General features: G+C 63.1%; 51 protein-coding genes and 2 pseudogenes (2 of these 53 running past the window's edge). 30 read left to right on the forward strand and 23 right to left on the reverse strand.

The window, feature by feature from the left end; genetic code table 11:
* The 3 genes in view from EJ077_RS12195 to EJ077_RS12205 are tightly spaced (each overlapping or abutting the next) and all read left to right on the forward strand, a layout consistent with a single transcriptional unit that may run on beyond the window.
* A protein-coding gene (locus EJ077_RS12195) for an FAD-binding oxidoreductase (RefSeq protein ID WP_208702978.1) crosses the window boundary here: on the forward strand, positions 1 to 431 show its 3' end. It extends 973 nt beyond the left edge of the window; 431 of the gene's 1,404 nt are visible here — the last part of the coding sequence; its start codon lies beyond the left edge, outside the window; its stop codon occupies positions 429 to 431.
* Positions 431 to 1,012: an NAD(P)H-dependent oxidoreductase gene (locus EJ077_RS12200; protein WP_208702242.1), complete on the forward strand. Its 582-nt coding sequence runs from the start codon at positions 431 to 433 to the stop codon at positions 1,010 to 1,012. Before EJ077_RS12195 ends, EJ077_RS12200 begins: the two co-directional genes overlap by 1 nt.
* Entirely contained in the window at positions 1,012 to 1,599 is a 588-nt protein-coding gene (locus EJ077_RS12205) for an NAD(P)H-dependent oxidoreductase (RefSeq protein WP_208702244.1), read from the forward strand. Before EJ077_RS12200 ends, EJ077_RS12205 begins: the two co-directional genes overlap by 1 nt.
* Before the next feature lie 147 nt (positions 1,600 to 1,746).
* Here EJ077_RS12205 and EJ077_RS12210 read toward each other — a convergent pair whose 3' ends face one another.
* From EJ077_RS12210 to EJ077_RS12230, 5 genes are all read right to left on the reverse strand, one after another.
* Positions 1,747 to 4,197, reverse strand: coding sequence for a GcvT family protein (locus EJ077_RS12210; RefSeq protein WP_208702246.1), 2,451 nt, complete (start codon positions 4,195 to 4,197; stop codon positions 1,747 to 1,749).
* Complete coding sequence (locus EJ077_RS12215; RefSeq protein WP_208702248.1) at positions 4,194 to 5,375, reverse strand: pyridoxal phosphate-dependent aminotransferase; 1,182 nt, start codon at positions 5,373 to 5,375, stop codon at positions 4,194 to 4,196. Before EJ077_RS12215 ends, EJ077_RS12210 begins: the two co-directional genes overlap by 4 nt.
* A complete protein-coding gene (locus tag EJ077_RS12220; RefSeq protein WP_208702250.1) occupies positions 5,368 to 6,273 on the reverse strand; it encodes a homocysteine S-methyltransferase family protein in 906 nt (301 codons plus the stop codon). Before EJ077_RS12220 ends, EJ077_RS12215 begins: the two co-directional genes overlap by 8 nt.
* Positions 6,270 to 8,723, reverse strand: coding sequence for a GcvT family protein (locus tag EJ077_RS12225; protein WP_208702252.1), 2,454 nt, complete (start codon positions 8,721 to 8,723; stop codon positions 6,270 to 6,272). The genes EJ077_RS12220 and EJ077_RS12225 overlap by 4 nt, the downstream gene beginning before the upstream one ends.
* Positions 8,724 to 8,826: 103 nt before the next feature.
* The gene (locus EJ077_RS12230) at positions 8,827 to 9,423 is read right to left on the reverse strand and encodes a helix-turn-helix domain-containing protein (RefSeq protein WP_189343740.1); all 597 of its coding nucleotides are present in this window, start codon (positions 9,421 to 9,423) and stop codon (positions 8,827 to 8,829) included.
* A 171-nt stretch (positions 9,424 to 9,594) separates the two neighbouring features.
* Between EJ077_RS12230 and EJ077_RS12235 the strand changes: the two genes are divergently transcribed.
* A complete protein-coding gene (locus EJ077_RS12235) occupies positions 9,595 to 10,299 on the forward strand; it encodes a nitroreductase (RefSeq protein WP_208702255.1) in 705 nt (234 codons plus the stop codon).
* Positions 10,300 to 10,327: 28 nt separating this feature from the next.
* Here EJ077_RS12235 and EJ077_RS12240 read toward each other — a convergent pair whose 3' ends face one another.
* The 5 genes and pseudogenes from EJ077_RS12240 to EJ077_RS12260 form a co-directional block, all read right to left on the reverse strand.
* On the reverse strand, positions 10,328 to 11,770 hold the full coding sequence (locus EJ077_RS12240) for an MFS transporter (protein WP_208702257.1): 1,443 nt from the start codon (positions 11,768 to 11,770) through the stop codon (positions 10,328 to 10,330).
* 171 nt (positions 11,771 to 11,941) lie between these two features.
* On the reverse strand, positions 11,942 to 12,529 hold the full coding sequence (soxG, locus tag EJ077_RS12245; RefSeq protein WP_208702258.1) for a sarcosine oxidase subunit gamma family protein: 588 nt from the start codon (positions 12,527 to 12,529) through the stop codon (positions 11,942 to 11,944).
* On the reverse strand, positions 12,522 to 15,515 hold the full coding sequence (locus EJ077_RS12250; RefSeq protein WP_208702260.1) for a sarcosine oxidase subunit alpha: 2,994 nt from the start codon (positions 15,513 to 15,515) through the stop codon (positions 12,522 to 12,524). The genes soxG and EJ077_RS12250 overlap by 8 nt, the downstream gene beginning before the upstream one ends.
* On the reverse strand, positions 15,512 to 15,808 hold the full coding sequence (locus tag EJ077_RS12255) for a sarcosine oxidase subunit delta (protein WP_208702262.1): 297 nt from the start codon (positions 15,806 to 15,808) through the stop codon (positions 15,512 to 15,514). Before EJ077_RS12255 ends, EJ077_RS12250 begins: the two co-directional genes overlap by 4 nt.
* Positions 15,809 to 15,817: 9 nt before the next feature.
* Positions 15,818 to 17,076 (reverse strand): annotated as a pseudogene (locus tag EJ077_RS12260) (sarcosine oxidase subunit beta).
* A gap of 187 nt (positions 17,077 to 17,263) precedes the next feature.
* On the opposite strand from EJ077_RS12260, the gene EJ077_RS12265 reads away from it, so the two are divergent.
* The 14 genes from EJ077_RS12265 (at position 17,264) to EJ077_RS12330 (ending at position 34,679) form a co-directional block, all read left to right on the forward strand.
* Positions 17,264 to 19,750, forward strand: a complete 2,487-nt coding sequence (locus tag EJ077_RS12265) for a mechanosensitive ion channel family protein (protein WP_208702265.1) — start codon at positions 17,264 to 17,266, stop codon at positions 19,748 to 19,750.
* Between the two features lie 206 nt (positions 19,751 to 19,956).
* Complete coding sequence (locus EJ077_RS12270; protein ID WP_208702267.1) at positions 19,957 to 20,220, forward strand: hypothetical protein; 264 nt, start codon at positions 19,957 to 19,959, stop codon at positions 20,218 to 20,220.
* 225 nt (positions 20,221 to 20,445) lie between these two features.
* Positions 20,446 to 21,948 carry a UbiA family prenyltransferase gene (locus EJ077_RS12275; RefSeq protein ID WP_245458722.1) on the forward strand — a complete coding sequence of 501 codons (1,503 nt, stop codon included), beginning with the start codon at positions 20,446 to 20,448 and terminating at the stop codon, positions 21,946 to 21,948.
* Complete coding sequence (locus EJ077_RS12280; RefSeq protein WP_208702269.1) at positions 21,881 to 23,230, forward strand: FAD-binding oxidoreductase; 1,350 nt, start codon at positions 21,881 to 21,883, stop codon at positions 23,228 to 23,230. The genes EJ077_RS12275 and EJ077_RS12280 overlap by 68 nt, the downstream gene beginning before the upstream one ends.
* 125 nt (positions 23,231 to 23,355) lie before the next feature.
* Positions 23,356 to 23,790: an EamA family transporter gene (locus tag EJ077_RS12285; RefSeq protein WP_208702270.1), complete on the forward strand. Its 435-nt coding sequence runs from the start codon at positions 23,356 to 23,358 to the stop codon at positions 23,788 to 23,790.
* Positions 23,787 to 24,794 carry an NAD-dependent epimerase/dehydratase family protein gene (locus EJ077_RS12290; RefSeq protein WP_208702272.1) on the forward strand — a complete coding sequence of 336 codons (1,008 nt, stop codon included), beginning with the start codon at positions 23,787 to 23,789 and terminating at the stop codon, positions 24,792 to 24,794. The genes EJ077_RS12285 and EJ077_RS12290 overlap by 4 nt, the downstream gene beginning before the upstream one ends.
* 69 nt (positions 24,795 to 24,863) lie before the next feature.
* Positions 24,864 to 26,327 (forward strand): aspartate aminotransferase family protein, encoded by a 1,464-nt coding sequence (locus EJ077_RS12295; RefSeq protein WP_208702979.1) that lies wholly within the window; start codon positions 24,864 to 24,866, stop codon positions 26,325 to 26,327.
* Between the two features lie 21 nt (positions 26,328 to 26,348).
* On the forward strand, positions 26,349 to 27,581 hold the full coding sequence (locus EJ077_RS12300) for a hypothetical protein (RefSeq protein WP_208702274.1): 1,233 nt from the start codon (positions 26,349 to 26,351) through the stop codon (positions 27,579 to 27,581).
* Positions 27,578 to 28,336, forward strand: coding sequence for an FkbM family methyltransferase (locus EJ077_RS12305; protein WP_208702276.1), 759 nt, complete (start codon positions 27,578 to 27,580; stop codon positions 28,334 to 28,336). The genes EJ077_RS12300 and EJ077_RS12305 overlap by 4 nt, the downstream gene beginning before the upstream one ends.
* Before the next feature lie 150 nt (positions 28,337 to 28,486).
* Positions 28,487 to 31,048, forward strand: a complete 2,562-nt coding sequence (locus EJ077_RS12310; RefSeq protein ID WP_208702278.1) for a GcvT family protein — start codon at positions 28,487 to 28,489, stop codon at positions 31,046 to 31,048.
* Positions 31,049 to 31,142: 94 nt separating this feature from the next.
* Positions 31,143 to 31,991 (forward strand): DUF1194 domain-containing protein, encoded by an 849-nt coding sequence (locus EJ077_RS12315; RefSeq protein ID WP_208702280.1) that lies wholly within the window; start codon positions 31,143 to 31,145, stop codon positions 31,989 to 31,991.
* A 113-nt stretch (positions 31,992 to 32,104) separates the two neighbouring features.
* Positions 32,105 to 33,055 (forward strand): ABC transporter substrate-binding protein, encoded by a 951-nt coding sequence (locus EJ077_RS12320; RefSeq protein ID WP_208702282.1) that lies wholly within the window; start codon positions 32,105 to 32,107, stop codon positions 33,053 to 33,055.
* A gap of 68 nt (positions 33,056 to 33,123) precedes the next feature.
* Positions 33,124 to 33,897: an ABC transporter permease gene (locus EJ077_RS12325; protein WP_208702284.1), complete on the forward strand. Its 774-nt coding sequence runs from the start codon at positions 33,124 to 33,126 to the stop codon at positions 33,895 to 33,897.
* Positions 33,894 to 34,679 (forward strand): ABC transporter ATP-binding protein, encoded by a 786-nt coding sequence (locus tag EJ077_RS12330; protein WP_208702286.1) that lies wholly within the window; start codon positions 33,894 to 33,896, stop codon positions 34,677 to 34,679. The genes EJ077_RS12325 and EJ077_RS12330 overlap by 4 nt, the downstream gene beginning before the upstream one ends.
* A 37-nt stretch (positions 34,680 to 34,716) precedes the next feature.
* Here the strand turns inward: EJ077_RS12330 and EJ077_RS12335 are convergent, their stop codons facing one another.
* On the reverse strand, positions 34,717 to 35,655 hold the full coding sequence (locus EJ077_RS12335) for a GlxA family transcriptional regulator (protein WP_348630721.1): 939 nt from the start codon (positions 35,653 to 35,655) through the stop codon (positions 34,717 to 34,719).
* 351 nt (positions 35,656 to 36,006) lie between these two features.
* Here EJ077_RS12335 and EJ077_RS12340 point away from each other — a divergent pair, with 351 nt between their 5' ends.
* A complete protein-coding gene (locus EJ077_RS12340; protein WP_208702288.1) occupies positions 36,007 to 36,462 on the forward strand; it encodes a hypothetical protein in 456 nt (151 codons plus the stop codon).
* Positions 36,463 to 36,542: 80 nt separating this feature from the next.
* Here EJ077_RS12340 and EJ077_RS12345 read toward each other — a convergent pair whose 3' ends face one another.
* Complete coding sequence (locus EJ077_RS12345) at positions 36,543 to 36,728, reverse strand: hypothetical protein (protein WP_208702290.1); 186 nt, start codon at positions 36,726 to 36,728, stop codon at positions 36,543 to 36,545.
* A gap of 219 nt (positions 36,729 to 36,947) precedes the next feature.
* Here EJ077_RS12345 and EJ077_RS12350 point away from each other — a divergent pair, with 219 nt between their 5' ends.
* Together EJ077_RS12350 and EJ077_RS12355 are read left to right on the forward strand one after the other, a co-directional pair.
* Positions 36,948 to 37,847 (forward strand): LysR substrate-binding domain-containing protein, encoded by a 900-nt coding sequence (locus EJ077_RS12350; RefSeq protein ID WP_015317416.1) that lies wholly within the window; start codon positions 36,948 to 36,950, stop codon positions 37,845 to 37,847.
* Positions 37,848 to 37,858: 11 nt separating this feature from the next.
* Positions 37,859 to 38,197, forward strand: a complete 339-nt coding sequence (locus EJ077_RS12355; RefSeq protein ID WP_208702292.1) for a hypothetical protein — start codon at positions 37,859 to 37,861, stop codon at positions 38,195 to 38,197.
* Here the strand turns inward: EJ077_RS12355 and EJ077_RS12360 are convergent.
* From EJ077_RS12360 to EJ077_RS12400, 9 genes are all read right to left on the reverse strand, one after another.
* Positions 38,116 to 39,096 carry an alpha/beta hydrolase gene (locus EJ077_RS12360; RefSeq protein ID WP_208702294.1) on the reverse strand — a complete coding sequence of 327 codons (981 nt, stop codon included), beginning with the start codon at positions 39,094 to 39,096 and terminating at the stop codon, positions 38,116 to 38,118. The genes EJ077_RS12355 and EJ077_RS12360 overlap by 82 nt on opposite strands.
* A gap of 230 nt (positions 39,097 to 39,326) precedes the next feature.
* Entirely contained in the window at positions 39,327 to 39,512 is a 186-nt protein-coding gene (locus EJ077_RS12365) for a hypothetical protein (protein ID WP_167531375.1), read from the reverse strand.
* Positions 39,513 to 39,690: 178 nt separating this feature from the next.
* Positions 39,691 to 41,820, reverse strand: a complete 2,130-nt coding sequence (locus EJ077_RS12370) for an ASKHA domain-containing protein (RefSeq protein WP_208702296.1) — start codon at positions 41,818 to 41,820, stop codon at positions 39,691 to 39,693.
* Positions 41,771 to 42,745 carry a methyltetrahydrofolate cobalamin methyltransferase gene (locus EJ077_RS12375; RefSeq protein ID WP_135866672.1) on the reverse strand — a complete coding sequence of 325 codons (975 nt, stop codon included), beginning with the start codon at positions 42,743 to 42,745 and terminating at the stop codon, positions 41,771 to 41,773. The genes EJ077_RS12370 and EJ077_RS12375 overlap by 50 nt, the downstream gene beginning before the upstream one ends.
* Positions 42,746 to 42,826: 81 nt before the next feature.
* Positions 42,827 to 43,918: a methylenetetrahydrofolate reductase gene (locus EJ077_RS12380; protein ID WP_208702298.1), complete on the reverse strand. Its 1,092-nt coding sequence runs from the start codon at positions 43,916 to 43,918 to the stop codon at positions 42,827 to 42,829.
* Positions 43,915 to 44,511 (reverse strand): methylenetetrahydrofolate reductase C-terminal domain-containing protein, encoded by a 597-nt coding sequence (locus EJ077_RS12385; RefSeq protein ID WP_127871528.1) that lies wholly within the window; start codon positions 44,509 to 44,511, stop codon positions 43,915 to 43,917. Before EJ077_RS12385 ends, EJ077_RS12380 begins: the two co-directional genes overlap by 4 nt.
* Entirely contained in the window at positions 44,504 to 44,806 is a 303-nt protein-coding gene (locus EJ077_RS12390; protein WP_208702300.1) for a virulence factor, read from the reverse strand. Before EJ077_RS12390 ends, EJ077_RS12385 begins: the two co-directional genes overlap by 8 nt.
* A gap of 202 nt (positions 44,807 to 45,008) precedes the next feature.
* On the reverse strand, positions 45,009 to 45,791 hold the full coding sequence (locus EJ077_RS12395; RefSeq protein WP_208702302.1) for a formyl transferase: 783 nt from the start codon (positions 45,789 to 45,791) through the stop codon (positions 45,009 to 45,011).
* Positions 45,792 to 45,892: 101 nt separating this feature from the next.
* Positions 45,893 to 46,468, reverse strand: a complete 576-nt coding sequence (locus EJ077_RS12400; protein WP_135922124.1) for a DUF4893 domain-containing protein — start codon at positions 46,466 to 46,468, stop codon at positions 45,893 to 45,895.
* 120 nt (positions 46,469 to 46,588) lie between these two features.
* On the opposite strand from EJ077_RS12400, the pseudogene EJ077_RS12405 reads away from it, so the two are divergent.
* Positions 46,589 to 47,508 (forward strand): annotated as a pseudogene (locus EJ077_RS12405) (NAD-dependent epimerase/dehydratase family protein).
* Between the two features lie 5 nt (positions 47,509 to 47,513).
* Here EJ077_RS12405 and EJ077_RS12410 read toward each other — a convergent pair.
* Positions 47,514 to 48,143 carry a DUF1638 domain-containing protein gene (locus EJ077_RS12410; RefSeq protein ID WP_208702304.1) on the reverse strand — a complete coding sequence of 210 codons (630 nt, stop codon included), beginning with the start codon at positions 48,141 to 48,143 and terminating at the stop codon, positions 47,514 to 47,516.
* A 54-nt stretch (positions 48,144 to 48,197) separates the two neighbouring features.
* Here EJ077_RS12410 and EJ077_RS12415 point away from each other — a divergent pair, with 54 nt between their 5' ends.
* Positions 48,198 to 48,335, forward strand: a complete 138-nt coding sequence (locus EJ077_RS12415) for an EncA/B family entericidin (RefSeq protein WP_208702306.1) — start codon at positions 48,198 to 48,200, stop codon at positions 48,333 to 48,335.
* Positions 48,336 to 48,419: 84 nt separating this feature from the next.
* Here the strand turns inward: EJ077_RS12415 and EJ077_RS12420 are convergent, their stop codons facing one another.
* Positions 48,420 to 49,118, reverse strand: coding sequence for a corrinoid protein (locus EJ077_RS12420; RefSeq protein WP_032930649.1), 699 nt, complete (start codon positions 49,116 to 49,118; stop codon positions 48,420 to 48,422).
* A 288-nt stretch (positions 49,119 to 49,406) separates the two neighbouring features.
* Between EJ077_RS12420 and EJ077_RS12425 the strand changes: the two genes are divergently transcribed.
* From EJ077_RS12425 to EJ077_RS12455, 7 genes are all read left to right on the forward strand, one after another.
* Positions 49,407 to 50,981, forward strand: coding sequence for a trimethylamine methyltransferase family protein (locus EJ077_RS12425; protein ID WP_127278059.1), 1,575 nt, complete (start codon positions 49,407 to 49,409; stop codon positions 50,979 to 50,981).
* A 97-nt stretch (positions 50,982 to 51,078) separates the two neighbouring features.
* Positions 51,079 to 51,759, forward strand: coding sequence for a hypothetical protein (locus EJ077_RS12430; protein WP_208702308.1), 681 nt, complete (start codon positions 51,079 to 51,081; stop codon positions 51,757 to 51,759).
* A 104-nt stretch (positions 51,760 to 51,863) separates the two neighbouring features.
* On the forward strand, positions 51,864 to 52,595 hold the full coding sequence (locus EJ077_RS12435; protein ID WP_208702310.1) for a dienelactone hydrolase family protein: 732 nt from the start codon (positions 51,864 to 51,866) through the stop codon (positions 52,593 to 52,595).
* A 102-nt stretch (positions 52,596 to 52,697) separates the two neighbouring features.
* Positions 52,698 to 53,876 (forward strand): NAD(P)/FAD-dependent oxidoreductase, encoded by a 1,179-nt coding sequence (locus EJ077_RS12440; protein WP_208702312.1) that lies wholly within the window; start codon positions 52,698 to 52,700, stop codon positions 53,874 to 53,876.
* Between the two features lie 115 nt (positions 53,877 to 53,991).
* Positions 53,992 to 54,552 (forward strand): RNA polymerase sigma factor, encoded by a 561-nt coding sequence (locus EJ077_RS12445; protein ID WP_208702314.1) that lies wholly within the window; start codon positions 53,992 to 53,994, stop codon positions 54,550 to 54,552.
* Positions 54,553 to 54,554: 2 nt separating this feature from the next.
* Positions 54,555 to 56,681, forward strand: a complete 2,127-nt coding sequence (locus EJ077_RS12450; RefSeq protein WP_208702316.1) for a vWA domain-containing protein — start codon at positions 54,555 to 54,557, stop codon at positions 56,679 to 56,681.
* Between the two features lie 210 nt (positions 56,682 to 56,891).
* Positions 56,892 to 57,070: the 5' portion of a hypothetical protein gene (locus EJ077_RS12455; protein WP_208702318.1), read on the forward strand. Its footprint extends 91 nt past the window's final position; only the first 179 of its 270 coding nucleotides appear in the window; the start codon lies at positions 56,892 to 56,894; the stop codon falls past the right edge of the window.

Consider the following 57,070-nt stretch of genomic DNA (forward strand, 5'->3'; position numbering starts at 1 on the left):
TCAGGGCGCTGCGGGTCGATCCGTCGATTACCTATCTGCAATCGCTCTATCCCTTTCCCAACCAGCTGCCGCTGGTCGCAAAGATGGATGCGATGTTCCCCGGCGAGGTGTTTTCGCATCTCGAATTCGTGCGGCTGGACGGCAACATCACCTGCTTCGGCCTGCCGCTGGTCAAGTTCACCAACGAGACGAGGCTCGACGAAATCATCCGCCTGCATGAGGACAATGGCTGCCCGATCTTCAACCCGCACCGCTACACGCTGGAAGAGGGTGGTATGAAGCAGACCGACGCCGTGCAACTCGCCTTCAAGCGCGAGACCGATCCGCAAGGCCTGCTCAACCCCGGCAAGATGATCGCCTGGGAAAACCCGGACTACGACTACCGTTCGGGCCGGACTTTTCTGTTCAAGGGGCTGCAAAAGGCGGGTTGATGAACATCCTCGTGCTCTACGCCCATCCGGTCGAGACCAGCTTCAATGCCGGCCTGCACCGGATGATCGTCGAGCGGCTGACGGCGGCGGGTCATCTAGTCGACAACTGCGACCTCTACGCAGAGAATTTCGACCCGCGCCTGACGCGGGCGGAACGGCTCGGCTATCACGACCCGCGTGGACCAGGCGATGCGGTTGCCAGCTACATTCAGAGGCTGCAGGCGGCCGAGGCCCTGGTGCTGTCGTTTCCGGTCTGGAACTACGGCTATCCGGCGATCCTGAAAGGGTTTTTCGACCGCGTCTTCCTGCCGGGCGTGTCGTTCAAGCTGGTCGATGGCAAAGTGCAGCCGACGCTGCACAACATCCGCAAGCTGGCGGCTGTCACCACCTATGGCGGCAGCCGGTTCCGCGCCATGGTGATGGGCGATCCGCCGCGCAAGGTCGTGAAGCGAATGCTGCGCGCCACGATCAAGCCCGGCGCTCCCGTCTCCTATCTCGCCCATTATGCGATGAACCTGTCGACCGACGAAACGCGCAAGTCTTTCATGACGAAGGTCGCGGCCAGCATGGATGCCTTCTGATGCGTGCGCTCGTCGTCTATTGCCATCCGGTGCCGGAGAGCTTCTGCGCCGCGATCCGCGACACCGCCGTGGATGTGCTGACGCGACGAGGCTGGGACGTGCGGCTGCTCGATCTCTATGCGGAAAAGTTCGATCCGGTGATGAGCTGCGAGGAGCGGCGCAGCTACAATCATCAGGCACCGCGGGATCCGGCGCTGAAACCGCATTTCGAGTTGCTCAACTGGGCCGAGGCGATCCTGTTCGTCTATCCGACCTGGTGGTATGGGCTGCCGGCGATGCTGAAAGGCTGGCTCGACCGGGTGTGGGCGACCGACATCGCCTTCAAGCTGCCGGCGGGCAAGGGCGGGATCAAGTCGCTGATGATGCATGTCACCAAGGTCGGCGTCATCACCACCTGCGGCGCGCCGACCTGGTGGAGCGTCGTCGTCGGCCAGCCCGGACGCAAGACCTTGCTGCGCGGCATGCGGGCGCTGTGCGCCAGACGCTGCAAGACGTTTTTCCTGGCGCATTATTTGATGGACGCCTCGACGCCGGCAACGAGGGCGGCGTTTCTGGCGAAGGTGCAGGCGAAGCTGGAGCGGTTTTGAGCGATTAGCGCCCTTCTCCCCGTTCTGCGGGGAGAAGATGCCGGCAGGCAGATGAGGGGCAGCGCCAGCCTTGCCGACCTTGGCGCCGCCCCTCATCCGGCCCTTCGGGCCACCTTCTCCCCGTAAACGGGGCGAAGGAAGAGAGCACTACATCCTCACCCGTTCCGACCTCGGATCATACATCGGCTTCAGTGATGCTTCGGCGCCAAACCGTTCGCCGGCGATCTCGATTTCATAAGTCGAACCCAGCACATCCGCCTCGCTTTCGCCCCGGCATGGCACATAGCCAAGCCCGATGGCGCCGCCGAGATGATGGCCGTAATTGCCCGAGGTGACCGGACCGACGATCTTGCCGTCGCGCAGGATCGCTTCGTTATGGAAGAGCAGCGGCTGCGGGTCCTTCAGCCGGAACTGGACCAGGCGGCGGGTCAGTCCGGCTTCCTTCTTCTTCAGCACGGCGTCGCGGCCGATGAAATCGCCCTTGGCTGTCTTCACTGCGAAGCCGAGGCCTGCTTCCAGCACATTGTCCTCATCGGTGATGTCATGGCCGAAATGGCGGAAAGCCTTTTCGATGCGGCAGGAATCCAGCGTGTGCAGGCCGCAGAGTTTCAGGCCGACATCCGCACCGGCTTCGTCGATCGCCTCGAAGACATGGGCAGCCTGTTCGGTCGAGACATAAAGTTCCCAGCCGAGTTCGCCGACATAGGTGACGCGGTGGGCACGGGCGAGCGCCATGCCGATTTCGATCTCCTGGAAGGTGCCGAACGGATTGTTCTCGTTGGAGAAGTCGTTGGGGCTGACCTTCTGGATCAGTTTTCGCGCATCCGGACCCATCAGGCAGAGCACGCTTTCGGCCGCGGTCACATCGGTGACGACGACGAATGCCTCGCCGACATGGCGGCGCAACCAGGCGAGGTCGCGTTGCAGCGTGGCCCCTGGCACGACGAGGAAATAGGCCGTATCCGAAAGCCGCGACACGGTGAGGTCGCTCTCGATGCCGCCGCGCTGGTTGAGCATTTGCGTGTAGACGATCTTGCCCGGCGCCACATCCATGTCGTTGGCGCAGAGCCTTTGGAGGAAAGGCTGAGCGTCGCGGCCCTCGACACGGATCTTGCCGAACGAGGTCATGTCGAACAGGCCGACCTTGTTGCGGACCGCCAGATGTTCCTCGCGCTGGTTGTCGAACCAGTTCTGCCGCTTCCAGGAATAGCGATACTCGCGCTCCTGGCCTTCGCGCGCGAACCAGTTGGCGCGCTCCCAGCCGGCGACCTCGCCGAACACGGCGCCACGCGCCTTCAGATGTTCATGCAAGGGCGAGCGGCGCACGCCACGCGACGTCGCCATCTGCCGGTAGGGAAAGTGGTCGGCATAGAGAAGGCCGAGCGTTTCGGAGACGCGCTCCTTGAGATAACGGCGGTTCTTCTGGAACGGCTGGGTGCGGCGGATGTCGACTTCCCACAGGTCGAACGGCGCTTCGCCATCGTTGATCCACTGCGCCAGCGCCATGCCGGCGCCGCCGGACGAGACGATGCCGATCGAGTTGTAGCCGGTCGCCATCCAGTAGCCGCGCAGCTCCGGCGCCTCGCCGAGATAGTAGCGGTCGTCAGGGGTGAAACTTTCGGGGCCGTTGAAGAAGGTGTGGATGCCGGCGGTGGCCAGGATCGGCATGCGGTTGACGCCCATTTCGAGGATCGGCTCGAAATGGTCCATGTCCTCGGGCAACTGGTCGAAGCAGAAGTCTTCGCGGATGCCGTCCATGCCCCACGGCTTGGCCACCGGCTCGAAGGCGCCGAGCATCATCTTGCCGGCGTCTTCCTTGTAGTAGGCGCACTCGTCCGGCACGCGCAGCACCGGCAGGCGGCCGAGGCCTGAGATGGGCTCGGTGACGAGGTAAAAATGCTCGCAGGCATGCAGCGGGATGGTGACGCCGTTCCGGGCACCGAGTTCGCGCGCCCACATGCCGGCGCAGTTGACGACGATGTCGGCCTCGATGGTGCCTTGCTCTTCGCCCTGCGCCCAGGACACGCCGGTGACGCGACCGTCCCTGGTGTGGACCTTCGTCACCTTCACATTCTCGGCGATGGTGGCGCCGCGCTGGCGCGCGCCCTTGGCCAATGCCATGGCGATGTTGGCTGGGTCGCACTGGCCGTCGAGCGGCAGGTGCACGGCGCCGACGACGTCGGAGACGTTGAGATGCGGATACATCTCCTTGACTTCATTGGGAGAAATCTCGCGCACATCGACATCGAAGGCGCGGGCGAGCGATGCCTGCCGGTAGATTTCGTGCTTGCGCTCCTCGGTCAGCGCGACGGTGATCGAGCCGACCTGACGCATGCCGGTGCCGACCTCGGTCTCGGCTTCCAGCTTGACGTAGAGATCGGCCGAATATTTCGCCAGCCGGGTCATGTTCTGCGAACCGCGCAACTGGCCGATGAGGCCTGCGGCATGCCATGTCGTGCCGCAGGTCAGCTGCTTGCGCTCCAGAAGCACGATGTCGGTCCAGCCGAGCTTGGCCAGGTGGTAGGCGACCGAGCAGCCGGAGACGCCGCCGCCGATGATGACGGCCCGCGCCTTGGTGGGAATGATTTTGGCGGTCATGCGGCCTCACGACGGTAGCTGGAAACAAAACGGCGCAGCCGAGAGGCTGCTTCCCGCAGTACCGGTTCGGGCTGGCAGAGGCTTATTCTGATATGGCCGGCCGCGGCTTCGCCGAAGCTGGAGCCGGGCATGACGCCGACCTTCTCCTTGTCGAGGAAGGCGAAGGCGAATTTCTCGTCGTCGGGTTCGACATCGGATATGTCGAGCATGACATACATGCCGCCTTCCGAACCGCGCACGGTGACATCATTCATGCCGCGCACCGCATCGAGCAGGACGGTGCGGCGTGCGGCGTAGCGTTCGGCGATGTCCTTGACGCCATAGTGCTGCTCCAGCGCCTCGGCGCAAGCGATCGAGATGAAGGCCGGCAGACCGTAGGTTGTCACCAGATTGAGGTTGATCAGCAGCGTGATCATCTCCTCCGGACCCGTCAGCCAGCCCATGCGCCAGCCGGTCATGCCGTGGCTCTTGGACATCGAATTGATGACCAGCGTGCGCTCGGCCATGCCGGGCAGAGAGCGCGGCGAGACATGCTCGCCGCCGCCAAGCGTCCAGTAAACCTCGTCGGAAAGCAGCCAGAGGTCGTGCTCGCGGCAGAGCTCTGCCAGTTGTTCCAATCGCTCGCGCGAGTAGACCGCACCGGTCGGATTGTTCGGCGTGTTGATCAGGATGGCGCGCGTGTTGGGCTTGAGTGCCGCACGGATCATGTCCGTGCGGGGTTGGAAGCCATCCTCGGCCGGCGTCTCGACCACGGTGAAACTGGCGCCGGCGGCACTGAACGTGTTGGGGTAGGTGGCATAGTAGGGCGCCACCACGATGGCGTGGTCGCCCTGATCGAGCACGGCTTGCACGGCAGCGTAAAGTGCCGCCTGGCCGCCCGGCGTGGCGATGACCTCTTCCGGCATCGTCTCGACGCCGGTGCAGGCGCTGGAGGCCGCCGCCATGGCCTTGCGCAGGCGCGGCAGGCCGGGAAGCGGCGTGTAGTGATGGTTGCTGCCTCGGACCGCTGCCACGCAAGCTTCGATCGTCTGCGACGGCGTGTCGAAATCATGGTCGCCTACCGACAGCATGATGATGTCCTCGCCGGCCTCCTTGCGGTTCCAGGCGGCGAAATGAACCTCCCAGCCATCCTTGCCCGATGGCACGATGCCGGTGATGCGCGACGATGGTTTAGGCATGTAGGGCTCCCGTGATCGCGTAACCGTTCTGTTGCAGCCGATCGCGCAAGGCGGCGATGTGGGCAGGACCGACCTCGCAGCAACCGCCGACTATGTCCGCCCCTGCCTCCACCCAGCCGACAGCCTGGTCGGCGTAAGCATCCGGACCGAGATCGTGGCGGGCATGCAGCACATCCACGGTGCCGCCATGCTTGAGCGCTTCGGTGGAGGTGAAGCCATTGGCATAGGCGCCGACCGGGCCGCCGAGATCGATCAGTTCCGGCAATGCCGCCGCGATGGCTTCCGGGCGACAGCAGTTGAGCAGCCGGGCGGCCACCGGCAGATTTCCGAGCGCGTCCGCTGCCGACGCAATCGTCTCGCCGCTGCGCAAGCGTGGCGTGCCGTGATCGGCCAGCGTCCATGACACCCAGACGGGCTTGCCGCTTTCCGACGCGGCGGTGACCGCCGCGCGCGCCTCTTCGGCAGAGGCCATGGTCTCGCACAGGAAGAGGTCGACGCCATCAGCCTGCTCGGCGACGATGCGGCGGTAGATGTCGAGCGTATCCTGATAGGAGATCGTCAGCGCCGGTGCGTAGCTGCCGAAAAGCGGTGACAGGCAGCCGGCGATCGCAGCCTCCCCGGCCTCGTCGCGGGCTTGCCTGGCGAGGTCGATGCCACGCTTCTGCAACGGCTTGAACAGGTCTTCCGCACCCTCGCGCGCCAGGCGTTCGGGCGTCGCCGAATAGGTGTTGATGGTGATGACGCGGGCGCCGGCACGAATGAATTCGGCATGCAGGCCGCGCACGAGGTCCGGTTCGTCGATCAGCACCCTGGCCGACCACAGCGGCGTCGGCTCGGACTTGCTGCGCCGCACCAGTTCCTGGCCCATGCCGCCATCGGTGAGGATAACCGGCTTCATGCGCGCAGCCTTTCGTTCTTCGGATCCCACAACGGCTCGTCCGGCTGCACGACCGCCCTGAAACGGTCGCCGAAGATCTCGACCTCGACAGAGGTGCCGGGTTCGCTCAGGTCGGCGCGTAGCATGCCGAGCGCGATCGACTTGTCGATGCGATGGCCCCAGCCGCCCGATGTCGTCTCGCCGACGATCTGGCCGTCATACCAGAGCGTCGACATGTAGGGCGCGTCACAATCGCCGGGGTTTTCGACCACCAGCGTGACGAAGCGCTTCTTCACGCCTTGCTGTTTCTCGTTCTGGAGGGCAGCCTTGCCACGGAAGTCGGGCTTTTCCCATTTGACGAAGCGCTCGAGCCCGCCCTGCAGGATCGAGTAGTCGGTCGACAGGTCGCCCTTCCAGGTGCGGTAGCCCTTTTCCAGACGCAGCGAATCCAGCGCGTACATGCCGAACGGCTTCAGCCCGTGGTGCTGCCCGGCGGCACAGATCGCATCGAAGATGGCGGCGGTGTCGTCGACCCTGGTGTGGATTTCCCAGCCGAGCTCGCCGGCGAAGGAGACGCGAACCAGCTTGGCCCAGCGGCCGGCAATCCTGGTCTCCTGATGCGTCAGCCATGGCAAGGTCAGGTCGGCCTCACAGACATCGGCAAGGATTTTTCGCGAATTGGGGCCGGCCAGGATCTGCGTGGAGAATTCCTCTGTCCGGTCGATCAGCTTGAACGCGGCATCCCCGGGCATGTGCGACTTCAGCCATTCGAAGTCGTGCCACTGGGCTACCGCCGCGGTGATCAGCGTCATGGACTCCTCGCCATGGCGTACCACCGACATTTCGGTGACGATGCGGCCCTTGTCGTCAGAGAAATAGACGAGGCCGATGCGCCCGGGCTTCGGCACCAGGCCGGTTACCTGCCGGCTCAGCCATTCGGCGGCACCAGGGCCTTCGAGATTGAAGCGCGAGAAGCCGGGCAGATCGAGGATGCCGGCGGCGTCGCGAACAGCCAGGCACTCTTCGCGGACACGCTGCTGCCAGGGCCCGTCGCGGCGGAAGGTCAGCGTGGCTTCCTCGGAGACGTCGTCGCCGTCCTGCGCGTACCAGGTCGCGCGCTCCCAGCCATTATAGGCATCGAAGCGGGCGCCCAGCGCCTTGATGCGATCGTGGATCGGCGACAGTTTCCTGTCGCGGCCTTCCGGCCAGGCGTGACGCGGGAACTGGATGGCGTATTCGTTGCCGTAGATTTCCATGCCCTTGGCCACGCAATAGTCCGGGGCGGAAGCAAAGGACGTGAAGCGGCGTGGATCGCACGACCACATGTCCCATTCGGTCTGGCCTTGCGTCACCCATTCGGCCAACACCTTGCCCGCGCCGCCGCCCTGAGCGATGCCGAAGGTAAAGACGCAAGCCTCGAAGGCGTTGGGAACGCCGGGCATCGGCCCGATCAGCGGATTGCCGTCGGGCGCGTAGGGGATCGGTCCGTTGATGACCTTGGACAGGCCGGCGGTGCCCAGGATCGGGACGCGGGCGACCGCGTCGGCCAGATAATGCTCCAGCCGGTCGAGATCGTCCGGGAAGAGCTGGAACGAAAAGTCGTCCGGCATCGGATCGTTGTGGGTGGCCCAATGCGCGCGGCAATTGCGCTCATAGGGGCCGAGATTCATGCCGGCCTTTTCCTGGCGCAAGTAATATGAAGTGTCGACGTCGCGCAGCAGCGGCAGCTTCTTGCCCTGTTCCTTCGACCAGGCGGCGAGTTCGGGGATTTCCTCGAATAGAATGTACTGGTGGCTCATCACCATCATCGGCACTTCGCGGCCGAACATCCTGCCGACTTCGGCGGCACGGTAGCCGGCAGCATTGACGACGATCTCGCAGCGGATCTCGCCTTGCGCCGTTACAACCACCCACTCGTCCTTCTCACGGCGCACGCCTGTGACGGGGCAGAAGCGGATGATTTTCGCGCCCATGTCGCGTGCGCCCTTGGCCAGCGCCTGCGTCAACTGCGCCGGGTCGATGTCGCCGTCGCTCGGATCGTAGAGCGCGCCCTTCAATTCATGGGTTTCGAGGAAGGGGTAGCGGCGCTTGATCTCGTCGAGACCGACCACGTCGATGTCCATGCCCTGATAGCGGCCCATGCCCTTGGCGCGCTGGAACTCCTGCATGCGCTCTTTCGAGTGGGCGAGCCTGAGCGAACCGGTGACATGGTAGTTCATGGGATAGTCGACCGCGTCGGCGAGGCCACGATAGAGTTCGGTCGAATAGCGCTGCATGTTCATCAGCGACCACGAGGAGGAGAAGGTCGGCACATTGCCGGCGGCATGCCAGGTCGAGCCGGAGGTCAGCTCGTTCTTTTCCAGGAGCACGCAGTCGGTCCAGCCGGCCTTGGCCAGATGATAGAGCGAGGAGGTGCCGACCACGCCACCTCCGATAATCACCACGCGCGCCGTGCTCGGCAAACCCGCCATGTTCTTCTCCCAATCTTCAAGCGCGCCGCGCTTTTCTTTTTGTTTTTATGCGTGTCGCTGTCGCAAAACCGCTGCACGGTTCCGAATGACATGCATTCATCAATCAATAGACCGGCGGCGAAACCACCCAGATGACTACAGCCGGCTCGCTACCCGGATTGCGCCAGCGGTAAGGCTTGCCTTCGAAGCGGAAGGAATCGCCTTCGCCAAGCCGGTGCCAGACCCCGGCTATTTCGATGTCGAATTGCCCGGACGCGATGTATCCGGCCTCCTCGGTCGGCCGGCGGGCCTCGTTCTTCAACTCCGCTCCCGGCGCGAAGACCGACCGCACCATCTCGAAGCTACCACCGAGGTCCGGTGACAGAAGCTCCTCCACCAGACCGGATTCGCTGGTGCCAAGCGCGCGGCGCTTGCCGGCGCGCACCACCACGCCGCGCTCGCTCTCCACGGGCACGTCATGGCTGAAGAACAGGCTGATCGGCACGCCGAACAACTCCGCAAAGGCCCGGAGATCACTGAGCGATGGCGTTGACAGGCCGCGCTCGACCTGGCTGACCCAGCCGACCGAACGGCCGAGCTTCAGCGCGATCTCGGCCAGCGTCAGTCCGCGCACCCGGCGCAAGGCCCTGATATCGCCTGCCAGGACTCGCTCGTCAGGTCCCTGTAATGTGCGTGGGGTAGGGGAGACCAAATCGCTCACTTCATGAAAATTTTCAGCCGAATTTCATGAGAAATCAAGCTCATGAAAAAATCAAGTAGATTTTCACCAATGCTCAAGATTTGCTTGCAGGATTTTGACAGTTCATGCAAAGGCTCCGCCGCGAGCGGCGAGTGGGGACGTCCGATCGACACAACGGCTAAGGGACGGCCCATGCTGGAAAAGAAGGCTCGAATCACGGTTGATGCCGAGATCGTCGACGACGCGATCATGTCGCGCCGTTCGGTGCGTGCATTTCTGCCCGACATGATCGATGACGAGACGATCCGTGACATACTGACTGTTGCGGCGCGCGCTCCCTCCGGCACCAATATGCAGCCGTGGCGGGTCTACGTTACCAAGGGCGGGACCAAGCAGCGGATCACGGATGCCATCATAAATTCGGGCATCCGCGCGGAGAAAGCCGACTGGGACGAATATCGCTATTATCCGACCCAGTTCTTCGAGCCATATCTCACCCGCCGCCGTGCCAACGGGTTCGGCCTCTACGGCGCGCTCGGCATAGGCCGCCGGGAGGTCGACAAGATGCGGGCCCAGCACGACCGCAACTTCGTCTTCTTCGACGCGCCGGTCGGCATGATCTTCACCATCGACCGCCGGCTCAACCAGGGTTCGTGGATCGACTACGGCATGTTCCTGCAAAACATCATGGTTGCGGCGCGGGGCAGGGGTCTGCATACCTGTCCGCAAGCGGCCTTCGCGCCCTATCACCGGCAGATTAGGCCGGTGCTCGGCATTCCCGACGAGGAGATCGTCGTCTGCGGCATGGCGCTCGGCTATGAAGACACTTCCAAGCCCGAGAACGCCTTCCGCACCGATCGTGAGCCGCTCGAAGAATGGGTGACGTTCAGCGAATAGGTCTCGGCCGCCAACCGGGGCAGGGCCGCTATTCCGTATTCATGTGCGCGCCGTGGCCGCTGACATGGGCGCCGTCCTGCGGCGTCAGCTTGAGATAGGCAAGCAGCGCGCAGAGCGTGATGATGCCCTCGATCACGAACAGGATCCGGAAATCGCTGGCGACGGCCGGCCCGCCGCCTGCGAGAAACGACAGCATCGCGGCCGCGAGGCCGACGCTGATGGCGACCGCCAGCTGCCACAGGATGTAATAGAGCGCGCTGAAGCGGGCGAGCTGCTCGGGCGCGATGTCGGAATAGGCGAGATTGCCGGTCGAAGCCCATTGCACCGAACGGAAGACGCCAAAAACGAAGATGTAGGTGAGCGTGATCCAGACCGGGGTCGTTGCTTGCATCAAGGCGAAGCCCGCGACCATGGCGGCAACCACGGGCGTGTTGGAGACCAGCACGCGGCGAAAACCGAAACGGTTGAGAAGGCGTGGCATGAAGAAACGCATACCCACCGAGCCGACTGCCGCAACGAAGGTCAGCGATCCCGCCTGCACCGCGCTCATGCCGAAGCCGAGCTGGAACATCAGCGGCAGCAGGAAGACGACGGAGCTGAGACCGATCGTGTCGAGGCCGCCGCCGGTAAGGAAGGAGATGCGGAAGGTGCGGATGCGCAGGAGCTTGAGATCGAGCAGGGGATTGCGCACACGCAGGCAGTAGAAGGAGGCGGCCGTCAGGATGATGAGCGCCAGCGCAAGCTCGGCCGCGATCATGCCGCTGGCGGCGTCTTTCGCCGCAAGGGAGTCCATGCCGAAGACCAGCAGCACCATGCCGCTGCCGACCAGCACAAAGCCTGGAAAATCGAACCGCGTGCGCACGGGCTTGGTCATTGTCGGGAACAGTGAGGCGGCAAGGATTGCGGCGGCGAGCGCGAACGGCACGTTGATGAAGAAGATCCAGCGCCAGGAGATGTAGGTGGTCAGCGCGCCGCCGACGAGCGGACCGACCAGCGGCCCGGACTGGCCGGCCAGCGAGATATACATGTTGATCTTCAAGGTCCGGCTGCGCGGGAAGGTCGACAGGATGACGACCTGGCCGAGCGTGCCCATCAGCGCGCCACCGAAACCCTGCAGCGCGCGGGCGCCGACCAGCATCCAGATGTCGTTCGAGAGCCCGCACAGAGCCGACGAAGCGGCAAACACCAGCAAGGCAAAGCAATAGACGTTGCGCAGGCCGAAACGATCGGCCGCCCAGCCGCCGAGCGGCATGGAGATGATCAGGCTGGCGACGTAGACGGTGATCAGCAGGCCGAGTTGGCTCGGCGGACGGCCAAGGCTTTCGCTGATGCCCGGCAACGCCGTCACCACGACATTCTGGTCGAGGCTGGTCATGAACACGCCGCAGGCGACCGTCAGCGGCAGCAGGAGCAAGGCTCTGGCCGGCACATCGGCGCGATCGGCGGCGCCGGCGGATAGTTCAGCAGTCATGGGGATGTTCGAACCAAATATGCCGACTTTGAGACGGGATTTTCATGTCCCTTGGACCGGTTGGGCGGCCAATTTTTCCATCATGGGCGCCCGAGGCAGGATTCTCTAGCGGCAGAACCGGCCGGTATTGAGGCCAGAAGCAGCGGCAATGGGCACATCCGGCCGCACTGCCTACTGCACCTCGTAGCCGACTTCCTCGCTGGCATGGCAGAGCGCCTTCCAGAACGAGCGGGCGAACGAGCGGAAGACGTAGATGTCGAACTGGTCGGTGCCGGTGCGCTGGATCTGGGCGAAGACATCGTGATGCGTTGTCGAGCGGCCGGCGCCGACCGGAAAGGCGGGCAGGGCGAAGTCGATGGCGAAGAATTTCGACAGCACCCATTCGGCTTTCGGCCCGGCAATGCGGATGGCGATGCGGCCATGCGACAGGTCCGTCACCGTGCCGATGGCCGGCGTCACCGCCTTGGCGAAGGCCGCGGCCAGTCCTTCGGCCTCATCGGCCACGGTGAATTTTCCCGGTGCGAAACCGAACACCGATTTCGCGCCGTCGCTCATGCCGCCGCCGGCGCCGTCGGGCAGAGCGAGCCCGCTGACAGCGCGGATCGCTGCCATCAGTTTCTTCTCTTCGCCAGGCCAAGCCGCGAGTTGCACGATCGAGCCCGGCCTGGTTTCGGTGAGCAGGATCTCGACGCCATGTTCGAAATTGCCGTGCGAGCCGACATGGAATTCCGGCTCGAGGGGCGATTGACGCTCAGCCATGCATGCGGGTCCCTTCCGGATCGTAGAAGTGGTTGGAGACGATCTCCACGGGCCCGAAGCGGTTGCGCAAGGGGTCGGAGACATGGGCACGCGTGCCTTGCCTGGCCTTGCCGCCCTTGACCAGCGCCAGCGCGATATGCTTGCCGAGCGCCGGCGAATAGCAGCAGGCGGTAATGTGCCCGATCGAGCCGTGCGGATTGGCTTCGTCGACTTCCTCGACAATATGCGCGCCGCCATTGAGCGGGCGGTTGTCGAGCGCGATCAGTCCGACCAGTTCCAGCCGCTCGGACGCGACGAGACCTTCCCGGTCCATCATCGCGGAGCCGATGAACGGCTTTTTCTTCGACAGCATCCAGTCGAGATGCAGGTCGCGCGCCGTGGTGCGGCCGTCGATTTCGGCGCCGGTGACATGGCCCTTCTCGATGCGCATCGTGCCCAGCGCCTCGAGCCCGTAGGTAACCAGCCCGAACGGCTTGCCGGCCTCGACCAAGGCTTCCCAGACATGGGTGCCATGGCCGGCGCCGGAATAGACCTCGAAGGCCATTTCACCGGAGAAGGATAGCCGGCAAATCATCACCGGAACACCTGATATCTCGCCGTGCACGATGCCCATGAAGGGCAGGGTCGCATTGTCGACATCCGTGCCGGTGACGCAGGCGGCCAGAATCTGCCTCGCTTTCGGACCGCCTATCGCGGCTCCCGCCCATTCGTCGGTCACCGAGGTGACATGGACCTTGAGTTCCGGCCAGATCACGTCGAGGAAATATTCCAGATGCTGCATCACCTTGCCGGCATTGGCCGTGGTGGTGGTCATCAGGAAATCCTGTTCGCCGAGCCGCCAGGTGGTGCCGTCGTCGAAGGCAAAACCGTCCTCGCGCAGCATCAGCCCGTAGCGTGCCTTGCCGACGGCGAGCGTCGAGAACATGTTGGTGTAGACGCGGTCGAGGAACGCGGCCGCATCCGGGCCTTGCACGGCGATCTTGCCCAGTGTCGAGACATCGACGATGCCCGCACTTTCGCGCGTCGCCTTGGCTTCGCGCACATAGGCCTGTTCGACAGTCTCGCCTGAAAGTCCGTAGATCATCGGCCGGTACCAGAGGCCGGCGGAGTACATGGTCGCACCATTGGCGAGGTGCCAGTCATGCATCGGCGTCAGCCGCTCGGGCTTGAGGTCACCGAAACGTTCGGCTGCCAGCGAGCCGATCGACACGGGCGCGAAGGGTGGCCGGAAGCGGGTCGTGCCGACTTCCGGGATCGGCTTGCCGAGCGCTTCCGCCATGATGGCAAGGCCGGGAACGTTGGAGCTCTTGCCCTGGTCGGTCGCCATGCCAAGCGTGGTGTAGCGTTTCAGGTGCTCGACTGAGACGAAGCCTTCGCGATGCGCCAGGCGGACATCCTCCGCCGTGACGTCGTGCTGGAAGTCGACAAAGCTCTTGCCGCTGCCCCTGATTTCGAACACAGGGGCGGGATCTGGATCTCCGGGAGTTGCCTCGACAGTGGGCAGCGCTGCCGGCGTGCCTGTTCCTCCGGTCGCGGCAAGGCCTGCGGCGCGGCCTTCGGCGATCGCCTCGACCGTCGAAAAGCTGCCGGTGAAGGCGCCGGCGCCGATCCAGTTTTGCGTCGGCTTGGGCGGCAGGAAGGCCTGCCGGGCGGCGTTCCATTCCGCTTTGGCGCCGGCCTGGCTGGCCAGATGGATGGTCGGCGACCAGCCGCCCGACATCAGCAGGCAATCGGCATGGACGCTGCGCGCATCGCCGCTCAGCGCACCGGCGACCATGTCGAAACGCTGGACCTTGAGGCCGGACAAGGCCTTGCCACCTTCCGTGGCGACCACCGCATGGCCGGAAAGCAATTCCGCCTCGGCTTCGCCGGCCAGGGAGCTCATCTCGGCGGACGGCTGCGGGCGCACGTCGACGATGGCAACGATCGCAGCGCCTGCCTGCTTCAGCGCCAGCGCCGAGCGGTAGGCGCTGTCATTGTTGGTGAACACCACCACCCGCTGCCCCGGCAGCACGCCGAATTCGTTGGCGTAGCGCTCCGCCGCGTGCGCCAGCATCACGCCGGGCCGGTCATTGCCCGGGAACACCAGTGGCCTTTCGAAGGCGCCGGTGGCCAGCACGACGGATCCGGCGCGGATCGCCCAGTAGCGATGGCGCGGCTCACCCTTGGCGGGCTGCGCCTTGTGATCGCTGACCCGCTCGAGCGCGGCAAGCGTGTTGTTGTCGTAGTAACCCCAGACCGTGGTGCGCGGCAGAAGCCGGACATTGTCGCGGGCCTCTAGCTGGGCGACGGTGCGCCGCACCCAATCCGCCGCCGGAGCGCCATCGATGGTTTCGCCCGACCAGTTGCCCGAACCGCCGAAACGCGGCTCGAGATCGGCCAGGACAACGCGTGCGCCTTGGTCGGCGGCTGCCTTGGCGGCCATCAGCCCGGCCGGGCCGGAGCCGACCACAAGCACGTCGCAAAAAGCGTTCATGCGTTCGTAGCGGGCAGGGTCCTTTGCCGATCCGGCGCTGCCGAGGCCGGCGGCGCGGCGGATGAAATGCTCGCAGAACATCCAGAAGCGCGTGCCTTTCAGCGGGCCGATAACCGGGCCCATGAAGGTCTTGTAGTAGAAGCCGGCCGACAGGATCTTGCCGCCGAGCTGGTTGACGGCATGGATATCCCAGGTGAGCGATGGGAAACGGTTCTGGCTGACGGCGATCAGCCCATCATGGATCTCGACCATGGTCGCCGGGATGTTGGGTTCGCGCACTTCGCCCTTCAGCACGGTTACCAGCGCGTTGGGCTCCTCGACGCCTGCGCTCAGCAGGCCGCGCGGCCGATGGTACTTGAAGGAACGTCCGAACAGCGTGACGCCATTGGCTAGCAGCGCGGACGCCAGCGTGTCGCCGCCATGCCCGGTAAAGGCAACGCCGTCGAAAGTGAAGCGGATGGTCTTCAGCCGGTCTATGCGGCCGCCAGTGTCGGTGCGGCGCGGGCTCATGGCTTGTCCTCCGCCTTGCGGCGCGCGGCGGAGGTGTGGTCGCCGCGCACGAAGGCGACGCTGGAGATCTCATGCGTCAGCGTGTTGCGCACAACCCTCAGATGCGCCCGGCAGCCGCCGGAATGCTGCCAGATCTCGTTGTGGTCGCCGGCCGGATTCAGCCTGTCGTAGACATAGGCGTTCCAGGCCTCGAAATTCTGCGAGGCGGGGTCGGGACGCTCGCGGTTTCCATCGCCCTGATAGGTGAACTCGATGACGTCGCGCGGGCCGCAGTAGGGGCAAGTGATCAGCACGGAATGTTCCTAATGAAGCCGCGGGTTCGCGCCCTGACCCTTGTCGTCGATCACCAGGCCGCGATGAAAGCGGTCGAGCGTGAAAGGGGCGTTGAAATCGTGCGGCTGGTCCTTGGCGATGGTCCAGGCAAAGCACCAGCCGGAAGCCGGCGTCGCCTTGAAGCCGCCATAGCACCAGCCGCAATTGAGATACATGCCGGGCAGGGGCCGACGGTGATGATCGGCGAGCCGTCCATCGACATGTCGCAGACGCCGCCCCAGGAGCGCAGCATGCGCACACGCGCAAGGCCTGGGAAAAGCGCCAGCATCTCGCTCATCACCTCGTCGACGATGGGCAGGTTGCCGCGCTGGGCGTAGCTGTTGTAGCCGTCGATGTCGCCGCCATAGACTAGGCCGCCCTTGTCGGACTGCGACATGTAGAAATGGCCCATGCCGAAGGTCACAACGGTGTCGATGAAGGGTTTCAGCGATTCAGTAACGAAGGCCTGTAGCACATGGCTTTCAATCGGCATTGTCTCGACGCCGGCCAGTTGCATGACGCGGCCGGTGCTGCCGGCCACCGCGACCGCCACTTTCTTGGCCCTGATATCGCCACGCGAGGTGGTAACGCCGGTGACGCGGTCGCCGTCGCGCAGGAAGCCGGTGACCTCGCAATTCTCGATGATGTCGACGCCGCGGCGGTCGGCGCCGCGCGCATAGCCCCAGGCAACCGCATCGTGCCGGGCGGTGCCGGCGCGCCGCTGCATCAGGCCGCCAACCACGGGAAAGCGTGCATCATTGGAGATATCGAGCGCCGGAATCAGGCGCTTGATCTCGGCTGGCGTCATCAATTCCGCATCGACGCCGAGATGGCGCATCGCGTTGCCGCGTCTTGCGTAGTCGTCGAACTGAGCCGGCGTGTGCGCCAGGTTCAGGCAGCCGCGCTGCGAGAACATGACGTTGTAATTGAGCTCGTGCGACAGGCCCTCCCAAAGCTTCATCGAATGCTCGTAGAAGCGGGTATTGGCCGGCAGCAGATAGTTCGAGCGCACGGCCGTGGTGTTGCGGCCGACATTGCCGGAGCCCAGCCAGCCTTTCTCCAGCACCGCGACATTGGTGATGCCGTGTTCCTTGGCTAGATAGTAGGCGGTCGCCAGGCCATGACCGCCGCCGCCGATGATGATGACGTCGTAGGATGCCTTCGGATCCGGCTTGCGCCAGGCCGGCTTCCAGTCCTTGTTGCCCTTGAGCGCGTTCGCGAGCAGCGAAAGGGCCGAGTACTCTGCCATGTGTAAGGTGTCCGTTGCGGGCGATGCGGCAGACTATAGAGCAGGCCGCATCGGCAAAGCCAATATTGCGCCATGGCCTTTCGACTGGCCGACGCCTCGATGCGACGGCTTGCCCCATGATATGGCCGTCTTTATCAAGGACAGGCTTTTTGAATTGCCTTTGCGCTCCGTGAGTCGCCAACAGATCATGCTTTTTCGATTGCTTCGCCTCGTCCTGATCCTCGCGCTTGTCGTTTCGGCGCCGCCTTCGTTCGAGGCGATGGCGCAAGCGCTCGGCCAAGGCGCCGCCGGATTGGTCACCGATCAGCAGAAGGTCATCCAGGGCCTGACAGCCAAAACCGATGATCTCGAAAAGAAAATACAGCAGGACGGTGAGAACGATGCATCGCTCGTGGATATCCGTCTGCAGCTGGAGGATCTGTCGCGGTCGGCACTCACCAGTGCGCTGGCATTCCGTTCGCGCCTCACCGAGATCAACAATCGCATCGAGGTGCTGGGCCCGCCGCCGGCGGCAGGCCAGCCGCAGGAGCCCGACATAGTGACCGGCGAACGCCAGGCGCTGGCGTCGGAGAAGGCCGAGATCAACGCGGTCGTCGCTAGCGCACAGAACCTGTCGATCCGCATCAGCGGGCTGATCGACAAGATCGGCAACATGCGCAGCGCGCTGTTCCGCAATCTGTTGACCAAGCGCTACGTACTCTCGGACGCCTTGAGCCCGCAGGTGTTTTCCGATGCGCGCGACGAGTTCGGCAATTTCTACAAGGCTGTGTCGTCCTGGCTGAGCTTCGCCATCAAGTTCAAGTTCCAGGCCATCCTGGCGGCAACCTTCGTGGCGCTCGGCCTGGCGCTGGTGCTGCTGGTCGGCGGGCGACGCCTGTTCGGGCGGGTGTTCGAGGCCGACCCCAGCAATGAAGACCCATCCTATCTCAGCCGTCTTTCGGTGGCCTTCTGGTCGACTTTGCTGCCGACGCTGGCGGTTGCCGCCTTTCTCGGCTCGACTATCTTCTTTTTCAACTATTACAACGTCTTGCGCGGCGATATCGGGCTTTTCCTCAATGCGTTGGCTGCTGTCATCGGCGTGGTGTTTTGCGTCAACCGGCTGACCAACGCGGCACTCGAGCCGCGTTTGCCCAACTGGCGTCTCATCCCGGTCGAAACCGGGCCGGCGCGCTGGCTGGTCCGCCTGACCACCGCCATGGCCGTGGTGATCAGCTTCAACACCTTCCTGTCGATCGTGAACGACAAGATGGGGTCGCCGCTGTCGCTGACCATCGCGCGCAGTTTTGTCGCCACCATCATCGTCGGCGTGATCCTGATCCTGATGGCGATGCTGAGGCCGTTCAAGGCGCGTGACGGCAGCTGGCGTCCGTGGCCGGCATGGTTGCGCTACACCTCGCTCGGGCTCGGGCTTTTCACCATCATCGCGGCGCTGCTCGGCTATATCGGCCTTGCGCTGTTCGTATCGCTGCAGGTCGTGGTCACCGGCACAGCATTGATAACAGCCTATATCGGCTTCCTGTCGGCGCAGGCGATCGGCGAGGAGGGCGCTTTCGCCAACACGTCGGTCGGGCGCTGGCTGTCGGCCAATTCCAGCTACGAGGATACCGCGCTCGATCAGCTCGGCCTTGTCGTCAGCATCGCCATCAACCTGATGATCGTGCTCGTGTTCCTGCCGCTGATCCTCTTGATGTGGGGCTTCCAGCCCGGCGATATCGAGGCGTGGGCGTATAAGCTCGCAACCGGCATCAATATCGGTTCGGTGACGATTTCGGTCACCGGCATCCTGTCGGGCATCGTTGTCTTCATCATCGGCTATTTCCTGACGCGCTGGTTCCAGGGCTGGCTCGACGGCTCGGTCATGGCGCGCGGCAAGGTCGACACCGGGGTGCGCAACTCGATCCGGCTGGCGGTCGGCTATGCCGGCGTGGCGCTCGCTGCACTGGTCGGCATCTCGGCCGCGGGTATCGACCTTTCGAGCCTAGCGCTGGTCGCCGGTGCTCTGTCCCTCGGTATCGGCTTTGGCCTGCAGAATGTGGTGTCTAATTTCGTCTCCGGCCTGATCCTTTTGGCCGAACGCCCGTTCAAGGTCGGCGACTGGATCGTGGCTGGCGACGTCAGCGGCACTGTCAAGAAGATCAGCGTGCGTGCCACGGAGATCGAGACCTTCCAGCGGCAGTCGGTGATCCTGCCCAATTCCAATCTGATCAACAACGCCGTCGGCAACTGGACGCACCGCAACAAGCTAGGCCGCATCGACATCAAGGTCGGCGTCGCGTATGGCAGCGACGTCAAGCAGGTCCACGCCGTGCTGCTGGATATCGCGCGCAGCCATCCGCTGGTGCTGAAGAACCCCGAGCCTTTCGTGCTGTTTTCCAATTTCGGACCCGCCGCGCTCGAATTCGAGATTCGTGTGTTCCTTGCCGATGTGATGAACGGCAACATCGTGCAGAACGACGTCCGCTTCACCGTGCTGGAGAAATTCGACGACCAGCACATCGAAATCCCTTCCACGCCGCGCGCGGTCGTCGAGGCCAAGAAGCACGTGGCTTGGCCAACCGATGACGACAAGATCGAGGCCGATTTCGCGGAGCAGGAAGAGGCCAAGGCGCAAGCCGAGGCGGAGGCGAAAAAGCTGCCGAGGTCGCGCAAGTCCAAGAAGCCGGATCCGGACTAGGCCCCGGATCCGGCCTGCCGGGCGGCGCCTTCGGCATCATATCGTGCCGGGCGGCCAGATTAACGGGGTGGGCAAAAGCCAAAGCCAATTGCGGCATGAATGCGGCATTCAGTTGCGGTTCAGCTTTCATCTCATATAAGCTCCCATGCAAAGGCGAAAATGCCTTGTGAAATGCAACAGAGGCGGTGGGAACACCGATACTGCAAATGTGGAAGTCTCTCGTCGCTGCCATGGCCTTGCTCGCCGTGAGCGGCTCGGCCCATGCCGCCAGCGCGGTCAACAAAGACGCCGAGACCCGCACGCTGGTCGTGACCGAGGGCGGCAGCAAGACCGAGCTTGCCCTGGCCGGCGGTGAAACCGTCGAGTTCTGCCAGAACGGCTGCTTCGTCACCTTGCCGAACGGTGACCTCGAAGCCCTGACCGGTTCGGAAACCATCGAGATTTCCGGCGGCGTCGCCCGCATCAAGTAATCTCCGTGGCATGGTTGGAAAGGCCGGGCATTTGTCCGGCCTTTTATCGTTTCCGGTAGCTGTTGCTTAACAATGACGCCGGAAATACCGCCCCGGCAGCCGTCTGCAACCGTACGTTTTAACGTTCGCGAGGCGATCCCCCGCTATACCGCTGTCCAAGACGCCGAAATACGGCGCTCAACGGGTTCCGGTTTCCGGATCATATGCTGGCAGGGCAGGACGGGCATGGACGCGCGGTCGGACAGGAACGCAATACCGCTTGCGGTCGATCTGGACGGCACGCTGATCGCGACCGACCTGTTGTGGGAAGGACTGTTCATCCTCCTCAAGAAGAACCCGCTCTATATTTTCCTGGTGCCTTTCTGGGCGGCCGGCGGGCCGGCGCGCCTGAAGCAGGCGATCGCCCAGCGCGTCGACATCGACCCCGCCATGCTGCCCTATCGGGCGCCGCTGCTCGACCGGCTCCGCACCGAGCACGCCGAAGGCCGCAAGCTCGTGCTGGCCACCGGCACGCCGCGCAAGTTCGCCGATGCCATTGCCGTCCATCTCGGCATCTTCGACCGGGTGCTGGCCACTGACGGCCTCGACAATCTCACTTCGGGCAAGAAGCGCGCCTCGCTCCTCGCTGCCTATGGCGATGCCGGCTTCGACTATGCCGGCAACAGCCGCCATGACCTCCAGGTCTTCGACGCGGCGCGCAGCGCGATCGTGGTGGCGCCGGACCGTCATGCCGCGCGCTGGCAGGCGGCGCATGGCGCCGAAACGATGCCGGCGCCGAAGCCGACATTGCGGACCGTCATCAAGATGCTGCGCGTCCACCAATGGCTGAAGAATTCGCTGATCGCCGTGCCGATGATGCTTTCGCACGAATATTTCAATTCCAACATGATCTGGGCATGCCTGCTGGCGTTCATCTCGTTCAGCGCGATTGCTTCGGCGATCTATATTCTCAACGACTTCTTCGACCTTGCGCTCGACCGCAAGCACGTCACCAAGCGCAACAGGCCGTTCGCCAGCGGCGAGCTGTCGATCCCGTTCGGCCTCGGCGCGATCGTGGTGCTGCTGGCGATCGGCGTCGGCACCGGCTGCCTTCTGCCGATCGAATTCCTCGGGGTGCTCGGCGGCTATATGGTCGTTACCACCGCCTATTCGCTGTCGTTCAAGCGCATGCTTCTGGTCGACGTGCTGACGCTTGCCGGGCTCTATACGATCCGGGTGCTCGCCGGTGCCGCAGCGACCGGCGTCGACGTTTCGTTCTGGCTGCTCGCCTTCTCGATCTTCTTCTTCCTGTCGCTGGCACTGGTGAAGCGCTTCGTCGAACTGCGCACCACGGCCATTGCGCCCGGCGAACGCATTGCCGGCCGCGGCTATCGCACGGAAGACCAGGAGATCGTCGCCCAAGCCGGCATGGCTTCGGCCTTCTCCTCGGCGCTGGTGCTGGCGCTCTACATGGACAGCGTCGCGGTGCGCGAACTTTATCCGCATCCCTGGCTGATCTGGCCGCTGGCGCCGATCGTGCTTTACCTCACCATGCGCGTCTGGATCCTGGCGCGCCGCGACGAAATGCACGATGACCCGGTCGTCTTCATCATACGCGACTGGCGCAGCCAGATCGTGGTGGCGATCGGCGCCGTGCTGCTGGTCATGGGGGCTGGTAGGCATGGCCGAACGCTTCCAGAGCTTTGGCCTCGCCACGCCGCCGGCGGCAAGGGCGATCCATGCCGATGACGCCATTGCACTGCTGAAAGGCGGCCAGGCCAGGCAGGCATCGTTGCTTGCCTATGGCAATGGCCGGTCCTATGGCGATTCCTGCCAGAACCAGGCCGGCACGGTCATCGATATGCGGCCCCTGAACCGCATTCGCGGCTTCAACGCCGAGAGCGGCCTGCTCGAAGCGGATGCCGGTGTGCTGCTCGCGGATGTCATTGCACATGCCGCGCCTCACGGTTTCTTTCCGGCGGTGGTCCCCGGCACGCAATTCGTCACGCTCGGCGGCGCCATTGCCAACGATGTCCATGGCAAGAACCATCACCGGCGCGGCACGTTCGGTTGCCATGTGGAAAGCTTCACTCTGCTGCGGTCGGACGGGCGTAGCTATCGCTGCTCGACGACCGACAATCCGCGCCTGTTTCGGGCGACCATCGGCGGCATGGGCCTCACCGGCCTGATCCTGTCGGCCTCGATCCGGCTGATGCGGGTCCCGTCGCTCGACATCATCGAAAAGACGGCGCGGTTTCGCGATCTCGGCGAATATTTCGACCTGGCCGAAGCGGCGGACCAGGCCAATGAATACGCCGTCGCCTGGATCGACCAACTTGCCGGTGGCCGCAACAGCGGAAGGGGCTTACTGTTTACCGGCAACCACGCCGAGCATGGCTCGCACGCTGCCGCGCGCGCAAACGGGAAATTCTCCGTGCCGTTCCAGCCGCCCTTCAACGTGCTCAACCGGCCGTTCCTGACCGCTTTCAACGCCGCCTACAGGTGGAAAAAAGGTCCGGCTACTGTGCCGCGCCAGGTCGAATACCAGAGCTTTTTCTTCCCGCTGGACAGTGTGCGGGACTGGAATCGGCTCTATGGCCCAAAGGGGCTGTTCCAGCATCAGAGCGTGGTCCCGGAAGAGGCCGCGCGCGCGATCGTGCCGGCATTGCTCACGGCTGCCCGCCAGGCCGGGCAGGGGTCCTTCCTCACCGTCCTGAAGCGCTTCGGCGGAATCCGCTCGCCGGCACTGCTGTCGTTCCCGAGGCCCGGCTACACGCTGACGCTGGACTTCCCCAACAGGGGAGTGGCGACGCTTGCCCTGCTCGGCGAGCTCGACCGCATGACCATCGCGGCCGGCGGGGCGGTCAACCCTTACAAGGATGCACGCATGTCGGCTGCGACCTTCACCGCTTCGTTCCCGGACTGGCCGAGACTGGAAGCGTTGCGCGATCCCGCCTTCATGTCCGATTTCTGGGCGCGCACGGCCGGGAGCATCGACCAGAGGCGCCGCGGCGCCGAGGCGGCCGAATAGATAAAATTGGAATGAATCATGGTTTCTGAATGGTTAACGGCAAGGCTTGCTCAAAACAGCCTCGTGAGTTCACGAAATCTTTTCAGGTTTGTATTACCTGATATTACGAAGATGGCGGGTTTTAAATGAAATATATCGTCTTCATTCTCTTTACGGTCATGACCAATGCCGCCGCGCAGCTTATGTTGAAGCAAGGCATGATGTCGCTCGGACCGATTTCGTTCGAGGGCACCAATCCGCTGATCAAGCTGTTGCAGATCGTCTTCAGCCCCTGGGTCTTCCTTGGCCTGTGCACCTTCGTCATTTCGATGGCCTCACACCTCTATGTGCTTTCCAAGGTCGAACTCTCCTTTGCCTATCCGTTTCTCAGCCTGGCTTACGTCGCCGTCGCGATCTTCGCCTATTTCGTGTTCCGCGAGGATATCAACGGCTGGCGCATCGCCGGCATTGCCTGCATCTGCGTCGGCACGGTGCTGATCGCGCAAGGTGGGCGAGGGCATGAGGAGCAGACCGCGTCCATCACCTCCGACAAGATACAAGCAAACGAGATCGTTCGATGAGACATGTGATTTTCGGCGGTGACGGCTTCGTCGGCCGCCACCTAGCGCCGAAGCTTGTGGCCGATGGTGAGGAAGTCGTCGTCGCCGACATCGTCAAGAGCGACCTTGCGCATTACCGCAATGTCCGCTTCATCAAGTGCGACGTCACTGATCTGGGCTCGGTTGCCACGGTCGGGCTGAAAGCCGACGACATGGTCTACAATTTGTCGGCCAAGATGCTGTCGCCGATCCAGGTGCGTGCCAAGCGGCACGATTTCTTCTTTCCGGTCAATTTCCACGGCGCCGAGCACATCATGCAGGCCATGGACAAGGCTGGCGCGCCGAAGCTTGTCCACTACACGACCGACATGATCTACGGCCACACGGTCACCCAGCCGATGACCGAGGAGCATCCGGTCGCGCCGCTCGGCGAATATGGCTGGTCGAAGCAGAAGACCGAGGAACTGGCCGCCGAGTGGCGCAAGCGCGGCATGTCAATCTCGCTGTTTCGTCCGCGCCTGATCATCGGACCCGGCCGGCTCGGCATCCTGGAAAAATTGTTCAAGCTGATCGACTGGAGTTTTCCGGTGCCGATGATCGGTTCGGGCCGTAATCCTTATCAATTCATCTCGGTGTTCGACTGCGCCGAGGCCGCACGCGCGGCCTGGAAGGCCGGTGTGCCCGACGAGGCCTATAATCTCGGCTCGCTCAACCCGCCGCCGGTGAGAAAATTGCTTGGCGACCTGATCCGGCATGCCGGTTCGAAGTCGGTCCTGCTGCCTACGCCCGGCTGGGCGGTCAAGCGCACGCTCGACCTGCTCGACCTCGTCAACCTGCCGATCATGGATCCGGAGCAGTATCTGATCGCCGACGAGGAATGCGTGCTCGACGTCTCCAAGGCCGAGCGCCAGCTTGGCTGGGTGCCGCAATATCGGGACGAGGACATGCTGATCGCCGCCTACAGCGAATACCGCGCCAAGAAGGCCGGGCTCGCCGTCGCCACCAAACATGTGCCCGCCGAATAGGGGCCTGCCAAAGAGTTTTATGGCGCACGACGCTGGTCGTGGCGCGGACAGGAGATTGAAATGACCGTCATGGCCAAGCCGGAGCAGACGAATACGCGCACCCTGGTCAGCGCGCCGACGCTGTCGCCCGCCACCATCGCCAAGCCCGACCTGATCAGCGTCGAGCAGGCCAAGGCGATGGATGTCGCAGGGATGACCGACCTGTTCAAGGCGCATCTCAACCCCGGCCAGCTGCATTTCATGAAGTTGCTCGGCTTCAACAAGATCAAGATCGAGCGTGCCGAGGGCATGTTCTACATCGACCAGAATGGCCGCAAGATTCTCGATTTCTTCGGCGGTTTCGGTTCGTTGGCCTTCGGCCACAACCATCCGCGCATTCTGGAAGTCCGCAAAAAATTCCAGGAGGAAAAGCGGCAGGAAATCGCCATCGCCTTCATGTCGCAATATGCGGCCGCGTTGGCGCACAACATCGCCAAATGCTCGCCTGGCGATCTCGATATGGTGTTTTTGGGCTCGTCGGGCTCCGAGGCAATGGAAGCGGCAGTGAAGCTCGCCGAGCGCGCCGCCGGCCCGAAGCGGCCGAAGATCGTCTATGCCGAGAATTCCTTCCACGGCAAGACCAAGGGCGTGCTGGGCATCACCGACGGCCAGCTCTACCGTGCCGACTTCAAGATGGCCGACAACACTGTGCGCATTCCCTTCGCCGACATCGAAGCCGTCGAGCGCTTGTTCCGCTCCGATCCGGAGATCGGCGTGATCGTTCTGGAAACCATCCAGGGCGGCGGCGGCATCATTCAGGCGCCGGCTGAATACTGGCAAAGGCTGCGGGCGCTGTGCGACCAGTATCGCGTGCTGTGGGTCGCCGACGAAGTCCAGTGCGGCTACGGCCGCTCGGGCCGCTTCTATGCCTTCGAGCACTACGGCGTCGTGCCTGACGTGACGGCATTGGCCAAGTCGCTTGGTGCCGGCAAGGCCGCGGTCGGTGCGATGATTGCGCGCCGCGAAATCTACATGAAGGCCTACGGCACGCCGAAGACGGCGATGATCCATGCCATGGCCACCTTCGGTGGCATGGGCGAGGCGTGCGCCACCGCGATCGAGGGCATCAATGTGCTCTACGACGAGGGGCTGATCGACAACGCCGCCGTCACCGGCGACTACCTGCTGCAGCGCCTGCAGGCGCTCAGGGAAAAATACCCCAAGATCATCAAGGACGTTCGCGGCAAGGGTTTTATGATTGGCCTGGAGTTCCACGACTTCTCCCAGACCTTGCCCATGGTACTGCGCCCCATCGTCAGCGTGCTCGACGACAAGCTGAAGGGCTCGCTGTCCGGCTTCGTCGGTGCGCTGTTGTTGCGCGACTATGACGTGCTCGTCGCCTTCACCGAATACAACCGCAACGTCATCCGGCTCGAGCCGCCGCTGATCTGCCAGCGCGAGCATGTCGACCGCTTCGTCGACGCCTTCGACAGCCTTTTGTCGCGCGGCATCGTGTCGATCGTGAAGGACTTCGTCAAAAGCCAAGTCCGTTAACGAGGTTCGCCGAACGCCGTCATGCTGACCAAGTCGCCCTCCGCAGAAAACCCACTCGACCGGCTCGTCGAGGCTGGTCTGGCGTGGGGTGAGGGGACCTATGCGCGCTTGGCGGCTCCGGTCGGTACCGCGGCTTTCGCGCTCTATATCCTTTTGACGGCATTCACGGCCTGGGTGATACCCGACGCCAACTGGGACATGCTGCCCTATCTTGCCATATCGGAGGAGGGCACCTACCCCGATGCGCAAGCGCTGCATGACTATGCCTACGACACCGTCAAATCGGGTGTCTCGGCCGGCGACTACAAGGCGCTGACCGACGATGGCGGCGGCTTCCGCAGCCATATGGCGCAGAACGCCGCCGACTTCCATTCGCTGCTCGGCATGTACCGGATCAAGTTTCTGTATGCCGAAATCCTGTCGACGCTGAGCGCGGTGATGCCACCGGTCGAGGCGATGCGTCTGGTGCAGGTGTTTTCGGTGTTGCTGTTCGGCACGATCACGCTGCTCTGGCTGCGCGGGGAAAAGGCATTGGCCTTGGCGCCGGTGGTCGGCGCGGTGCTGATCATGGCCGATTTCGGTGACGCCGCGCGCGCTTCGACACCGGATCTGCTGACGTCAGCGCTGCTGCTCGGCGGTCTCTACGCCTATGTCCGCGGCCGCGATGTGGCGACGGCGATCCTGCTCTTCCTCGCCTTCATGGTGCGGCCTGACAATATTGTTTTCCTTGCCGTTTTGGCGGTCCTGCTGGTCGTGTTCCGGCAGAAGGCATCGGGTGCATTGGCGGGCTTTGGCGCCTCGCTGGCCGCTTATTTCGCCATCTCTCACTGGGCCCATCATCCGGGCTGGTGGCCGCATCTGTGGTTCTCCAGCATCGAGCAGCATTACAATATGGATGGGTTCGAGCCGCCTTTTTCCGTCACCGCCTATCTCCGGGCGTTCGCCGCCTCGCTGCTGCGCGCCGTCAACCTGAACAGCTGGGTCGGGGTTTCGGTGCTGGCGCTGGCCGGCTGGTTTGCGGCCGGCCGCGCCGGCTTCAAGCTCGATCGCCGCGGCGGTATCCTGTTCGCGGCGCTGGTGCTTGGCGCGCTGGCCAAATTCACCGTCTTTCCGATCCACGACACGCGCATCTATTTCCCGCATCTGGTTCCGCCATTCCTGCTGCTGGCACCGCCCTTCATGGAACTGTGGGCGGCGGTCGCCCGTGGCCAGCATCGCGCCGCCTTGCACGTCATTCCCGGAGACAAATCATGAGTTCGGTTTCCAGCCTGGCGCGCATTGCCCTGTCGCTTGGCCTTCCCGCCGGCCTGCTCGATCGCGGGCCGTCACTGCGCGGCACCAAATTCCTGGCCATGGCGGCGCTGAAGGCGCGTTTCGGTGTTGGCGGCCGGCCGTTCCAGATGGTCAATGTCGGCGCTTGCGACGGCGCTCTGTTCGACGACGTCACGCCCTGGCTGCATCGCATCCCGCATGCCCGCGCCATGCTGGTCGAGCCGATCCCCTACAATCAGAAGAGGCTGCGCGCCAACTATCCCGATACCGACCGCTTCATCATCGAGCCGGTTGCCGTCACCAGGACCAAGGGCACCATCACCGTCCACACTTTCGATGCCGCGGCGCTGGAGGCCGGCACGCTGCCGATCGAGTTCATCGGCTGCTCGTCGGTGACCGACACCAATTTGATGTCGGGCAAGAATGCCTGGGGCGAGGCCGATGCCAACTTCAACAAGTTCGCGCCGCATCTGAAAGACATCGAGGTGCCCTCGGAGACCTTGCAGACATTGCTCGACCGCAACGGCATCAGCCACATCGACGCCTTCCTGGTCGATTGCGAAGGCGCCGACTGGATCGTGTTCGAGCAGCTCGACCTCAAGCGCTACCGCCCCGGCATGATCAAGGTCGAGGTCGGCGCGCTGCCCGCCCCGGAAATCGGCCAGGTCGTGGTCAAGCTGAAAACAGCGGGCTACCAGGTCGGCTTCCAGGCCGAGGACGTCTGGGCGTTTACCTGACGGGTAGCTGTTTTTCCTGATTCATGGCGGGTCGCGCCGCATCCGTGGCGTGTCGCAAACAGGCGGTAGCGCCGTGCCCGCCGCCTGCATATTGTGCGCCGATCAAACGGGCGCCGACGCCGCCCGCAACAGCACTTGGAGTCGCGGGCAATGGCAGAGTTTCCGAAAAAGGCGAAGGTCGTCATCATTGGCCTCGGCGGCATTGTCGGTGCATCGATCGCTCATCATCTGATCGAACGCGGCTGGGACGACATTGTCGGCATCGACAAGTCGGGCATCCCGACCGATATCGGCTCGACCGCGCACGCGTCTGATTTCTGCTACACCACCAGCCACGATTTCCTGTCTTGCTGGACGACGCTCTATTCCATCGATTTCTACGAGAAGATGGGCCATTACGCGCGTGTCGGCGGCCTCGAGGTCGCCCGCGTTGGCGACGAAGGCCGCATGGACGAGATCAAGCGCAAGATCGCTTCGGCCAAGGCCTTCGGCACGCGCGCCCGGCTGATCGAACCAGCCGAGATCAAGGAAAAATTCCCGCTGATCGAACAGGATCTGGTGCAGGGCGGCCTGTGGGATCCGGACGCCGGCCTCGTCATCCCGCGCTCGCAGACCGTCGCCGGCAAGCTGGTCGACCAGGCTGAGGCATCCGGCAAACTCAAATCCTTCGCCAACACGCCGGCGAAGTCGCTTGTCGTCAAGGACGGCCGCATCAGCGCCGTGGTGACCGACCGCGGCACGATCGAGGCCGACTATGTCATCGTCTGCGCCGGCATCTGGGGGCGGCTGATCGCCGAGATGGTCGGCGAGGATCTGCCGGTCATGCCGATCGACCATCCGCTGACCTTCTTCGGCCCGTACACCGAGTTCGCCGGCACCGGCAAGGAGATCGGCTGGCCACTGCTGCGCGACCAGGGCAACTCGGCTTATATGCGTGACACCGGCGACCCCAAGACCGCCGAGGGCGGTCAGATCGAATGGGGCTATTACGAAGAGACCAATCCGCGCCTCTGCCACCCGCGCGATCTGCTTGAGAAGGACCAGGCGCGGCTGTCGCCGTCACAGCGCGATCTCGACATGGAGCAGATCCTGGCGCCGCTCGAACGCGCCATGGAACTGACGCCGATCCTGGGCGAACTCGGCTACAACGAAGGCCATTCCTTCAACGGCCTGCTGCAGGTGACCGCTGATGGCGGGCCGTCGATGGGCGAGAGCCAGAAGGTGAGGGGTCTCTGGTACGCCGTTGCCATCTGGGTCAAGGACGGTCCCGGCATGGGCAAGCTGATTGCCGACTGGATGACCGACGGCCGCACCGAGATCGACCACCACGCCATCGACTATGCGCGCTTCTATCCGCACCAGACCAAGGAACAATTCATCTGGGATCGCTGCACCGAGACGGCGATGAAGGTCTACAATCCGGCGGTGCATCCGCGCGAACCCTTCTCCAAGGGCCGCAACATCAGGCGCTCGCCATTCTGGGAGCGCGAGAAGGAACTCGGCGGCTATTTCATGGAACTCGGCGGCTGGGAGCGCGCCCACGGCTACGCCGCCAACGAGCATCTGCTTGAGAAGTATGGAAACCGGGTGCCGGTGCGCGACAACGAATGGGACAACCGCCATTTCTGGCGCGTCTCGAACGCAGAGCATCTGGCGATGAGCGAGGATTGCGGCATCGTCAACCTCTCGCATTTCTCGATGTATGACATCGAGGGACCCGACCATGTCGCGCTGCTGGAATGGCTGTGCGCGGCCAAGATCGGCGGCGACAACAACATCGGCAAGGGCATCTACACCCACTTCCTCGACGAGGAAGGCATGGTGCGCGCCGACTTCACCGTGATCCGCATGGCCGACCGCTGCCGGCTGATCGACGGCGCCGATGCCGGGCCGCGCGACTTCCACTACATGCGCCGCACCGCTCAGGACAAAGGTTTCGACGTCACCATCACCGATGTGACCGAGAAGTACGTCACCATCGGCATCTGGGGGCCGAACGCCCGCACCACCTTGCAAAAGGTGGTCGAGAACCCGGATGGGCTTTCACCGGAGAATTTTCCATTCGCGGCGATCAAGCCAGTCCGCATCGGCGGCAAGGATGTCACCGCCTTCCGTATCTCCTATGTCGGCGAGCAGGGCTGGGAGCTGCATATGCGCTACGAGGATGGTCTGGCCGTCTGGGACGCGCTGCGCTCGACCGGCGTCATGCCGTTCGGTGTCGAGACCTATGCCAACACCCGCCGCATGGAAAAGAGCCTGCGCCTGCAGAACGCCGACCTCTTGACCGAATACAATCTGCTGGAAGCCGATCTCGCCCGCCCGAAGGTCAAGGAGAACGATTTCTGCGGCAGGGCCAAGCACGTCGAATACCGCGAACGCGCGCATCAGCCGGCCATGCTGTGCACGCTGGTGATGACCGAGAATACGGATTCCAGGGGTGTTGCCCGTTATCCCGTCGGCATCATGCCGGTGATCGACCCCGAAAGCGGAGAAACGCTGGTCGACGAACTCGGCCGTCGCTCCTTTACTACATCGGTCGCCTATGGCCCGACGATCGGCAAGAACATCGCGCTTGCCTATCTGCCCTGGGCCTATGCGCAGGAGGGCCGCAAGCTCATGGTCGAGTATTTCGGCGAGACCTATCCGGTTGAAGTCGCCGGCGTCGGCTACAAGCCGCTTTACGACCCGGAGAATCTGAAGCCGCGGAGCTGATCTCCCAGCGGTAGGGCTCGCATAGTTTGGATCAGCCCGGCCACGGCCGGGCTTTTCTCTTTTTCGGTGGACGATTCTCGCTTACCCTTGCGCAATGTCTGGTTTGCCCTGCGCAAGACATCTGCTTTCCGCCTCCGCTGTACTGGCGCTGATGCTCTGGCTGGCGCCGGGATCCCGCGCCGACGAGCCGGTCGATGTCGAGCTGGTGCTGGCGGTGGACGTTTCGCTGTCGATGTCGGCGGAGGAGCTGGAGATTCAGCGCCATGGTTACGCGGCGGCGTTGACGCATGACAATGTGCTGCAGGCGATCGCCGATGGCGCCTATGGCAAGATCGCCGTCACCTATATCGAATGGGCCGGCACCAGCTGGCAACGCGTCATCGTGCCGTGGACGGTGATCGCGACCCGGGCCGACGCGGAGCGGGTGGTGGCGCAATTGTCGGCCCAGCCGCCCAACAGCGCGCGGCGCACCTCGATCTCCGGCGCGCTCGAGTTCGGCAGCGACCTTTTCGCCGAAAGCGGCTACCAGGGAACCAAGCGCGTCATCGACATTTCGGGTGACGGGCCAAACAACCAGGGCGCGCCGGTCAATCTCGTCCGCGACGGGGTGGTCAGGCAAGGCATCGTCATCAACGGCCTGCCGCTGATGACCCGAGGCGGCTTTTCCGGCGTGTATGATGTCAACGATCTCGACCGCTACTACAGCGACTGCGTCATCGGCGGCGCCGGCGCCTTCGTGATCCCGGTCAACGACTGGACGCAATTTCCCGAGGCCATCCGCCGCAAGCTGGTGCTGGAGCTTGCCGGCCCGGCGTCACTGCAATGGGCGGCGGCGGAGGCGGATCACCCGCCGGTGGTGCTGGCGCAGGACAAGCCCGCCGCCGACTGCCAGATCGGCGAGAAAATGTGGCGCAACCGCAACTGGATGCCCGACAGCCGGTAGGGCAATCCCAAACCGGGTTGCCGGCCGCTTTCCGCGCGAACACGTTCCTGTTGATTGACAAGCCCATCGGCCTCTGTGAACAATTTCCCCCAGAAAAACAAAGGGGAACTGAGATGAACAGGATAACCGTATTTGCCGCGACATTGACGCTTGCCGCGGGCTTAACCGCGCCCGTGATGGCCGCCACGTCACTCACCATCGGCATCAGCGGCTGGACCGGTTTCGCGCCGCTGACACTCGCCAAGCAGGCAGGGCTGTTCGAGAAACATGGCCTCGACGTGACCTTGAAGAAGGTGCCGCAGGCCAGCCGGCCGCTCGCAATCGCCAGCGGCGACCTGCAATGCGCCGCCACCACGGTCGAGACCTGGCTGGTCTGGAACGCCAGCGGGGTGACCACCAAGCAGATTTTCCAGCTCGACAAATCCTATGGCGCCGACGGCATCGTGGTGCGCAACGACATCAAGACCGTCGCCGATCTCAAGGGCAAGAACGTAGCGTCCTCCGCGCCGGGAACGTCGCCCTATTTCATGCTGGCCTGGGTGCTGAACAAGAACGGCATGTCGACCAAGGACGTGACGGTCGTCAATCTCGAGCCTGACGCGGCGGCGCAAGCTTTCCTCGCCGGCCAGAATGACGCCGCCGTCACTTATGAGCCTTTCATCTCGGCCGTGCGCGACAAGGCCGACCAGGGCCATATCCTGGCGACCACGCTCGACTATCCGATGGTTCTCGACACGGTGGGCTGCACGCCGGAATTCCTCAAGGCCAATCCCGACGCCGCCAAGGCGCTTGCCGACAGCTATTTCGACGCGCTTGACCTGATCAAGAAAGATCCGCAGAAATCCTACGAGATCATGGGCGCCGACGTGAAACAGTCGGCCAAGGAATTCGAGGATTCGGCGAAGTACCTGAAATGGGCCGACAAGGCCGACAACAAGCAGTTCTTCACCAAGGAATTCCAGGACTTTTCCAAGACCGCCGGCAACCTGCTGCTGCAGATGGGGTTGATCAAGGAGGCGCCCGACGTCGCCGCGCTGGCCGACACCAGCGCCGTGGCGAATTGACGGCTCAACCCGTGGATACCGTGCGGTGGCGCAGAGCGCCGCCGCCTTCCTGCTGACAAAGGACGAAGATGCGCCCCTTGCATCCTGTCTCGCCGGGCCTGCGAACAGTGCTCGGCATTTCCTTCTTCGTGCTGTTCGTGGTCTTCTGGGCCTGGATCACGCTTGGCGGCCACGTCAACCGCATCTTCCTCGCCGATCCGCTGTCGATGCTGCGGGATGGCTGGCGGCTGCTGGTCGAGGATCGTTTCTGGCTCGACATACTGATCACCATCTGGCGGGTCTTCGGCGGCTTTGTGCTGGCCTCGGTCGTCGCCGCGCCGCTCGGCATCGCCATGGGCGCCTGGAAGCCGGTGGAAGCCTTTCTGGAGCCCTTCGTCTCCTTCGCCCGTTATCTGCCGGCATCGGCCTTCATTCCGCTGCTCATCCTGTGGGCGGGCATTGGCGAATTGGAAAAACTGCTCGTCATTTTCGTCGGCTCGGTGTTCCAGATCATCCTGATCATTGCCGTCAAGGTCGGGTCAACGCGGCGCGACCTGGTCGAGGCGGCCTATACGCTGGGCTCGACCAACAATGGCATCGTCAGGCGGGTCATCATGCCGGCCAACGCGCCTGAAATCGCCGAGACGCTGCGGCTGGTGCTCGGCTGGGCCTGGACCTACGTCATCGTTGCCGAACTGATCGGCTCGTCGTCGGGCATCGGCTATATGATCATCAACAGCCAGTCGCGGCTGGCGACCGGGCAGATCATCTTCGGCATCATCGTCATCGGGCTGATCGGGCTGTTGTCCGACTTCGCCTTCAAGGCGTTCAACCGCTGGCTCTTTCCATGGAGCCTGGCGTGAGCAAGCTTCTCATCGAGGGTGTCTCGCGCACCTTTGCCGGCGTGCGGGGCGGAGAACCCGTCAGGGCGCTGATGCCGGTCGACCTGGCGGTCGCGGCCAATGACTTCATCACCATCCTGGGGCCGTCGGGTTGCGGAAAGTCGACGCTGTTGCGGATCGTCGCCGGTCTGGAGGCGCCAAGCGAAGGCCGCGTTCTGCTCGACGGCAAGGCGGTGACGAGGCCGGGACCGGACCGCGGCATGGTCTTCCAGTCCTACACGCTGTTTCCCTGGCTGACGGTGGCGGAAAACATCGCCTTTGGCCTGCGCGAACGCGGCATGGCCGAAGCGGAGCGGGACGGGATCGTCGCTTCCTATGTCGACCTCGTTGGCCTGAAAGGGTTCGAGAATCATTGGCCGAAACAGCTTTCCGGTGGCATGCAGCAGCGCACGGCGATCGCCCGCGCGCTGGCCAACGATCCGGAAATCCTGTTGCTGGACGAGCCGTTCGGGGCGCTGGACAACCAGACGCGCGGACTGATGCAGGAATTGCTGCTCGGCATATGGGAACGGCGCAAGAAAACGGTGCTGTTCGTCACCCACGACATCGAGGAGGCGATCTTCATGGCCTCGCGCGTGATCGTGATGACGGCGCGGCCCGGCCGCATCAAGTCGGATGTCGCCATCGACCTGCCGCATCCGCGCCACTACACGCTGAAGACCAGTCCGGAATTCTCGGCGTTGAAGGCGCGGCTGACCGAGGACATCCGCGTCGAGGCGATACGGACTGCAGACGTGCACTAATCGCTCACGGTTCGGTCGTCTGCGCGTATGGCTTGGGTCAAGCCGCCAGCAATTGCTTGCGGTCGACGCGCTCCTGCTGCGGCGAGCGGGCATAGAGTTCGCGGTAGCATTTCGAGAAATGCGAGGCCGAGACGAAGCCGCAGGCGACCGCCACCTCGACCACCGGCATCGACGACTGGATCAAGAGATGCCTTGCGCGGTCGAGGCGGATTTCGAGATAGTAGCGGGCAGGGGAGCGTCCCATCTCGGTTCGGAACAGGCGCTCTATCTGGCGGCGCGACAGGTCGACATGGTCGGCAATCTCGATCAGCGACAGCGGCTCGGACAGATTGGCCTCCATCAGCTCGATGATGGTCAGCACTTTCGAGTTCTGCACGCCAAGCCGGGCGCGCAGCGGCAGGCGCTGACGGTCGGTCGGGCTGCGCACGCGGTCGGTCAGCACCTGCTCGCACACGCGGTTGACGAGGTTCTCGTCGAAGTCGTCGCCGATCAGCTTCAGCATCATGTCGAGCGCGGCGGTGCCGCCGGCGCAGGTGTAGATGTTCTGGTCGATCTCGAACAGGTCGGCAAAGACATTGGCTTTCGGGAAGGCCTCGGAAAAGCCCGGCAGGTTTTCCCAATGGATGGCGCAGCGCTTGTTCGACAATAGGCCGGCGGAGGCGAGGATATGCGCACCGGTGCACAGGCCACCCACCGCGACCCCGCGATTGTATTCCTCGCGCAGCCAGGCGAAGGCCGACTTGTTCTGGTAGCGCTCGACATTGATGCCGCTGCAGACGATGGCCATGTTGGGGCGATCCGGCCCCGCCATCTTCTTGCGTTCCTCTTCCAGCGAGGTGTTTACGGCGCATTCGACGCCGTTGGAGGCGCGCACCGGCTTGCCGTCGATGCTGGCAAGGCGCCAGCGATAGGCCTCGTAGCCGAGCATCCGATTGGCGGAGCGCAGCGGGTCCAGCGCGGTCGCAAAAGCGATCATGGTGAAATCGGGAACTAGGAAGAACACAAACGATCGCTTGATCGGATGCTTGACGGCGTTCACGGGGAACCTCATCTGGCCATGACGCGAACAGGATGTCGCGAATAGCATAGCGTCATCAGGAAAAACCATTCCTGTCAATCGGCTAGGCGGCTTTAGCAAGATTAAATTTGCGACATGGGTCGCAAATGGGCAATCGCCACGCGGTGCTGCTCAAGCCAGGCCACCGTCAGGTTGTGAAAAGACGATGGAAGCGCAACAAAATAAACGCCGCCTCGGCGGACCGAAGCGGCGGCAGTCAACTCTGAAGCCGTGGCAGGGAGCGCGGCTCTGGAGGTATTTTGTATTTCTATGCAGTCCCGAACGGAAAACCGTTACACACTTTTTCTGGAACTGCTCTTATCAGGCGACGAAGCCGAGGCGCGCCGCAGCCATGGCGCCGGTCTGGCCAGGCATGGTCTTGGCGAGGCGCTGACGCTCGAGAGCCGTGGTCAGGTTCATTTCGCGGCGGGCGAAGAGGCGGGCAAAAAGCTTCATGATCATCTCCAATCGGTTGCTCAGACGGGTCGCCTTCGCTTGATGGAGTGGGGCAGCTCGTTTGCTGACGGTGATATAGGCTTGTGTGAGCGGAAACTAAATCGCAAAAGCGAAGCGCTTGATATGAAAAGCGACACCGAATGCGACAAATTTGGGCAGAATATGGCTGTTGTGCCCAATATTTACGAATATTTACAGATGGTTAGCTTCAAAAACGAGCTGCTATGCGGCTTGCTCATATGCGCCATGCAGCGGCAGCATGGCTCCTGAATTCGTTTGAATACAAATAAAATAGAGAAGGCCTGCCGGGCGTTTTGCGCAGCAGGCCTTCAGCACGGGGTACACACGATCTACTTTGCTCCAGCCCAGGATCCGACGCCATTGCGGATACCGGTCTTGGCGTCGGAAGCTTCCGGCCAGCCGATATCCTTCTGCAACTCGATCGGCAGGGAACGGATGGCGCGTTCGGTCTGGTAGCGGGAGCGGGCAGCGTTGAATTCGGTCGCGATGCGGCCGAGGGACGACAGGATAGACATTTCGATCTCCTTTGCAGCGGCACGGGAGGCGCCGGCAATGCGTTACGTCAGGTCTGTTTCAGCTTCATTTCATGTCGAATGCAGGTCTGCGTCGTGGTCGTTTGGTGACCGCTTTTGGCAGCATGCTACTTCGATGGAGTTGACTATGCTCCTGATCTGATGTTCAATCAAACGAAATGGAATGATGCTTTGTATCAGAAAAATTGAAGGCTGATCGCCATGAACGCCCCACTCAATCATCCGCTGCCGCTGCTCGACCTCGACGTTTTGCGCACTTTCGTGGCGATTGCCGAGACTGGCAGTTTCACCACAGCTGCCAATGCGGTGTTCCGCACGCCATCGGCCGTCTCCATGCAGATCAAGAAGCTGGAGGATATTCTCGGCCGCTCGGTGTTCGCGCGCGATGCGCGTTCGGTAACGCTGACCACGGACGGCGAAATGCTGCTCGGCTATGCCCGCCGGCTTTTGTCGATCAACCGCGAGGTGGTGTCGAAGTTCATCATCCCCGATATTGTCGGCGTAGTGCGGCTGGGCTCGCCGGATGATTATGGCGAGCGCGTGCTGCCGCATGTGCTGAAGCGTTTCGCGCAGTCGCATCCCTCGATCGCCGTCGACGTCACCATCGACCAGAGCAGCAATCTGCGCCGCCGCATGGACGACAGGGCGCTTGACATCACGCTGTTGACGAATTCCTACAAGACCAGCGCGCTCGGCGCCGAGGTGCTTTTGACCGAGCCGATCGTGTGGGCCGGCGCCAAGGGTGGCTGCGCGCATCTGCGCGAACCCTTGCCGGTTTCGCTTTGGGAAGAAGGCTGCGCCTGGCGGGCCGGGGCGCTCGAGGCATTGGGCCGCGAGGGCCGCAATTACCGCGTCGCTTACATGAGCGCCCATACGGCCGGCCAGCGCGCCGCCATCATGGCCGACCTCGCGGTCGCGCCGCTGCCGCGATCGTTCCTCGGCAACGACATGGTCGAACTCTGCCCGAAGGACGGAATGCCCGATATAGGCACCTACAATCTTGCCATGGTGGTGGCGCCGGACGCCAGCGCGCCGGTCAAGGCCGTCGCCGACCACATCCGCGCGACCTTCGAAGTGTTCCGGGAAACCGGCAAGTTCTGACGAGCGCTGTCGTGAGCCGTGTTTCGGTGCTGACTGATCTTGTTACGTTTGGAAGACCGATTGACGTTCTGGCGGCAATCGTAAGCGATTTGGGTTGGTCCGAGACGCCGGTGGTCGTCCTGACCGCTGATCACGTCTTGAGCGTACTCCGACGGTTCCAGGCAAGAGAACTTACCGCTTCCGACGTAGAGGCATGGGCGGACCTGATCGAATGCAGGGAAGATATCGACTACCAGCCAGAGCGAGATGAAGAAATACTGGAGGCGATCTACGTGCTGGCCAATCCGGTCTTGAATGGATTGCTTGACGAAGCCTTGGCCGACCAGGTGATCGGCCCGCTCTTGCCCTGATTGGTGACTTTGTCACTCCTCAGAAAGGCGACGATATGATCGCGCGCGCGTCGCGCTTCCGGCATGTCGATCAGCGGCCAGACGTGGAACATGCCTTCCTCATAGACGACATCGATTTCGACGCCGGCTGCTCGCGCCTTTTGCGCGAAGATCAGATTGTCAGGGCTGAGCAGGTCATGCGAGCCGGTCAAAAGCAGCGTCTTCGGCAGCACCGAGAGATCGCCATAGAGCGGGCTGATATGCCAGTCATTGCGATCGATGCCGGCGCTGTACATGCGGACGGCTTCCAGGCCGCCGGGAATGCCCAGCCACGGATCGTTGCGTTCGGCCTCGAAGAGTTCGGGATTGGAGAGCGACATATCGAGGCCGGGTGAAATCAGCACATGGCGCGACGGCAGGAGCAGACCTTCCTCGGCCGCCATCATGGTCAGCACCACGGCCATGTTGCCGCCGGCGGAATCGCCCATGAAGACGATGTCGTGCGCCTCCATTTCGTCGAGCATCCGGCGGTAGACGTCGCCGACCATGCCGAACATGGCATGGAAATCGTGTTCCGGCGCAATCGGATAGATCGGCACGGTGATGCCGTAACCCAGCCGGTCGGCCATGTCGGCGATCAGGTGCCAGTGATAGGCCGTGATTTCAAAGACATAGGCACCGCCATGCAGGTAGAGAATCCGCTTGTGCTCTCCGGCTCTGGGGGCAATTTCGTAGACCGGGAAATCGTCCACGCTGCGCGTCTGGATGTCGTAACGCTGCTGCAGCGCGGCCGGTGGATGGTGATCCTCGGTTTTGCGCGCGGCCGCGATCCAGCGCTGCAGGTTTTCGGGGCTGGAAAAGGCCTGCTTGCGGCTGTGCCTGAGCACGAAGGATACGACGTGGCTTTTCAAACTTGGCATGCGGAGACACGAACTTCGGCGGCAGCCGACTAAGAGAATTCCCCCCAAGCGAAGATCGTGCCTTGGCCCAAAATGTCAAGATTTTCGCTGTGCCCACACGCTGGTGTGATCCGCGTGCCGTCGTGGGCGCCGCGGCAAAAGTGCCGCGCGCAATCGGTTGCTGGTGGCCACCGGGGATGTGCGAGATCCCCGGCGGATGCCGAGCAATTTGCATTTGTCGGCGAACGTCATCAGCGCGTCGTACCCAGAAGCAGCGAGGCGAGCGTCACCTGCGGATCGTTCGGCGGCGATGCCGGCCAGCCGATGTCCTTCTGGACATGCGCCGGCAAGCTGTTCAGCGCGCGGATCGCCTTGTTCCTGGCGTGGGCCTGCCTGATGGTCACACCGAAGCGGCCGAGATTTTCGAACATCGACATTTTCATCTCCCTTGAAGAACGGCGATGGCCAAGGACTATCCTCGGCCGCCGTTCGATGCGGGGTAAATGCGCCTGCCATGTATCGGATGGATTTCGCGAAAGCAGCGTTTCGGTTTCCGGATCGGTTCGATCCGGAAACATTTGCATGCAAATGAAAGCGAGGGAGAGGCCGGCGGGTCTATTCGCGGCTGCGTCGTGCCGCGTGGCCTTCGCGCGAGCGCCGGCGCGGGGCGGCGTCGCCGGCTATGCCATCCTCGCTCACCGTCTTGCGTGGCGGCAGTTTCACCGCCGCCGACAGTTTCGGGAACGGATCGACCTTGTTGGGCAGCGCCATGGCATAGACGAAATGCTCCTGGAATTTCGGCTCCAGCGCGGTCTCGATCTTTTCGATCTGGCTCACCGTCTCCTCGATCTCGCGGCGATAGCCGCGATTGAGCAGCGCCATGCGGGCACCTGCGCCGGCAGCGTTGCCGACGGCGGAGACCTTGTCGAGATCGCAGTCAGGGATCAGGCCGAGCACCATGGCGTATTTCGGATCGATGAAGGAGCCGAAGGCGCCCGCGAAATGGATGCGGTCGACATGCTCGGTGTTCTGTTTTTCCATCAACAGCTTGGTGCCGGCATAGAGTGCGGCCTTGGCAAGCTGGATGGCGCGCACGTCGGTCTGGGTGATGGTGATCTTGGGTTCGCCTCCCTTCAGCACGTAGGAGAAGGTGCGGCCATTGGCGACGACGCGCGGCGAGCGCGCGGCAAGCGAACCGTCGACGACACCATCCTCCGAGATGATGCCGGCGAGATACATTTCGGCGACGATCTCGATGATGCCGGAGCCGCAGATGCCGGTGACGCCGGTCGCCTGCACGCTGTCGAGGAAGCCCGGTTCGTCGGACCACAGTTCCGAGCCGATGACGCGGTATTTCGGCTCCAGCGTGTCGGGATCGATGCGCACGCGCTCGATGGCGCCGGGCGCTGCCCGCTGGCCGCCTGAGATTTCGGCGCCTTCGAAGGCCGGACCGGTGGGCGAGGAGGCAGCGACAACACGCGCGCGATTGCCGAGTACGATCTCGGCATTGGTGCCGACATCGACGATCAACATCATCTCGTCCTGGCGATGCGGGCCTTCCGACAGCGTCACCGCCGCCGCATCGGCACCGACATGGCCGGCGATGCAAGGCAGCATGTAGAGGCGCGCGCCCTGGTTGAGCTTGAGGCCGATATCGGAGGCCTTGATGCGGACCGCGCCCGATACAGCAAGCGCGAAGGGGGCTCCGCCGAGCTCGGTCGGATCGATGCCGAGGAACAGATGATGCATGATCGGATTGCCGACGAACACCGAATCCAGGATGTCGTTGCGCTGGACATTGCCTTCGGCGCAGACCTTGTCGGCGAGGCTGGAGATCGCCTCGCGGACTGCAACCGTCATGCCTTCGCGGCCGTCCGGGTTCATCATCACATAGGAGACCCGGCTCATCAGATCCTCGCCGAAGCGGATCTGCGGGTTCGACGTTCCGGACGAGGCAGCGACGCGGCCAGACAGCAGCGACACCAGATGCATGGCGATGGTGGTCGAGCCGATGTCGCAGGCCAGGCCATAGGCCTCGTTCTTGAGGCCCGGCCACAGCGCGATGACGCGCGCTATGTCGCTGTCGGCATCCTTGTGGATGGCGGCTGTCGCGGTCCAGTTGCCCTTGCGCAATATGCCTTGCACCTGCGGCAGGAGATAGAAGTCGAATTCGAGGTTTTTAAAACCCCAATCCTTCATCAGCAAGATCTTGAGCCGGTCGAGATCGCCCAGAGGCTTATGCATGTCGGGCTCTTCGATCTCGACATAGCACATGCGGATCGCCGTATCGCGGGCGATCACCCTGGTGTCGGCATCCTTGCGGATGGTCTGCGCGTTGATGACTGTGTCCTGCGGCACGTCGATGACGAGATCGCCGAGGATCTGCGCCGAGCAGGAGAGGCGGCGCCGTTCGGGCAGGCCGCGCACGCGCTCGTAGCGCTCTTCCTTGGGGCCTTTGGGCGAGATGTGGTCGTTTGAAGAGGTGATCTTGTGCTTGGCGAAATTGCCTTCCTGCACCTCGATCTGGCAACGCCCGCAAGTGGCGCGCCCGCCGCACACGCTTTCGACATAGACGCCTAGCTGACGCGCGGCGTCGAGCACGGGCGTGCCGACAGGGAACCGCCCGCGCTTGCCTGACGGCATGAACAGCACGAGCGGGTCGGTAATGTTTGCAGGTGAATTCACGATTGCGCGCTTATCCCCGGCCCATCCGGGCTTCACGGCCACCGCGTCGGCGGCCGCCATTGCCGCCGCCTTCGCCCGGTGCATTGACCGCTGTCGGCGCCGCCACCGGGTGGCCGCCTTCGGCCGGCTTGTAATCCTTGTAGGTTCGGATCCAGTTGGTGCAGTTCTCGTCGGTGCCGTTGAGCACATTTGCGCCGCGCACGGCTTCCATTTCCTGCGGGCGCACCGGGTTCATGATCGCCGAGGTCATGCCGGCGCCGATCACCATCGGGATGAATGCGGCGTTGATGCCATGGCGGTGCGGCAGGCCGAAGGAGATGTTGGAGAGGCCGCAAGTGGTGTTGACCTTGAGCTCCTCGCGCAGGCGGCGCAACAGCGCGAACACCTGGCGGCCGGCATCGCCAAGCGCTCCGATCGGCATGACCAGCGGGTCGACGACGACGTCATGCGCCGGAATGCCGAAATCGGCGCAGCGCTGCACGATCTTCTTGGCGACGGCGAAGCGGACGTCCGGATCCATCGAAATGCCGGTCTCGTCATTGGAGATGGCAACGACGGGCACGTTGTATTTCTTGACCAGCGGCAGGATAGCTTCGAGTTTTTCCTCCTCGCCGGTGACGGAGTTGACCAGCGGCCGGCCTTTGGCGACCTTTAGCGCGGCCTCGATCGCTGCGGTGACGGAACTGTCGATCGACAGCGGCAGATCGACCAGACCCTGGACGATTTCCAGCGTCTGGACCAAAAGACCGGGTTCGGTCTCGTTCGGGTTGACCGAGGTGACGCCGGCATTGACGTCGAGCATGGTGGCGCCGCAGGCGGCCTGCTCCAGCGCGTCCTTGATGACGGTCTCGAAATTGCCAACCACCATCTCGGCGGCGAGCTTCTTGCGGCCGGTCGGGTTGATGCGTTCGCCAATCACGCAGAAGGGCTGGTCGAAGCCGATGATGATTTCTCGTGTCGCCGAGGCAACGATGGTCCGGGTCATGAAATCTCTCCGTCGTGATATAAAGAGTTCTTTATATCGTTATCTCTTGTCGATCAAGCGAATGGTCGCGTTCCGTGCGGGTCAATGCGCGGTCTTCACCATATCCACCTGGGTTTCGGTAATCTCGTCGTGCAGGATGCGGTCCAGCCGGTCGGCGACCATCTGGTCGTCGCGGCGGATTTCACGCTTCCATGGCTGGCGGCCCTTCAGCACGCCGGATTCATCGACGATCTCGGCGACATATTCCTCCTGGCGATAGGCCATCACATGGATGCCCGAGACGCCCGGAATTTCCTTCACCTCGTTGATGATGTCGGTGCAGAGTTGCTTGCCTTCCTTCTTCTGGTCCTGGGCGCCTTCCAGCCGCTTGATCACGGCATCCGGAATATGGATGCCCGGCACGTTGGAGCGGATCCATTTTGCCGTCTTGGCCGAGGCCAAGGGGCCGACGCCGCACAGGATGAACACTTTCTCGGTGTGGCCGAGATCGCGGGCCTTCTGCATGAAGGTCTTGAACATCGGCACGTCGAAGCAATACTGCGTCTGCACGAACTGCGCGCCGGCGGCGATCTTCTTGCCGAGATGGATCGGGCGAAAGTCGAAGGGCGGCGCGAACGGGTTGACGGCAGCGCCCAGGAACAGCTGCGGCGGCGTCGTCAACTTGCGGCCGGACAGAAACTTGCCGTTGTCACGCATGATGCGGCAGGTCTCCAGCAGCGACATGGAATCGAGATCGAACACGGGCTTGGCGCCCGGCTGGTCCCCGGCCTGGACGCCGTCGCCGGTCAGGCACAGCATGTTGGCGACGCCCATGGCAGCGCCGCCCAGCACGTCGCCCTGGATGGCGATGCGGTTCTTGTCGCGGCAGGCGATCTGCATGATCGGGGCGTAGCCCATGCGGGTCAGCAGTGCGCAGATGCCGACCGACGACATGTGGCAGTTGGCGCCGGACGCATCGACCGCGTTGATGGCGTCGACCCAGCCGTCGAAGATCTTCGCCCTGTTGTAGACATCCTCGGGATCGGCGCTATCGGGTGGGTTGAGCTCGGTGGTCACCGCGAATTCGCCGCGCCGCAGCACGCGCTCCAGCCGGCCGCGCGAGGTGTGGCCGGGCAGGGGATCGAGCGGCAGGTGAATGCCGGCCGGGTTCTCGTCACGCTGACGGCCGGTCATGCGGCGGCTCCGGTCTTTGGCGCGGCAGCGGCTTCGCGGGTTGCCGCCGCCTGCGCGGTGACGCGCAGCCAGGCCGAGGTTTCGCGCAGCGACTGGTCGACCGGCTTCTGCACGGTGAGGATCCTGTCGGCGTTGACCATGTTCTGCGAACCTTCCCAGGCCTTGACCCAGACGCAGGGCATATTGGGCTCGACCTCGCAATTGCCGTTGGCGCGCACGCCGCCGCAAGGGCCGTTGCGCAACTGCTTGGGGCAGTTCATCGGACACGACATACCGGTGGAGGACAGGATGCACTGGCCGCACATGCGGCAGTCGAACATGAAGCCCTTGACGCGCTTCTCGACGAACTTGATCGGAGCCTCCACGCGGCCATAGCCGATGCCCTTCCACAAGGGATGCAGCAGCAGGAACATGTCGGCGAAGCGGGCATAAAACCATTCGAGCAGACGCGAGTGCCGAACGGACCATAATCTCACCGCGAACGAGCGCTGCACACGGCGCTGCGGCGAGACGTCGGCCGGCTTGTAGTCGGATTTCGGCGCTGCCTTCTTGACCAGCGTGGCCTGGGTAACCGTCGGGTTCTCGTCAGACATTTTCTTTTCCGCCCGCCTTGACCAGAGCGACCAGCCGCTCGCGGTCGTATTTCGCGTCGAGCTCGAGGAATGCCTTTTCGACTTCGGCTTCGAGATCGTCGCCGACCGGAACCGGTTCGGCCTTGCGCCATTCGGCGAGATAGTCGTCGGTGCCACCGGCGCCGGTGCGCATGGCGCACATGTCGATCGCCTCGGTGAAGCGCAACGGCAATTCGCGCTTGGCGTTCTGCCGGCCTTTCCTGACGATGACCTGGGCAGGGATGTCGCGCCAGTAGACGACGATAAGATCGGCCATGAATTCTCGCTCCTCGATGTTCCGAGCATTGCCGCAAGCGTCGTAAGGCTGCTTGTTATGGGACGACGCGCGCGCATTCAAAAGCGACGCATTTGGATGTCGTAAAATGAAAGGTGGGTTTATTCGTTTGCGACCCATGTCGCGACGGGGTCAATGCAGCAGTATGGCGGCGGAGTTCGCGCTGTTGCCGAGGCTGGATGCGTCACCAGATGCCGGTTCTCAGCCCTGTCCAGACGTAGAACCAGATCGTTGGGTGGTACCATTGTTTCGATGGCAGCCCTGGATCGAATGTTGCGAGTTTTCCGGCCAGCGCATCGCTGACCGCCTCGACGCAGATGTCGCGCGAAAACGCCGCCTGGCGCAGCGCATAGCTAGAGATGGTGTCGCCTTGTTTCGGCTTGCCGCGCACCTGCTTCAGCACGCCGCCGGTGTCGACGCCCGCATCGACCAGATGGACGGTCGTGCCGAAATTCTGCGGATCGCCTGACGTCAATGCCCAATAGCCGCCATTCATGCCGCGGTATTTCGGCGTGATGCCCGCATGATAGTTGAGCACTGGGCAAGGCATTTTGGCCAGCATCTCCCTGGAAATCAGCCGGCAGCCGTTCAACAGCACGACGCCGGGCTTGATCGTCTCGATCGCCTGCAGACATTCCGGCCCGTTGGCGGATTCCACATGGACGATGACCTGGCCTTGCCGCGGTTCCGTTTCAAGCTTCTCCTCGGCAATCAACCGGGCGGCATGTTTGACATTGAGCCGTTTGCCAAGCCTGCTCAGCACCATGGTGCCGAGCTGGCCCATGGCGGAGATCCAGCCCTGGCGTCGGGCGCGGCCGCGCAGCAATTGCTTTTTAGATTCAGGGATTTCGAGGACGACGCTGACGGGGCCGACGCGGTCGGCGAGATCGTTGATCATGGCCCAGACATGGGCGCCACCGCCGGTGACGACTACAATCGGTCGCGGATTGGATTCCGACCCTGCCATTGATCTTGCCACGCTCCAAGGACCGGCTGACGTGGCCGGACCTTAGGGCAGGCGGGTTAATCCTTGGTATGCCGGAAGCCTTACCAGGACATGAAGGCCGGTCAGCGTTTGAACTCCATGATGTCGAGCTTCGATTCGTAATATGGCGCGGGGAATTCGATGCGCCATTCCTTGGCGCTGTTGCGGAAGGCGTAACCGACCTGGTCGGTTTGCGGACCGCTGCCATAGGGCTTTGCCCGATCGTCGTTGACGGAGCCGGAGCCAAGATAGATCGAGCGCTTGTCGCCATCGTCGAAGAAACGGCCCCGAGTGCGCTGCGAACCGCTGATCTTTTCCAGCCGCCAGCCGGAGCCATCATCGGTCACCCTGCATTTGAACCAGCCATAGATGACGAGCGGGCTCAGTCCGCCGACCTTGATCGTACGGCACCGCCAGTTGCCGGTGAGATCCTTGTCGGAGAAGGCGACCAGCGGCTTGGCCAGCAGCGCGTCAAGTTGCTTGACCTCTGCGGGGTTGCCCGCCTTTGCCTCGGCGAGTGCTGCCTTGCGGGTGTCGCCATATTTGTCGAGCCGCGCCTTGTCGGCGGCGGTGATCAGTTTCTGCACTTGACCGTCGGCAAGGGCAGGCAAGGTGCAGCAGAGCAGGCCGACGACGGCAAGCAAGGGGCGGAGGTTCATCGAAGGATTCCCTGTTTTGTCTGGAACGGCGCCGCTGCCGTCTGGTGCATAACTTACCGGGTCGCTGGCGCCTGTCATCCGTGCTTAACAGCGCCATGGTCGAAATTCATGGTGTGACGAATGCGAATCTTGCTTACGGGGTCATCGGGTTGGCTGGGAAGCGCGTTGGCGCCACTCCTGCGCGGGCTTGGACATGACGTCACCGGCTCGATCCCGTTTCGTCGGCCGAAACGCGGATCGTCGGTTCGATTGCCGACCGTGACCTCGTCATGCGTGCCGTTGGGGAAAACCGGATCGAGGCCATCATCCACAGCGGCGCGCTGCACAAGCCCAACATAGAAAGCCATGCCAACAGCGATTTCATCGCGACCAACGTGCAAGGCACGTTAAACCTGCTCGATGCGGCGGTGGCGGCCAATATGCAACGCTTCGTCTTTACGTCTACGACCTCGCTGATGATCTCGCAGGCGATACGCGACGGCTTCAAGGGCGGTGCGCGCAGGGCGGCGTGGCTGACGGAAGCGATGTCGCCCGAGCCGCGCAACATCTATGGCGTGACGAAGCTCTCGGCCGAACATCTTTGCCGCCTCTATCATCTTCAGCATGGCCTGCCGGTGGTCGTGTTGCGCACGGCCCGCTTCTTTCCCGAAGCCGACGACATGGCGCATGCGATCGAGCAGTCGGACGCCAACACCAAGGCGAACGAACTGCTGTTTCGGCGGCTGACGGTGGAGGACGCGGCGCGGGCACATGTCGCGGCATTGGAGAAGGCGCCGGAGCTCGGCTTCGACATCTTCATCGTCTGTTCGCCAACGCCGTTCCAGCCCGATGATTGCGCGGACTTGATCGCCGACGCTCCATCGGTCGTGGCGCGTTATTATCCCGACTTTCCCGCCCTTTATGCGCGCAAGGGCTGGACGATGTTTTCCTCGATCGACCGGGTCTATGACGCGTCGCGGGCTGGGGACAGGCTGGGTTTTGCCTGCAGGACGAGCTTTGCCGACGTGCTGACGGCGCTGGCGGCGGAAGAAGCTGCCTGAAGCCGTCAGGCGTTCGATGCGATCCGCGCCAACTCCGGCGTCAGATCGCCGTAACCGGTCGGGCGGCGCTCGTAGACGAGGCCGAGCAAGGCGGCGGCTTTTTCCGCAACCTTGTCGAGCTCAGGATCATCGGTCTGCGCCAGATAGATCAGTCTCTCGTAGTTGCCGAAATAGTCCTTGATCAGCTCCGGGTGCTTGTCCAGGCCGAGCGGCTTCATGAAGAAGGCATCGAACTGACGGCACAGGAAGTCGGTCATGTAGAAAGACATCATGTCGTCGTCGGCGACCTTCGCATAGGCGTCCATGCCCTGGTAGAAGGCGAAGCAATGAGGACCGGCCATGCGCTCGACGCCATGCTTTTCCAGCACGCGGTCAAGCAGACCGCCCGTACCGCAATCGGCATAACCGACGAAGATGTGTTCGTAGCCCTCCGCCTTGGCCTTTTCGATGGCCTTGTCCATGGCCGGAGCGATGCGGTCGGGATAGAAATGAAATTCCGCCGGCAAACAGGTCAATTCCAGGTGGCTCAGCCCGAGCTGTTCCTTGACGGCCAATAACTCACGCGCAATCATCCCGCAGGCGATGACGAGCAGCCTGTCTGTCTGATTCGGTTTGGTTTTTTTCGTCTTGACCAAGTAGAACCGGCTTTCGCTGCGGGGCTAATTTATCTGTCGAGGGAGACACCGTCCATGAAACTGCTACGCATTGCGCCGATCGCCATCGTTGCCTGCGCGCTTGCACTTACGGCCTGCGCCAACACCATTCGGGGTGTCGGCAAGGACGTCAAATCGACGGCGAGGGCGGTCAAAGACACCGTCGCCAATTGATCGGCAGCCACGTCCCTCATCTGGGAACAAAAAAGCCGCGCTGCAAGGCGCGGCTTTTCTTGTCGGTCATCCTGATGCCTTGCGTCAGGCCGAAGCGCGGACATTGTGCTTGCGCTTCATGAAGTCCTTGGCGGTCTCGACCGCCACCGCGGCATCGCGGCAATAGGCGTCGGCACCGACGGCCTTGCCGAATTCCTCGTTGAGCGGGGCGCCGCCAACCAGCACGACATAGTCGTCGCGGATGCCCTTTTCCTTCATCGTGTCGATGACGACCTTCATGTAGGGCATGGTGGTGGTGAGCAGCGCCGACATGCCGATGATGTCGGGCTGGTGCTGCTCGATCGCATCGAGATACTTTTCGACCGCGTTGTTGATGCCGAGATCGATGACGTCGAAGCCGGCGCCTTCCATCATCATGCCGACGAGGTTCTTGCCGATGTCGTGGATGTCGCCCTTGACGGTGCCGATCACCATCTTGCCCTGCTTGGGCGCACCGGTGGCGGCGAGCAGCGGACGCAGGATGAACATGCCGGCCTTCATGGCATTGGCCGACAGCAGCACTTCGGGAACGAACAGGATGCCGTCGCGAAAGTCCTCGCCGACGATACGCATGCCTTCGACCAGCGCCTCGGTCAGCACCTTGTAAGGAGCCCAGCCGCGCTCGAGCAGGATGCGCGTGCCTTCCTCGATCTCTTCCTTCAACCCGTCATAGAGATCGTCGTGCATCTGCTGCACCAACTCATCGTCGGAAAGTTCAGAAAGGATGATCTCGTCGTCGGACATTTTTATCCAGCTCCTCACGGCATCGCGACTGTGTCGCAAGGCACAAAATAATGGCGTTCATACCTAACCCGCAACGGGCGGGTATCCATAGCTGATTTGCGACTTCCCGCAAAAGGAAAGCGACTGGAAAATCTATCGGATTTCTTGTCGATTTTGCGACAGGCGTTGGCGCGGACGGGCCGTTTCGAATAGGGTGCATGGCTACGATCCGGCGAAAGCCGCGCCATGCGGCCGCAACGGTTACGGACCGGCCATAGTCAGGCAGGCCATATTCAGGGAAGAGCGATCATGAGCGAACACGCGGCAGTCGACCAGGAAGCGTCCAACGCGCGGCGTGGGCGCGGCGCCAGCGGTGGAGCGGCGGCCCGCCGGGCCGCGCGTTCCGGCGGCGGCCCCGGCACCCAGCTCACCTACATCAAGCGCAAGATCAACGTCTACGAGGTGCTGAACGAGGAAGGCCTGGCGCTGATCGAGAAGAACACCGACACGGTGCTGGAAGAGATCGGCATCATTTTTCGCGATGACGCGGAAGCGCTGCAATTGTGGAAAGAGGCCGGCGCCGACGTCAAGGGCGAGCGCGTGCATTTTCCCAAGGGGCTCTGCCGTTCGCTCCTGAAGACCGCGCCGTCCATCTACACCCAGCATGCCCGCAATTCGGAGCGCTCGGTGCAGATCGGCGGCAATGCCACCGTGTTCGCGCCGGTCTATGGTCCACCCTTCGTGCGGGATCTGGACGGCGTCAGGCGCTATGCGACGATCGAGGATTTCCAGAATTTCGTGAAGCTCGCCTATATGGCGCCGTCGATCCACCATTCGGGCGGCACGGTGTGCGAGCCGGTCGACGTGCCGGTCAACAAGCGCCATCTCGACATGGTCTACGCGCACATCAAATATTCCGACAAGCCGTTCATGGGTTCGGTGACCGCGCCGGAGCGTGCCGAGGACACGGTGGCGATGGCCAAGCTGGTGTTCGGCGACGACTTCGTCGAGAACAACACGGTGCTGACCAGCCTGATCAACGCCAACTCGCCGATGGTGTTCGACGAGACCATGCTTGGCGCCCTGAAAGTCTATTCGCGGCATAACCAGGCCTGCATCGTCACGCCATTCATCCTCGCCGGCGCGATGAGCCCGGTGACGGTGGCCGGTACGCTGACGCAGGTGCTGGCCGAAGTGCTGGCCGGCGCATCGTTCACGCAGCTGATCCGTCCGGGCGCACCGGTGCTGTTCGGCACCTTCGCCTCGTCTATATCGATGCAGTCGGGCGCGCCGACCTTCGGCACGCCGGAACCGTCGCTGGTCTCCTATGGCGCGGCGCAACTCGCCCGCCGCCTCGGACTGCCGTTCCGCACCGGCGGCTCACTCTGCGCGTCCAAGGTTCCGGATGCACAGGCAGCCTATGAGAGCGCCAACACGCTGAACTCGACCATTCTCGCCGGCACCAATTTCGTGCTGCATTCGGCCGGCTGGCTCGAGGGCGGGCTGGCGTCCTGCTATGAAAAATTCATGATGGATATCGACCAGCTCGGCATGCAGCAGAAATTCTGCGAAGGCGTCGACCTGTCGGAAAACGGCCAGGCGATGGACGCCATCCGCCAGGTAGGTCCGGGCAGCCACTATCTCGGCTGCGACCACACCCAGGCCAATTTCCAGACTGCCTTCTACCGCTCGTCGATCGCCGACAACAACTCTTATGAGCAGTGGCTGGCCGAAGGCCAGAAGACCGCGCCGCAGCGTGCCAATGATCTCGCCCGCCGCTGGTTGGAGGCTTACGAGGCGCCGCACCTTGATGAAGGCATCGACGAAGCCCTGAAGGACTTCATCGCCAAGAAGAAGGGGTCGATGCCCGACGCCTTCACCTGAAAGGAGCCCGAGTCAGGCGGGGCTAAAGTCGCCAACATCATCCACAAGGAAGTCTGGCGGAGCGCTTTCTCCGACCCGGACAAGAAGGGATGATTGCGTGCGCGGCATGATCGAGGAGATCACGGCCGCGCTTGGCGCCAACGGCTTGATCCTTCGTGGTGGTTTCAGGCTCGGCGATGACGAGGTGGCGCCAGCCGCACTTTACGGCGCTCCAGCCAAATCGGTGCTGCTGGTCGGGCAGGCGGGCGCCGCGTGGTGGCCGCACTTCCTGCGGTGGCGTGAGAACCAGCCACCGTCCGTCATCAATCCGCTCGACACATGGTCGCGCGCTGTGATTGGCGCGGTCGCGCAAAAGTTCGGCGCGCGCCCTGTGTCGCCTTCGGACCGCCCGTATCTGCCGTTCCAGCGATGGGCGATGCGGGCCGAGGGGCTGAAACCGTCGCCGCTGGGGATCCTGATGCATCCGAAATATGGGCTCTGGCACGCCTATCGCGGCGCATTGCTGTTCGATCGGGAGATCGCCACCCCCGAAGCTGACGCAGCGATTCACCTTTGCGACGCATGCATCGAAAAACCCTGCCTAAAATCCTGTCCAGTCGGCGCCTATTCGGTGGACGGCTTGGCGCACCAGGCGTGCCTGGCGCATGTGCGCGGCACGGATGGTGCGCCTTGCCGCGCCGAAGGCTGCCTCGACCGCAACGCCTGTCCCTACGGCGCTGAGCATCGCTATCCGGCCCATGTCCAGGCTTTCCACATGGCGGCGTTCGCCGGAGTGTAGGTATTCTTCCGAACCGCACGGAAACTTGACCGAGATCGGCAGGTTGCGGCTTGCCATGGCGGGCGGCGCGGATATCTATCGCCTGGCAACCGGCGGAGCGCGCAATGACGAAGCAGGACATCGAGATCAAGACCCTGGACGGCACGGCGAAGGCACGGCTGTTTCGTCCAGCCGCGCCCGCCAGGGCCGGCATCATCCTCTACATGGATATTTTCGGTCCGCGTCCGGTGCTCGACCAGATGGCCGAGCGCCTCGCGGGGCATGGCTATGCCGTGCTGGTGCCCGATCTCTTCTACCGCTATGCGCCCTATGGCCCGTTCGATCCCAAAACCGCCTTTGCCGAGGCAAAGACCAAGGCCCTGCTGTTGATGCTGAGCGGCGGCACGACGCAGGGCATGACCATCCGCGACGGCAGCGCCTTCCTCGATGCTCTGGCCACCGAGAGGATCGCCGGACCTGTTGGTGTCGTCGGCTATTGCATGGGCGGCGCGCGGGCGCTCAACGCCGCCGCGACCTATCCCGACAGGATCCGGGCCGCCGCCAGTTTCCATGGCGGCAACCTCGCCAGCGATGCCGCCGACAGTCCGCACCTCAAGGCGAATTCCATCAAGGCGCGCATCTATGTCGGCATGGCGGGTGTCGACCGGAGTTTTCCGCCGGAACAGTCGACGAGGCTGGAAGAGGCGCTGCGGAATGCTGAAGTCGACCACGCGATCGAGAACTATGTCGGCATGGCGCATGGCTGGTGTGTGCCCGACCATAGTGTCTTCAATGCAGCCGGTGCCGAGCGGCATTGGAAGCGATTGACGGATTTGTTCGCCGAAACGCTGGTCTGAGCCCTCGCCACCCTGTTGGCCGCGCGCCACATTGGAGGTATCAGGCGGGATGACCGGCTCGCCCGCTAAAGCGGCGCGGGTCATGCGGGAACGATCAGCCTGATGCAATCCTATGATGTCGTGATCATTGGTGCCGGCGCCGCCGGAATGATGTGCGCCGTGGAGGCCGCCAAGCGCGGCCGTTCGGTGCTGGTCCTCGATCATGCGGCGGCACCTGGCGAAAAGATCCGCATCTCCGGCGGCGGTCGGTGCAATTTCACCAACATCCGCACGAGCCCGAAGAATTTCATCTCGAGGAATCCGCACTTCTGCATCTCGGCGCTCAGCCGCTATACGCAACGCGACTTCATTGCGCTCGTCGAACGCTACGGCATTGCCTATCACGAGAAGACACTGGGGCAGCTGTTTTGTGACGGCTCCGCGCGCCAGATCATCGACATGCTGGTCTCGGAAATGCAGGGCAGGGGCGCCGAGCTGGTATTGTCGACTTCAGTTGAAACTATCGACAAGACCGAGGAAGGGTTTGAACTCAGGCTCTCCGCCGGCTCGGTCTCTTGCCGGTCCCTGGTGGTGGCCTGTGGCGGCAAGTCGATCCCCAAGATGGGCGCGACGGGCTTCGGCTACGAGCTTGCCGATCGGTTTGGCCTTGCCGTCGTAGAAACACGGCCTGCCCTGGTGCCGCTGACCTTCGATGCAAAAACGCTCGAGCGGCTTTCGCCCCTGGCCGGGAACGCCGTCGACGCCGAGATTGCCTGCGGCAAGGCGCGGTTTTCCGAGGCGATGCTGTTCACGCATCGTGGCGTCAGCGGGCCATCCATCCTGCAAATCTCCTCCTACTGGCGCGAGGGTGATGAAATCCGCATCGCCATGCTGCCGGGCACGGATGTGGCTGAGCTCGTCCGCGCCGCCAAGCGTGGCAATGGCCGGCAAGCGGTGCAGACCGTGCTGGCAAATCATTTGCCGAAACGGCTTGCCCAGGCGATAGCCGAGCAAACCGGGCTCGACGGCAATCTTGCCGATCTTTCCGAGGCCCAGATCAAAACCGTCGAGGCCGCGGTCAACGACTGGCGCATCAAGCCAGCCGGTTCGGAAGGCTACCGTACGGCGGAAGTGACGCTCGGCGGGGTGGACACCAACGGCCTCGACCAGAAGACGATGCAGGCGAAATCGATGCCTGGTCTGTTCTTCATCGGCGAGGTCGTCGACGTCACCGGTTGGCTCGGCGGCTATAATTTCCAGTGGGCATGGTCGTCGGGCTGGGCGGCGGGCCAGGCGTGTTGATATTCAGGTGAGGCCGGTCTGACCTGAACCTCAACAGGTGCAAAAGGCCCTGTTCGAAAAAAATCTTTCCATCACCCCAAGGATTAGCCATTAGCCTTCGTCCAACAGGCAAATGATGGCGATGATGCTGGATGAGAGCGAAGCCTCCGACGCCGAACTGATCGGGCGGGCGAAGGGCGGAGACAGGGGGGCCTTCGGCAAATTGCTGGAGCGTCACTACGACTTCGTCTATCGCGCCGCCTATCGCTGGTGCGGCAGGAAGGCCGATGCCGAAGACATCGCTCAGGAAGTCTGCGTACGGCTCGGCAAGGCGATCCGCGACTATCGTGGCGGCGGCGCGTTCACGACATGGCTCTATACCATGACGATGAACGCCGCGCGCGACATGATGCGCAAGACCGCGCGCGAGACGGTCAAGACCGAGGCCTATGGCGTCCATGCGCTGATTTCGGGCGAGGTCCCGGCCGAGAGCGAAGACCCCGCCGAGGCGCTATGGGCGGCGGTGCGGCAATTGCCGGACAAGCAGCGCGATGCCGTGATGCTTGTTTATGGCGAAGGTTTGAGCCACGCGGCCGCCGCCGAGGCGATGGCGATCTCGGAGACGACGGTTTCCTGGCACATCCATGAAGCGAAGAAACGGCTGAAGACGTTGATGCGTTCAGCCGGGGAAGTGTGACCATGGTCGACGACAACGAATTGAGAAAGCTGCGCGACGCAGCAATACCCGCACCCGGCGAGAGCGCTAAGGCGCGTGCCTTCGAGGCCGCCCTGCGCGCCTACGATCAGGAAAATATTTCCGCCGTCACCCAAGGATCGGTCGGCGGCCTTCGTCTCACAGAGCGAGCACAAAAGCTCTGGAGCGAGATCATGCAAAAGAAACTCATCGCCACGCCGGCCCTTGCCGGGCTCGTCGCCCTGCCGATCGCCGGATACGCCACCTTCCATATGCTGAGGGAACAGCCGTCGCCGTTCGGCGGCGACGAGAAGATCACCGAGACGCTGGCCGATAAGCCGGCGACGCTGAAGCCGACCGGGGCGGAGGCGGATTTGAAGCAGGCTCCCGCCGAGCTGGCCAAGGACAAGAAGGCCGACGCGGATGTCGATAGCCGCGACGCCACGGAAGTTCTGGTCGCGCCGACCGCGCCGCCGAAATCCGAATCCACAATTGCCGGGGGAACCGCACAGAAGGATGCGCTGGGGCGCGGCATAGTGGCCGAGCCGGCGCCGCCGGCGCCGCGCGGCGAGTTCGCGCTGGATGGCACGACAAACGCACCTAATGCCGCGCGGGTCGACCGCATGCAGAGCGCAGAATCCAAGCTGATGGCCCCGCAGCAGCCGGCGGCCATCCCGGCTGACCAGATCGCGCCGCAGGAGGAAAACCGCGACCGCGTCCAGGATTTCAAGACCAATCCGGTGCATGCCGCATTGGAAGACCCGGTCTCGACCTTCTCGATCGATGTCGACACCGCTTCCTATTCCTTCGTACGCGGCTCGCTGAAGCAGGGCTATCTGCCGCAGGCCGATACGGTCCGCGTCGAGGAGATGATCAATTACTTCCCCTATGACTGGAAGGGGCCGGACTCGGCCTCGACGCCGTTCAACTCGACCGTCAGCGTCATGCCGACCCCGTGGAACGCGCACACCAAGCTGATGCACGTCGCCATCAAGGGTTTCGACATCAAGCCGACCGAGCAGCCGAAGGCCAATCTGGTCTTCCTGATCGACGTGTCGGGCTCGATGGACGAACCGGACAAGCTGCCGCTGCTCAAGTCGGCGTTCCGGCTGCTGGTCAGCAAGCTGAAGGCCGACGACACCATCTCGATCGTCACCTATGCGGGTGACGCCGGCACCGTGCTGATGCCGACAAAGATTGCCGAGAAGGACAAGATCCTCAATGCCATCGACAATCTGCAGCCCGGTGGCTCGACGGCAGGTGAGGCCGGCATCAAGGAAGCCTACAAGCTTGCCCAGCAGTCCTTCATCAAGGACGGCGTCAACCGGGTGATGCTTGCCACCGACGGCGACTTCAATGTCGGCCAGACCGATGACGACGACCTGAAGCGGCTGATCGAGAGCGAGCGCAAGACCGGCGTGTTCCTGTCGGTATTCGGCTTCGGCCGCGGTAACCTGAACGATGAAATGATGCAGACCATTGCCCAGAACGGCAACGGCACTGCCGCCTATATCGACACGCTGGCCGAAGCCGAGAAGGTGCTGGTCGAGGATGCGTCCTCGACGCTGTTCACCATCGCCAAGGATGTGAAGATCCAGGTCGAGTTCAATCCGGACAAGGTCTCCGAATATCGCCTGATCGGCTACGAAACCCGGGCGCTCAACCGCGAGGATTTCAACAATGACCGCGTCGACGCCGGCGATATCGGCTCGGGCCATTCGGTCACCGCAATCTATGAGATCACGCCCAAAGGCGGTGGCGGCGAACAGATCGATCCGCTGCGCTATGGCCAGGCCACTGTCAACAATGGCGGCGTTGCCAATGCGGACGAATATGCCTTCGTCAAGATCCGCTACAAGCTGCCCAACGAGGACGTCTCGAAGCTGATCACCACGCCGGTGACCCCGGCCAACGAGGTGGTGTCCTTCGACCAGGCGAGCACCGACCAGCGTTTCTCCGTCGCGGTCGCGGCCTTCGGCCAGAAGCTGCGCGACGAGGATGCGACCGCGAAGTTCGGCTACGACAAGATCATGGAGATTGCCACCGCCGCCCGAGGAGCCGACCCGTTTGGGTACAGGTCCGAGTTCCTTTCGCTTGTGCGCCTTGCCTCGGCGCTGGGCGGTAACCGGTAGTGGCAATACAGCCGGTTCCTTTCAGACGGGGGTCGTTCTGATACGGGGAACCGGCTACGGGCGGGTGAGGCAGGCCGGCGAGGGATCTTTCCCTTGCCGGCCTTTTTTTGCGCAACGTCGGAGATCGTTAAATTGTGCACGATTTCCGGCATAGGATCGCAATCCCCCCTTGCTAGGTCTTGCCTGTACTTGGGCTTGAGGGAGCCGGACTTGCAGATCACCACCATCGCCAATTCGACACCACCGGTGCGGGACGCTTCGGCGGTTTCGTCAGGCCCATCCGCCGAATCCCGGCGCATCAGCGATGATGTCGCGCAGGCGCGAAACACCGCCATGTCGGCACTGACCAACGATCGCTTCCGCGCCATGCTGGAGCAGATTACCGACCC

It is taken from the genome of Mesorhizobium sp. M8A.F.Ca.ET.057.01.1.1 (assembly GCF_003952565.1).
GTDB lineage: Bacteria > Pseudomonadota > Alphaproteobacteria > Rhizobiales > Rhizobiaceae > Mesorhizobium.

Bases quoted from the DNA above. Each gene is read 5' to 3' on its own strand.
- EJ077_RS12225 (WP_208702252.1), bottom strand. From the start codon at position 8,723: ATGGCGGGTTTGCCGAGCACGGCGCGCGTGGTGATTATCGGAGGTGGC.
- EJ077_RS12335 (WP_348630721.1), bottom strand. From the start codon at position 35,655: ATGATCGCTTTTGCGACCGCGCTGGACCCGCTGCGCTCCGCCAATCGG.
- EJ077_RS12210 (WP_208702246.1), bottom strand. From the start codon at position 4,197: ATGACCGCCAAAATCATTCCCACCAAGGCGCGGGCCGTCATCATCGGC.
- EJ077_RS12205 (WP_208702244.1), top strand. From the start codon at position 1,012: ATGCGTGCGCTCGTCGTCTATTGCCATCCGGTGCCGGAGAGCTTCTGC.
- EJ077_RS12365 (WP_167531375.1), bottom strand. From the start codon at position 39,512: ATGTCGATGTTCGAAAATCTCGGCCGCTTCGGTGTGACCATCAGGCAG.
- EJ077_RS12360 (WP_208702294.1), bottom strand. From the start codon at position 39,096: ATGCCAAGTTTGAAAAGCCACGTCGTATCCTTCGTGCTCAGGCACAGC.
- EJ077_RS12240 (WP_208702257.1), bottom strand. From the start codon at position 11,770: ATGACTGCTGAACTATCCGCCGGCGCCGCCGATCGCGCCGATGTGCCG.
- EJ077_RS12320 (WP_208702282.1), top strand. From the start codon at position 32,105: ATGAACAGGATAACCGTATTTGCCGCGACATTGACGCTTGCCGCGGGC.
- EJ077_RS12315 (WP_208702280.1), top strand. From the start codon at position 31,143: ATGTCTGGTTTGCCCTGCGCAAGACATCTGCTTTCCGCCTCCGCTGTA.
- EJ077_RS12300 (WP_208702274.1), top strand. From the start codon at position 26,349: ATGCTGACCAAGTCGCCCTCCGCAGAAAACCCACTCGACCGGCTCGTC.
- EJ077_RS12440 (WP_208702312.1), top strand. From the start codon at position 52,698: ATGCAATCCTATGATGTCGTGATCATTGGTGCCGGCGCCGCCGGAATG.
- soxG (WP_208702258.1), bottom strand. From the start codon at position 12,529: ATGGCTGAGCGTCAATCGCCCCTCGAGCCGGAATTCCATGTCGGCTCG.
- EJ077_RS12295 (WP_208702979.1), top strand. From the start codon at position 24,864: ATGGCCAAGCCGGAGCAGACGAATACGCGCACCCTGGTCAGCGCGCCG.
- EJ077_RS12280 (WP_208702269.1), top strand. From the start codon at position 21,881: ATGGCCGAACGCTTCCAGAGCTTTGGCCTCGCCACGCCGCCGGCGGCA.
- EJ077_RS12305 (WP_208702276.1), top strand. From the start codon at position 27,578: ATGAGTTCGGTTTCCAGCCTGGCGCGCATTGCCCTGTCGCTTGGCCTT.
- EJ077_RS12425 (WP_127278059.1), top strand. From the start codon at position 49,407: ATGAGCGAACACGCGGCAGTCGACCAGGAAGCGTCCAACGCGCGGCGT.
- EJ077_RS12235 (WP_208702255.1), top strand. From the start codon at position 9,595: ATGCTGGAAAAGAAGGCTCGAATCACGGTTGATGCCGAGATCGTCGAC.
- EJ077_RS12340 (WP_208702288.1), top strand. From the start codon at position 36,007: ATGCAGTCCCGAACGGAAAACCGTTACACACTTTTTCTGGAACTGCTC.
- EJ077_RS12325 (WP_208702284.1), top strand. From the start codon at position 33,124: ATGCGCCCCTTGCATCCTGTCTCGCCGGGCCTGCGAACAGTGCTCGGC.
- EJ077_RS12220 (WP_208702250.1), bottom strand. From the start codon at position 6,273: ATGAAGCCGGTTATCCTCACCGATGGCGGCATGGGCCAGGAACTGGTG.
- EJ077_RS12285 (WP_208702270.1), top strand. From the start codon at position 23,356: ATGAAATATATCGTCTTCATTCTCTTTACGGTCATGACCAATGCCGCC.
- EJ077_RS12200 (WP_208702242.1), top strand. From the start codon at position 431: ATGAACATCCTCGTGCTCTACGCCCATCCGGTCGAGACCAGCTTCAAT.
- EJ077_RS12345 (WP_208702290.1), bottom strand. From the start codon at position 36,728: ATGTCTATCCTGTCGTCCCTCGGCCGCATCGCGACCGAATTCAACGCT.
- EJ077_RS12215 (WP_208702248.1), bottom strand. From the start codon at position 5,375: ATGCCTAAACCATCGTCGCGCATCACCGGCATCGTGCCATCGGGCAAG.
- EJ077_RS12415 (WP_208702306.1), top strand. From the start codon at position 48,198: ATGAAACTGCTACGCATTGCGCCGATCGCCATCGTTGCCTGCGCGCTT.
- EJ077_RS12375 (WP_135866672.1), bottom strand. From the start codon at position 42,745: ATGACCCGGACCATCGTTGCCTCGGCGACACGAGAAATCATCATCGGC.
- EJ077_RS12390 (WP_208702300.1), bottom strand. From the start codon at position 44,806: ATGGCCGATCTTATCGTCGTCTACTGGCGCGACATCCCTGCCCAGGTC.
- EJ077_RS12420 (WP_032930649.1), bottom strand. From the start codon at position 49,118: ATGTCCGACGACGAGATCATCCTTTCTGAACTTTCCGACGATGAGTTG.
- EJ077_RS12445 (WP_208702314.1), top strand. From the start codon at position 53,992: ATGGCGATGATGCTGGATGAGAGCGAAGCCTCCGACGCCGAACTGATC.
- EJ077_RS12385 (WP_127871528.1), bottom strand. From the start codon at position 44,511: ATGTCTGACGAGAACCCGACGGTTACCCAGGCCACGCTGGTCAAGAAG.
- EJ077_RS12310 (WP_208702278.1), top strand. From the start codon at position 28,487: ATGGCAGAGTTTCCGAAAAAGGCGAAGGTCGTCATCATTGGCCTCGGC.
- EJ077_RS12250 (WP_208702260.1), bottom strand. From the start codon at position 15,515: ATGAGCCCGCGCCGCACCGACACTGGCGGCCGCATAGACCGGCTGAAG.
- EJ077_RS12380 (WP_208702298.1), bottom strand. From the start codon at position 43,918: ATGACCGGCCGTCAGCGTGACGAGAACCCGGCCGGCATTCACCTGCCG.
- EJ077_RS12435 (WP_208702310.1), top strand. From the start codon at position 51,864: ATGACGAAGCAGGACATCGAGATCAAGACCCTGGACGGCACGGCGAAG.
- EJ077_RS12350 (WP_015317416.1), top strand. From the start codon at position 36,948: ATGAACGCCCCACTCAATCATCCGCTGCCGCTGCTCGACCTCGACGTT.
- EJ077_RS12270 (WP_208702267.1), top strand. From the start codon at position 19,957: ATGTGGAAGTCTCTCGTCGCTGCCATGGCCTTGCTCGCCGTGAGCGGC.
- EJ077_RS12450 (WP_208702316.1), top strand. From the start codon at position 54,555: ATGGTCGACGACAACGAATTGAGAAAGCTGCGCGACGCAGCAATACCC.
- EJ077_RS12395 (WP_208702302.1), bottom strand. From the start codon at position 45,791: ATGGCAGGGTCGGAATCCAATCCGCGACCGATTGTAGTCGTCACCGGC.
- EJ077_RS12275 (WP_245458722.1), top strand. From the start codon at position 20,446: ATGGACGCGCGGTCGGACAGGAACGCAATACCGCTTGCGGTCGATCTG.
- EJ077_RS12400 (WP_135922124.1), bottom strand. From the start codon at position 46,468: ATGAACCTCCGCCCCTTGCTTGCCGTCGTCGGCCTGCTCTGCTGCACC.
- EJ077_RS12370 (WP_208702296.1), bottom strand. From the start codon at position 41,820: ATGGCGGCCGCCGACGCGGTGGCCGTGAAGCCCGGATGGGCCGGGGAT.
- EJ077_RS12265 (WP_208702265.1), top strand. From the start codon at position 17,264: ATGCTTTTTCGATTGCTTCGCCTCGTCCTGATCCTCGCGCTTGTCGTT.
- EJ077_RS12290 (WP_208702272.1), top strand. From the start codon at position 23,787: ATGAGACATGTGATTTTCGGCGGTGACGGCTTCGTCGGCCGCCACCTA.